Source organism: Paenibacillus sp. J22P218 (genome assembly GCF_056269195.1).
On sequence record NZ_JBWDNL010000006.1, the window covers coordinates 1 to 57,671 of the forward strand.

General features: G+C 50.0%; 45 protein-coding genes, 1 rRNA gene, 1 pseudogene and 1 riboswitch (1 of these 48 running past the window's edge). Of the genes and pseudogenes, 14 read left to right on the forward strand and 33 right to left on the reverse strand.

Going from position 1 to position 57,671, the window contains the following annotated elements; translation table 11 throughout:
* Nucleotides 1-73, reverse strand: a 16S ribosomal RNA gene (locus tag AC0YN0_RS23650); the annotation flags it as partial.
* 398 nt (nt 74-471) lie between these two features.
* Between AC0YN0_RS23650 and glsA the strand changes: the two genes are divergently transcribed.
* Nucleotides 472-1,413: a glutaminase A gene (gene glsA, locus AC0YN0_RS23655; RefSeq protein WP_475823488.1), complete on the forward strand. Its 942-nt coding sequence runs from the start codon at nt 472-474 to the stop codon at nt 1,411-1,413.
* 69 nt (nt 1,414-1,482) lie between these two features.
* On the opposite strand, the gene AC0YN0_RS23660 is transcribed toward glsA, so the two are convergent.
* From AC0YN0_RS23660 to arfA, 6 genes are all read right to left on the reverse strand, one after another.
* Nucleotides 1,483-2,055, reverse strand: coding sequence for a YkvA family protein (locus AC0YN0_RS23660; protein ID WP_475823489.1), 573 nt, complete (start codon nt 2,053-2,055; stop codon nt 1,483-1,485).
* Between the two features lie 207 nt (nt 2,056-2,262).
* Nucleotides 2,263-2,865, reverse strand: a complete 603-nt coding sequence (gene cysC, locus AC0YN0_RS23665) for an adenylyl-sulfate kinase (protein WP_475823490.1) — start codon at nt 2,863-2,865, stop codon at nt 2,263-2,265.
* A gap of 138 nt (nt 2,866-3,003) precedes the next feature.
* Nucleotides 3,004-4,866 carry an ABC transporter ATP-binding protein gene (locus AC0YN0_RS23670; RefSeq protein ID WP_475823491.1) on the reverse strand — a complete coding sequence of 621 codons (1,863 nt, stop codon included), beginning with the start codon at nt 4,864-4,866 and terminating at the stop codon, nt 3,004-3,006.
* Complete coding sequence (locus AC0YN0_RS23675) at nt 4,859-6,589, reverse strand: ABC transporter ATP-binding protein (protein ID WP_475823492.1); 1,731 nt, start codon at nt 6,587-6,589, stop codon at nt 4,859-4,861. Before AC0YN0_RS23675 ends, AC0YN0_RS23670 begins: the two co-directional genes overlap by 8 nt.
* Before the next feature lie 140 nt (nt 6,590-6,729).
* On the reverse strand, nt 6,730-7,650 hold the full coding sequence (locus AC0YN0_RS23680; RefSeq protein WP_475823493.1) for an ArsR/SmtB family transcription factor: 921 nt from the start codon (nt 7,648-7,650) through the stop codon (nt 6,730-6,732).
* A gap of 176 nt (nt 7,651-7,826) precedes the next feature.
* Nucleotides 7,827-9,338, reverse strand: coding sequence for an arabinosylfuranosidase ArfA (arfA, locus tag AC0YN0_RS23685; RefSeq protein WP_475823494.1), 1,512 nt, complete (start codon nt 9,336-9,338; stop codon nt 7,827-7,829).
* A 326-nt stretch (nt 9,339-9,664) separates the two neighbouring features.
* On the opposite strand from arfA, the gene AC0YN0_RS23690 reads away from it, so the two are divergent.
* Nucleotides 9,665-10,573, forward strand: coding sequence for a sensor domain-containing diguanylate cyclase (locus AC0YN0_RS23690; RefSeq protein ID WP_475823495.1), 909 nt, complete (start codon nt 9,665-9,667; stop codon nt 10,571-10,573).
* Nucleotides 10,574-10,673: 100 nt separating this feature from the next.
* On the opposite strand, the pseudogene AC0YN0_RS23695 reads toward AC0YN0_RS23690, so the two are convergent.
* Nucleotides 10,674-10,799 (reverse strand): annotated as a pseudogene (locus tag AC0YN0_RS23695) (metal-sensing transcriptional repressor); the annotation flags it as partial.
* 104 nt (nt 10,800-10,903) lie between these two features.
* Between AC0YN0_RS23695 and AC0YN0_RS23700 the strand changes: the two are divergent.
* Entirely contained in the window at nt 10,904-12,349 is a 1,446-nt protein-coding gene (locus AC0YN0_RS23700; RefSeq protein WP_475823496.1) for a SpoVR family protein, read from the forward strand.
* 45 nt (nt 12,350-12,394) lie between these two features.
* Here the strand turns inward: AC0YN0_RS23700 and AC0YN0_RS23705 are convergent, their stop codons facing one another.
* Together AC0YN0_RS23705 and AC0YN0_RS23710 are read right to left on the reverse strand one after the other, a co-directional pair.
* Entirely contained in the window at nt 12,395-13,036 is a 642-nt protein-coding gene (locus tag AC0YN0_RS23705) for a hypothetical protein (protein WP_475823497.1), read from the reverse strand.
* Between the two features lie 135 nt (nt 13,037-13,171).
* Nucleotides 13,172-15,445 (reverse strand): beta-glucosidase, encoded by a 2,274-nt coding sequence (locus tag AC0YN0_RS23710; RefSeq protein ID WP_475823498.1) that lies wholly within the window; start codon nt 15,443-15,445, stop codon nt 13,172-13,174.
* Nucleotides 15,446-15,567: 122 nt separating this feature from the next.
* On the opposite strand from AC0YN0_RS23710, the gene AC0YN0_RS23715 reads away from it, so the two are divergent.
* Complete coding sequence (locus AC0YN0_RS23715) at nt 15,568-16,824, forward strand: helix-turn-helix domain-containing protein (RefSeq protein WP_475823499.1); 1,257 nt, start codon at nt 15,568-15,570, stop codon at nt 16,822-16,824.
* Nucleotides 16,825-16,928: 104 nt separating this feature from the next.
* On the forward strand, nt 16,929-18,077 hold the full coding sequence (locus tag AC0YN0_RS23720) for a chromate transporter (RefSeq protein ID WP_475823842.1): 1,149 nt from the start codon (nt 16,929-16,931) through the stop codon (nt 18,075-18,077).
* Here AC0YN0_RS23720 and AC0YN0_RS23725 read toward each other — a convergent pair.
* Nucleotides 18,067-18,999 (reverse strand): glycoside hydrolase family 43 protein, encoded by a 933-nt coding sequence (locus tag AC0YN0_RS23725; protein WP_475823500.1) that lies wholly within the window; start codon nt 18,997-18,999, stop codon nt 18,067-18,069. The two genes, AC0YN0_RS23720 and AC0YN0_RS23725, sit on opposite strands and share 11 nt — an antisense overlap.
* Before the next feature lie 225 nt (nt 19,000-19,224).
* Between AC0YN0_RS23725 and AC0YN0_RS23730 the strand changes: the two genes are divergently transcribed.
* Nucleotides 19,225-20,580 carry an alpha-L-fucosidase gene (locus AC0YN0_RS23730; protein WP_475823501.1) on the forward strand — a complete coding sequence of 452 codons (1,356 nt, stop codon included), beginning with the start codon at nt 19,225-19,227 and terminating at the stop codon, nt 20,578-20,580.
* Nucleotides 20,581-20,685: 105 nt separating this feature from the next.
* Nucleotides 20,686-21,870, forward strand: coding sequence for an MFS transporter (locus AC0YN0_RS23735; protein ID WP_475823502.1), 1,185 nt, complete (start codon nt 20,686-20,688; stop codon nt 21,868-21,870).
* Between the two features lie 76 nt (nt 21,871-21,946).
* Here AC0YN0_RS23735 and AC0YN0_RS23740 read toward each other — a convergent pair whose 3' ends face one another.
* The gene (locus AC0YN0_RS23740) at nt 21,947-22,273 is read right to left on the reverse strand and encodes a WGxxGxxG family protein (RefSeq protein ID WP_475823503.1); all 327 of its coding nucleotides are present in this window, start codon (nt 22,271-22,273) and stop codon (nt 21,947-21,949) included.
* Nucleotides 22,274-22,491: 218 nt separating this feature from the next.
* Between AC0YN0_RS23740 and AC0YN0_RS23745 the strand changes: the two genes are divergently transcribed.
* A complete protein-coding gene (locus AC0YN0_RS23745; protein WP_475823843.1) occupies nt 22,492-23,718 on the forward strand; it encodes an MFS transporter in 1,227 nt (408 codons plus the stop codon).
* A gap of 105 nt (nt 23,719-23,823) precedes the next feature.
* On the opposite strand, the gene AC0YN0_RS23750 is transcribed toward AC0YN0_RS23745, so the two are convergent.
* Nucleotides 23,824-25,527: a ribonuclease J gene (locus AC0YN0_RS23750; protein ID WP_475823504.1), complete on the reverse strand. Its 1,704-nt coding sequence runs from the start codon at nt 25,525-25,527 to the stop codon at nt 23,824-23,826.
* Between the two features lie 140 nt (nt 25,528-25,667).
* On the opposite strand from AC0YN0_RS23750, the gene AC0YN0_RS23755 reads away from it, so the two are divergent.
* Both AC0YN0_RS23755 and AC0YN0_RS23760 read left to right on the forward strand, forming a co-directional pair.
* Entirely contained in the window at nt 25,668-26,522 is an 855-nt protein-coding gene (locus AC0YN0_RS23755) for a manganese catalase family protein (protein WP_475823505.1), read from the forward strand.
* Between the two features lie 166 nt (nt 26,523-26,688).
* On the forward strand, nt 26,689-27,108 hold the full coding sequence (locus tag AC0YN0_RS23760) for a CBO0543 family protein (RefSeq protein ID WP_475823506.1): 420 nt from the start codon (nt 26,689-26,691) through the stop codon (nt 27,106-27,108).
* 142 nt (nt 27,109-27,250) lie between these two features.
* Here AC0YN0_RS23760 and AC0YN0_RS23765 read toward each other — a convergent pair whose 3' ends face one another.
* The 7 genes from AC0YN0_RS23765 to AC0YN0_RS23795 all read right to left on the reverse strand — a co-directional run bounded on the left by AC0YN0_RS23765 (nt 27,251) and on the right by AC0YN0_RS23795 (nt 35,894).
* Complete coding sequence (locus AC0YN0_RS23765; RefSeq protein ID WP_475823507.1) at nt 27,251-27,790, reverse strand: P-loop nucleotide/nucleoside kinase family protein; 540 nt, start codon at nt 27,788-27,790, stop codon at nt 27,251-27,253.
* Between the two features lie 47 nt (nt 27,791-27,837).
* Entirely contained in the window at nt 27,838-28,512 is a 675-nt protein-coding gene (locus AC0YN0_RS23770) for an HAD family hydrolase (protein ID WP_475823508.1), read from the reverse strand.
* 26 nt (nt 28,513-28,538) lie between these two features.
* Entirely contained in the window at nt 28,539-28,970 is a 432-nt protein-coding gene (locus tag AC0YN0_RS23775; RefSeq protein WP_475823509.1) for a hypothetical protein, read from the reverse strand.
* A gap of 155 nt (nt 28,971-29,125) precedes the next feature.
* Nucleotides 29,126-30,883 carry an allophanate hydrolase gene (gene atzF, locus AC0YN0_RS23780; protein WP_475823510.1) on the reverse strand — a complete coding sequence of 586 codons (1,758 nt, stop codon included), beginning with the start codon at nt 30,881-30,883 and terminating at the stop codon, nt 29,126-29,128.
* Nucleotides 30,880-34,494: an urea carboxylase gene (gene uca / locus AC0YN0_RS23785; protein ID WP_475823511.1), complete on the reverse strand. Its 3,615-nt coding sequence runs from the start codon at nt 34,492-34,494 to the stop codon at nt 30,880-30,882. Before uca ends, atzF begins: the two co-directional genes overlap by 4 nt.
* A complete protein-coding gene (locus tag AC0YN0_RS23790) occupies nt 34,487-35,170 on the reverse strand; it encodes an urea amidolyase associated protein UAAP2 (protein ID WP_475823512.1) in 684 nt (227 codons plus the stop codon). The genes uca and AC0YN0_RS23790 overlap by 8 nt, the downstream gene beginning before the upstream one ends.
* 1 nt (nt 35,171) lies before the next feature.
* Nucleotides 35,172-35,894 (reverse strand): urea amidolyase associated protein UAAP1, encoded by a 723-nt coding sequence (locus AC0YN0_RS23795; protein WP_475823513.1) that lies wholly within the window; start codon nt 35,892-35,894, stop codon nt 35,172-35,174.
* Nucleotides 35,895-35,969: 75 nt separating this feature from the next.
* Nucleotides 35,970-36,076, reverse strand: a riboswitch (guanidine-I (ykkC/yxkD leader).
* A 267-nt stretch (nt 36,077-36,343) separates the two neighbouring features.
* Between AC0YN0_RS23795 and AC0YN0_RS23800 the strand changes: the two genes are divergently transcribed.
* The gene (locus AC0YN0_RS23800; protein WP_475823514.1) at nt 36,344-37,678 is read left to right on the forward strand and encodes an APC family permease; all 1,335 of its coding nucleotides are present in this window, start codon (nt 36,344-36,346) and stop codon (nt 37,676-37,678) included.
* A 55-nt stretch (nt 37,679-37,733) separates the two neighbouring features.
* Here the strand turns inward: AC0YN0_RS23800 and AC0YN0_RS23805 are convergent, their stop codons facing one another.
* Nucleotides 37,734-40,823 (reverse strand): response regulator, encoded by a 3,090-nt coding sequence (locus AC0YN0_RS23805; RefSeq protein ID WP_475823515.1) that lies wholly within the window; start codon nt 40,821-40,823, stop codon nt 37,734-37,736.
* Between the two features lie 177 nt (nt 40,824-41,000).
* On the opposite strand from AC0YN0_RS23805, the gene AC0YN0_RS23810 reads away from it, so the two are divergent.
* The gene (locus AC0YN0_RS23810; RefSeq protein WP_475823516.1) at nt 41,001-41,942 is read left to right on the forward strand and encodes an NAD-dependent epimerase/dehydratase family protein; all 942 of its coding nucleotides are present in this window, start codon (nt 41,001-41,003) and stop codon (nt 41,940-41,942) included.
* Between the two features lie 58 nt (nt 41,943-42,000).
* Here AC0YN0_RS23810 and AC0YN0_RS23815 read toward each other — a convergent pair whose 3' ends face one another.
* The 6 genes from AC0YN0_RS23815 to AC0YN0_RS23840 all read right to left on the reverse strand — a co-directional run bounded on the left by AC0YN0_RS23815 (nt 42,001) and on the right by AC0YN0_RS23840 (nt 49,357).
* Entirely contained in the window at nt 42,001-42,516 is a 516-nt protein-coding gene (locus tag AC0YN0_RS23815; protein ID WP_475823517.1) for a YhcN/YlaJ family sporulation lipoprotein, read from the reverse strand.
* A 140-nt stretch (nt 42,517-42,656) separates the two neighbouring features.
* Complete coding sequence (locus tag AC0YN0_RS23820) at nt 42,657-43,547, reverse strand: transglutaminase family protein (RefSeq protein WP_475823518.1); 891 nt, start codon at nt 43,545-43,547, stop codon at nt 42,657-42,659.
* Entirely contained in the window at nt 43,544-44,539 is a 996-nt protein-coding gene (locus tag AC0YN0_RS23825) for an alpha-E domain-containing protein (protein ID WP_442050343.1), read from the reverse strand. Before AC0YN0_RS23825 ends, AC0YN0_RS23820 begins: the two co-directional genes overlap by 4 nt.
* Before the next feature lie 18 nt (nt 44,540-44,557).
* Complete coding sequence (locus AC0YN0_RS23830; protein ID WP_475823519.1) at nt 44,558-46,015, reverse strand: circularly permuted type 2 ATP-grasp protein; 1,458 nt, start codon at nt 46,013-46,015, stop codon at nt 44,558-44,560.
* A 256-nt stretch (nt 46,016-46,271) separates the two neighbouring features.
* The gene (locus AC0YN0_RS23835) at nt 46,272-47,273 is read right to left on the reverse strand and encodes a protoglobin domain-containing protein (RefSeq protein WP_442050341.1); all 1,002 of its coding nucleotides are present in this window, start codon (nt 47,271-47,273) and stop codon (nt 46,272-46,274) included.
* 188 nt (nt 47,274-47,461) lie between these two features.
* A complete protein-coding gene (locus AC0YN0_RS23840; protein WP_442050340.1) occupies nt 47,462-49,357 on the reverse strand; it encodes a PrkA family serine protein kinase in 1,896 nt (631 codons plus the stop codon).
* A 246-nt stretch (nt 49,358-49,603) separates the two neighbouring features.
* Here AC0YN0_RS23840 and AC0YN0_RS23845 point away from each other — a divergent pair, with 246 nt between their 5' ends.
* Nucleotides 49,604-50,350: a DUF2161 family putative PD-(D/E)XK-type phosphodiesterase gene (locus AC0YN0_RS23845; RefSeq protein ID WP_475823520.1), complete on the forward strand. Its 747-nt coding sequence runs from the start codon at nt 49,604-49,606 to the stop codon at nt 50,348-50,350.
* Here the strand turns inward: AC0YN0_RS23845 and AC0YN0_RS23850 are convergent, their stop codons facing one another.
* From AC0YN0_RS23850 to trmL, 3 genes are all read right to left on the reverse strand, one after another.
* The gene (locus AC0YN0_RS23850) at nt 50,351-51,547 is read right to left on the reverse strand and encodes an aminotransferase-like domain-containing protein (RefSeq protein WP_475823521.1); all 1,197 of its coding nucleotides are present in this window, start codon (nt 51,545-51,547) and stop codon (nt 50,351-50,353) included.
* Between the two features lie 334 nt (nt 51,548-51,881).
* Nucleotides 51,882-52,130 (reverse strand): AbrB/MazE/SpoVT family DNA-binding domain-containing protein, encoded by a 249-nt coding sequence (locus tag AC0YN0_RS23855; RefSeq protein WP_475823844.1) that lies wholly within the window; start codon nt 52,128-52,130, stop codon nt 51,882-51,884.
* A gap of 170 nt (nt 52,131-52,300) precedes the next feature.
* Nucleotides 52,301-52,765 (reverse strand): tRNA (uridine(34)/cytosine(34)/5-carboxymethylaminomethyluridine(34)-2'-O)-methyltransferase TrmL, encoded by a 465-nt coding sequence (trmL, locus tag AC0YN0_RS23860; protein WP_442050337.1) that lies wholly within the window; start codon nt 52,763-52,765, stop codon nt 52,301-52,303.
* 144 nt (nt 52,766-52,909) lie between these two features.
* Between trmL and AC0YN0_RS23865 the strand changes: the two genes are divergently transcribed.
* Nucleotides 52,910-53,626 carry a response regulator transcription factor gene (locus AC0YN0_RS23865; RefSeq protein WP_337098013.1) on the forward strand — a complete coding sequence of 239 codons (717 nt, stop codon included), beginning with the start codon at nt 52,910-52,912 and terminating at the stop codon, nt 53,624-53,626.
* 88 nt (nt 53,627-53,714) lie between these two features.
* On the opposite strand, the gene serC is transcribed toward AC0YN0_RS23865, so the two are convergent.
* From serC to aroF, 3 genes are all read right to left on the reverse strand, one after another.
* Nucleotides 53,715-54,800, reverse strand: a complete 1,086-nt coding sequence (serC, locus tag AC0YN0_RS23870; RefSeq protein WP_475823522.1) for a 3-phosphoserine/phosphohydroxythreonine transaminase — start codon at nt 54,798-54,800, stop codon at nt 53,715-53,717.
* A 251-nt stretch (nt 54,801-55,051) separates the two neighbouring features.
* Nucleotides 55,052-56,476 (reverse strand): type I glutamate--ammonia ligase, encoded by a 1,425-nt coding sequence (gene glnA / locus AC0YN0_RS23875; protein ID WP_442050335.1) that lies wholly within the window; start codon nt 56,474-56,476, stop codon nt 55,052-55,054.
* Nucleotides 56,477-56,725: 249 nt separating this feature from the next.
* Nucleotides 56,726-57,671, reverse strand: the 3' portion of a protein-coding gene (gene aroF, locus AC0YN0_RS23880) for a 3-deoxy-7-phosphoheptulonate synthase (protein ID WP_475823523.1). Its footprint extends 116 nt past the window's final position; 946 of the gene's 1,062 nt are visible here — the last part of the coding sequence; its start codon lies beyond the right edge, outside the window; it ends in the stop codon at nt 56,726-56,728.

Below are 57,671 nucleotides of genomic sequence, written 5' to 3' on the forward strand. Positions count from 1 at the left end.
AACTCCGCTCGACTTGCATGTATTAGGCACGCCGCCAGCGTTCGTCCTGAGCCAGGATCAAACTCTCCATAAAGGTAGTTCGACTTGCTCATTACTTTGTATTGCTTTAGTCAGAAGCCGAAGCTTCAATAACTGGCAGTTTCGCTCGTTGTTCAGTTTTCAAAGAACAATCTTTTCTTTCGTGTCCGGCGTGTGTTTCTCTCGGCCGGAATTAGAATATACCATGGCCTATATAACTTGGTCAAGCTTTTTTATAAACTTTTTTAAAAAGATTATGATATTCGTTAAAACAGCCTTCTAAATGCAATGTTCACAGCCTATTTTAACTTTTTGCCACAAACGGAATTTTATACGATTTGATCCATGCCAGTCAATACTGGTTTTAACAACTATATAGTAGGAAAACATTAAACGGCTGTCGAATAGGTTCGCATATACTAATTCGTATCGTTAATAAGGAGGACACGGGCAATGACATCAGAGGAATTCGATCAGCTTAGCATCAAGCTGCCCCAATGGGTAGAGGAAAGTCGCCGGCATGGCACGGAAGGCATGGTGGCCTCCTATATCCCTGAGCTATCCAAGGCTCCTATAGAAGCACTTGGCATTCATATCCTTGATGGACAAGGCCGATCTATATCGGCTGGCGATTGCGGTCTATCATTTACCATGCAGAGCATCTCCAAAGTATTCACGCTCATCTTGGCGCTTCTCGATAACGGCGAAGAGGCGGTATTCAGCAAAGTAGGCATGGAGCCTACAGGAGACAACTTCAACTCAATGCTTAAGCTCGAGCTCGTACAGCCCGGAATCCCATTCAACCCGCTTATCAACGCAGGAGCAATCGCTATATCGTCATTAATTGCAGGAGAACATTCACTAGACAAGTCTGCCCGCGTGCTTCATTTCTTCCGAATGCTAGCCGGCAACGAAACGCTCGATTACGACTATGACGTATACCGCTCCGAATCGGAGACGGCTAACTTGAATCGATCCATGGCGTATCTGCTGAAGGATAACGGTGTGCTTAATGGCGAAGTAGAGGATGTGCTTGACGTTTACTTCCGGCATTGTTCAATCAGCGTAACCTGTGCCGACTTGGCGAGCATGGCACTCGTGTTAGCAAGCGACGGCGTAAATCCGCGAACAGGAAAACAGTTGATTCCGCGGCGTTACGTTCAAATCGCCAAAACGTTCATGACGACATGCGGCATGTACAATGCATCCGGCGAATTCGCGATTCAAGTCGGGCTGCCTGCGAAGAGCGGCGTGTCAGGCGGCATTCTGACCATCGTGCCCGGGAAATACGGCATCGGGCTCGTCGGCCCGTCGCTTAATCGCAAAGGAAACAGCATCGCTGGCGTGGACTTGCTTCAGAAGATGTCGCAGCATTTTGACTGGAGCTTGTTCTAACCCATCATGGAATAGAAGAAGGCTGCCGACAAGGACTAAATTACGTCCAGCTTGTCGGCAGCCTTCTATTTATTTAGCGGTACGGTCGATTAGCTTAACATTTTTGCTAAGGACAAAAAACTGCTCCGCCTTCTCCCGATGCTCGTCGGTTATCTGACCGCTGATCGCCTTATAGGCAATCAATACTGCGGTAGCATCGTCTACGAAACCCGCAACAGGAATGAAGTCGGGAATAAGATCGATAGGCATGATCCAATAGGCAAGCGCGCCTATCGCCGTCACCTTAGCCGATAACGGCGTCTTCGGATCGACCGAGCAATAATACAGTGTGACGACCTCCTTGGCAAAAGGCACTTTAGCCGCATGTCGCTTCACCTTCGCCCAGAAGCCTTCCTCTACGTATTTGACCTGCTTATCGTGATCGCCGATTTTGCCGACCCACTTATTCACGTCAACCTCACTAGGCGAAACCGTCCCCGTCGCCTCTCCTTGAAGCGTCTCTTCGAGCTCGGTCGTCGATACCTCATAAGGTACCGCTTCTTCAACCAGTTTGCTGCCGCAATACGCGCAGCCTTCAGTCAGCACCTTGTCCGTATCTACCTCATTGCTTCTTCCGCATTCCAAACATTCTATTGTTGTCATGACGTCGCCTCCTTATGAAACCCTCTCTCCAATCACTTCTTTCTTCTTACACTGTTATACTTGGAAATCATCGTGAAGTTTCATTCTTAATCGACAATACTTAAACGAAAAAAAGGCAAGAGCCGTCCTTTCATGCAAAAAACCGCCATATAGGCGGTTAAGTCAAGTATATCGGAATCGGGTATATGAACAAATGCTAGCTCTCGTTCAAACACTCGTATTTTCGAATAAGTAATACATAATAGTTCCCGCAGCCTGCTTGACCGACAATAAGTCAGAGCTGAGACGGATATCGGGATTGCTAGGGGGCTCATAGGGTGAGGAAATACCCGTAAAATGAGCAATCTCATTCGCTCTCGCTTTTCTATATAGTCCCTTCGGGTCGCGTTGCTCGCATACAGCAAGCGGGCAATCCGCGTACACCTCGACGAACTCGCCTTCCTCGAACATCGATTTTGCCATATCACGATCCGCTCTTATCGGGGATACGAGCGCAACAATGACGAGTGCGCCAGCCTGGACGAGCAGCTTCGCTACTTCGGCCGTACGGCGCACATTTTCGCTTCGATCCTTGGCGCTGAAGCCTAAATCGTTGTTGAGCCCTGTCCTCAAATTGTCGCCGTCCAGCACGATGCTATAAATATGGCGCTCATAAAGCATCGTATTCAGTTCGTTCGCGATTGAAGACTTGCCAGAGCCTGATAGCCCGGTTATCCATATGACGCCGCTCATATGTCCAAATCTGCGATTGTACAGCTCCTTCGTAACATTGTAACTATGCCACTTGATATGGTCGTCTCGTTCGGCCACTCTCTCCTATTCCTCCCTACTCTAGCTCACGTCCTGCAATATTCAGCTGCTACGCCATAGTATGGCAAGCGCATCTCTATCGATTGTACGTATGCTGATTTGGAGTTTAATAGGCGAGAACAGAAGGCCAAGTTAAAGCTAGGAATGAGCGCCGCTTAATACGGTGCTGTCCAGTTGTCCGCTTACGAGCTTGCTATAGAACCCTTTATTGGCTAGCAGTTCGTCATGGGATCCGATCTCAGTCAAAGCGCCATCCTGCAGCACGACGATTTTGTCGGCTTGCTGGATCGTATTCAGACGATGGGCAATCACGAAGCTGGTGCGTCCTTGCATAAGGCGCTGCAGCGCTTCTTGAATTTTGATTTCCGTAACGGTATCGATGCTGCTTGTCGCTTCATCAAGCACGAGTATAGACGGATCGGCCAGTATAGCTCTAGCAATGGCGAGTAACTGCTTTTGACCTTGGCTTATCCCGCTGCCATCGAGCTTAAGCAGTGCATCGTAGCCGCCGCGAAGTCTTGTAATGAAAGAATGCGCGTTAGCAAGCTTCGCTGCCTGTTCAATCTCCTCGTCGGTTGCGTCCAGCCTTCCGTAACGAATATTGTCGCGCACCGTTCCCTCGAATAAAAACGGATCCTGCAGCACGAACGCCATATGCGAGCGCAGGCTCTCGCGCGTACAGCTGCCTGCATCGCGGCCGTCGATCATAATTCGGCCACCGCTCGGTTCATAGAATCGGCACAGCAGCTGAATTAACGTTGTTTTGCCGGCTCCGGTCGGACCAACTAACGCAATCGTCTCTCCTGGCGAAGCTTTGAAGCTCACCTCTCTAAGTGTCTGAGCTCCCTCTCCATAGGAGAACGATACACGTTCGAAAGAGATGTCGCCCTTCACAATGTCGAGGACGGCTGCTTCGCCTTCGTCCTCGCACTCTTCTTCCTCGTCGAGTACGTCGAACACCCGCTCCGCGCCCGCAATGGCCGACAGCAGCGTGTTCCATTGGTTAGCCAAATCGTTAAGCGGTCTTGTGAACTGCCTCGCATATTCGGCGAAAATAATAATGACGCCCACCGAAATCGAGCCTTGCAGGGCGAGAATCGCTCCAACGCCGGCAACGATAGCAAAACTTAGATTGTTGAGCGCGTTCATCAGCTTCGGAATGAAGCCTGAAATCGTCTGAGCCCAGAAGCCAGACACCCGTATCCGTTCATTGCGGATGCGGAAGGAGGATATGACGTTCTGCTCCTGTGAGAACGCCTTGACGATACGCTGACCGGAGAGCGTTTCTTCTATATAACCATTGAGATCGCCAAGATTGCGCTGCTGCGACTTGAACAGCTTGCTCGTCTGATTCGTGATCCACTTCATTCCGTACACCATTAGCGGAACGATAAGGAAAGTCAGCAGCGTAAGCAGCGGGCTAAGTGACAGCATGACGGATACCGTTCCAATGAGCAGCAATACGCTGGACAGCAATTGAATAACCGAACTGTTGAGCGAAGAGCTGACATTCTCGATGTCATTCGTCACGCGGCTCATCAGTTCGCCTTGTTGACGCTTCGCGAAATAAGGAATCGGCAAACGATGCAGTTGATTGAACAACAGAACACGCATCTGGTAGACGGTCTTCTGCGAAATCGTAATCATCCATATGCTTTGCAGCCACATCGTTAAGGAATGCATGCCGTATACCACTGCCATAAGTGCGAGGAATGTGATAAACCCGCTGTCGCGATCGATAAGGAATCGGTCAACGGCCTTCCCCGCCAAATACGGGCCAAGCAGCGATAAAGCCGAGCTTAGCACGACCATTGCCACAACAGCCGATAATCGGCCTTTATATTGCATCAGATAGCCGCCCATTCGCTTCAGCGTGAGTGAGGCGTTACGGGCACGCGGCTTCTTCTTCGGCGCTTCCGCCTTGTCTACGGTTCCGGTCCTATCCTCAGCTACTCGTTCGGATCGTTCGTATTGGAATGGCCGCTTCAATTGGTTAAGCATTGGACACGCCCTCCTTCCCGAACTGCGACTCAAAGATTCGCCGGTACAGATTAGAACCATTCAATAACTGCTCATGCGTGCCTTGAGCGAGAAGCCTGCCGTCATCAAGCAGCAATACCGTGTCGGCGCCTATCGTTGTGCTTATTTTTTGCGTGATAAGGAACGTTGTGCAATGCATCTGCTTAAGAGCAGCGAGAAGCCTCGCTTCCGTCTGCACATCGAGCGCACTCGTACTATCGTCAAGAAGCAGAATGACCGGCTGCCGCACAAGCGCGCGGGCAATCGTAAGCCGCTGCTTCTGCCCACCGGACAAGTTAACGCCCTTCTGGCCCACGATAGTCTCATATTGCAAAGGCAGCTTCATGATGGTGTCGTGAATTTGTGCCAGCTTAGCCGCCTGTTCAATTTCTTCCTGGGTGGCATCTTCCTTGCCCCAGCGAATATTGTCGGCAACCGTACCGGTAAACAGCATAATATCTTGCGGCACATATCCGATCTGACCGCGAAGCTGGGCTAGCTTCAGCTGCCGATTATCGATGCCATCTAGACGAATAATGCCTTCATCCAAATCGTACAGCCTCGGAATGAGCTGCATGAGCGACGTTTTGCCGGAACCGGTCGCACCCATAATCGCTACTGTATCGCCTGCCTTCGCTTCGAACGTAATCGCTTCCAATACATGCTCGCCCGTATCCGGGTAGCGGAAGGAAACCCCTTCGAACGACACGTCTCCCGCTCTAAGCCTTGCCTCCCTATCGCTTTCTTCCGTATCGAGCAGATCGATGTCGGTCATCAGCACCTCTTCCACGCGCTGAGCCGATGCCCTGGCGCGAGAGAAGTTCACAATAATCATCGAGAGAATCGACAACGCGCCCGTCGTCCGCATCGCATAGTTGACGATTGCGACAACCTCGCCGACGCTCGCTCCGCTTCGGTCCAGCTCGAAACGTCCGAACCACAGTACAGTCAACACGCATGTATTCATAACGAGCAATATAATCGGCATCGTCGTCTCGGTTAGCCTCATCGCAGCGACTGTCTTCTCCATTAGCCGCTCGCTCGAGGAGGCGAATCTGGTCGCTTCATGCTTCATGCGAACGAACACGCGTATGAGCCGCATGCCGCTTAAATTTTGCTGCATCACGCCGTTTACCCCGTCAAGCTGCTGCTGCACGGAGCGAAACAGCTTCTCACCCCTTTGCAACACCCATACGAGAAATACACCAAGAAACGGTATGCCTGCCGCGAGGAACAACGCCAGTTTCGGATGAACGATGAATGCCATCACTACACTGCCGATAACGAGCAGAGGTGCGCGAAGCATGATCCGCAGTCCCATGAACACCGTATTTTGAAGCTGCATCACATCATTCGTTAACCGCGTAATAAGCGAGGACTCCGGAAAACGATTGAAATTCGCAAAAGAAAACGATTGCACTTTCTCGTATAACCGCTCTCTCACGTCAAAGCCGAAGCTTTGGCTGACATGGGACGCATAAAACGAGCTAACAATACCGACGCCGAAAGCAATGACCGAGCATCCAACCAGTACCCCGCCCCACTGAAGAACGACTGTCATATTATCGTTGCCAATGCCTTTATCTATAATTTTGGATATAATGAACGGCTGGATTAACTCGACCATAAGCTCCGTCAACATAAGCAAGAGCGCCACAGCTGTCGCTGCCTTATACTTTTGCAAAAAAGAGAACATTGTACGCATTCCTGCACCTCCCGCTTTCATGCTGCTCTTCCTATTATATCGATTTATGCGCGAATTGGCATTTATAAAAATCACGCAACGAGGAAAACTCCTACCCGTCAACGCGAATAGGAGCTTCTATTATCCGTCACAATGCCGCCTTAGTTGCTGCGGGCGTCCTCATAGAATACACGGAACAAAATATCTTGATTGTAATTGCCGAAGCCTTTGCCGTACAAGGTTAGACCGCCGACATGAGCAGCTTCATCCTTCACTCCTATGCTGAACGTCCAAAAGTTACGGTCAAGGCCAATTTCTCCAATCGACATATCGGACATATGCTGGCCGTCTATTAACGTGCCGTCCTCCTGAATGCGAATCACCTTGAGCAGCCCGTATTGATTCACGCTGTCCAGCCACCACGATGGCGTATATCGCCCTCTAACGTCACCGTAATCGCCGGGGCTTGTCCAAGTGCCCATGTCTTTGCCGTTCAATTCAAAGTAGATGTCGGAAGGATAGTTCTCATTAATGCCAGGAGCTTCCGACCCGATCTCAAGCACAATCTCAAGCGCCAACGGCTTCTGACCCGGCAGCAAATAATTCGGCACCTTATACTCGACAAAGCCTTTGCCGAACCAAAGAATGCCTGCGTTCATGCGCTCCGGCTCGAGGAAGAAGCGCGGATCGTCATATTGACCGATCGTCTTGTCAACTGTAGCGATACCGCAGGTCGGATGTACCTCGAACTGCGTATAATGTCCGACGGGCACGCTAATCTCATGCATTTTCTTCACATCGGGGATCGGATGAGGCAGCTCGATCGCAATCGTTCTTTCGGCAAGCGAACAAATTTTGTGCGTGCCGCCATCCTTTCGGACCATTTTCGTATGGACTAGCCCCGCCTTCTCCAGCTTCTTCACGTGCATCGTTACGATGGCGCTGCTTAGTCCGAGCGATTCGGCAAGCTCTTTCACGTTCATCGGCTTGCCGGACAACAGATTAATGATAGATAAGCGCACTTGGCTCGCTAACGCTTCATATAATGGAAGCCATTCCGAATCGGTATTTGCATGAATCATTTGTTTGGATCGCCTCCTTCTTCCATTATACAAGCGTAAACGGCTGTCGCTACGCACGAACCTTTAGCTGCGTCTTTGCGCAGCTCCCGGTTCTGACAACAGAGGGGCATCCCATAAGCCGCAATTGCAGCTTGGGACACCCCATATGCAACTTTTGAAGCCAATCGTGCTTGCGATTACAACTTAATGCGGATCACGTTCCACGAAGCTTTGGCAAGCTGCGCTTCGATCTTGCCGTTGTCCGTAATCGTAGCGTTACCCGCCGTATGCGGCTTCACGTTGTCCGGATTCGCAGCCGTATTGGATGCTTTCAGGTCATCATTTTCGAGCACGATATGCTCGATGAGCTGGAAAGCGCCGAAGCTGCGCAGATCGATCTCGAAGGAGAGCGACTCGGACAGATGACGGTTAACCGCGAATATGGTTACTTCGTTCTTCTCTTCATTATGCACGGCAACGGATTCCAAGTAAGGAACATCCGTATACTGCTTCGTATCATGCTTCGGCGACTTCACGAGCGGCACAAGTACCGTTCCGCGGCCGAAGATGCTGGCATGCATATATGGATAATAGATCGTTTGCTTCCATGCCGCGCCGCCGTTCTCCGTCATGATCGGAGCGATAACGTTAACTAATTGGGCAAGGCACGCCATCTTCACGCGGTCAGCACGCTTCAGCATGCTGATCAGCATACAGCCGACAAGCAGCGCATCCTCGTGGTTGTATATGTCTTCAAGCTGCGGAGGGGCAATCGACCATGGATCGATCTTGCTGTCCTGCTCGTTGGAATGATACCATACATTCCACTCGTCGAACGAAAGATTAATTTTTTTCTTGCTGCGTTTCTTCGATTTGATGTAATCACAAGTAGCAATTACCGTATCGATATATTCATCCATGCCCAGTGAGAGCGCAAGGAAGTTTTGCGAATCTTTATCCCTGTTGCCATAATATTGGTGAATCGAAATATAGTCAACCGTATCATACGAAAGATCCAGTACAGTTGCTTCCCATTCAGGGTAAGTCGGCATTCCGTTATAGGAGCTGCCGCAAGCAACGAGCTCAATCGTCGGGTCAACCCAGCGCATGGCTTTGCCGGTCTCATTCGCCAGCCGTCCATATTCATAAGCCGTCTTATGGCCGATCTGCCAAGGGCCGTCCATTTCATTGCCGAGGCACCAAGTCTTCACGTTATGCGGATCCTTGTAGCCGTGCGAGATGCGAAGATCGCTCCAATACGAGCCGGATTTGTGGTTCGAATATTCGATTAGGTTGCGCGCTTCGTCAATGCCGCGCGTACCGAGGTTGACGGCCATCATTGCATCCGTACCGACCTTTTTGCACCAATCCATAAATTCGTTAAAGCCGATCCAGTTCGGTTCAATCGTTCTCCATGCCAGCTCAAGTCTTCTTGGACGTTGATCGAGCGGGCCAACGCCATCTTCCCAGTTGTATCCGGATACAAAGTTGCCGCCAGGATAACGAACGATCGGTACATCAAGGCCTCTCACGAGTTCAATAACGTCCGAACGGAAGCCTTGCTCATCCGCCGTCGGATGATCCGCTTCATAAATGCCGCCATATACAGCGCGTCCCAAATGTTCAATGAATGAACCATAAATACGCTTATCTACTTCCCCGACAATAAAATCCTTGTCTACGATCATCGTTGCCTTGTTGCTTGCCATCCGTTTACACCTCATTTTAGTTAATGTTAATAAAAGAATTAATTAGATTACGCGATGATAACCCTTTCATAAATTCATTTAACAATAAGATGAGAATTAATTCAAGTATTAATTTTAATGGTATTTGAATTAATGTTTTCATTTATCCAACAAGTATTGTGCATTGTTTTTCCAACCTCATCAATACGCTTACTATTTATACCAAAAAACATAGTGCAAAATCCCCAATGAAATGTGAATTCAGCCTTGAGTATATATGTCTTTTCGACTACTATGGAATAAGAAGGGAATTCCCTTGTTTCAACACTACGGCAGGAGTTGAGAACATGAGCAGTTACGACCGCTCACTAGAAGATGCAGCCGAACATATCTTAGACACATTAAAGCATTTCCTTCAAGTGAACATGATCCTAATCGCAACATCCGATATAGCTACCAATCGCATCCTGAAAGCGTTCAATCGCAGCGATGATTCGGATCCGATACCGCAATCTTTACTGACACCGCTCTGCAAGCTCATCATTGATCATAGCCATAACGCCCCCCATCTTACGATTAACGATATGTCTGATGATTCCAGACTGGCTGGACTCCCCGCAGCGGCGCAGCTTGCCCAGCGCTCTATGGTTGGCGTTGCCGTCAAGACAAGCAGCAATGACGCGGTTGGTGCGATCTGCTTGCTAGGGAGCGAGCCGATCGAGCTGAATGAGCAGCAGCTCTCCCTCGTGAAGTCTTTGGCCGCTATCCTTGGCTATGTCATTGAGTTAGAGAATGCTAGCGTTACCGACAGTCTGACAGGACTGTATAACCGGCGCTACCTAAGCCATCTCTATCAGAACGGAGCGGACAAGCAGTTCAGCGTAATGTTCATCGACATTGATGACTTCAAGGACGTGAACGATACCTACGGTCATGACGTCGGCGACCTGCTGCTGCTCGAGATTGCTGCCCGACTAAAGCAGGGTGTGCGCAAGAGCGATGTTCTCGTCCGTTACGGAGGCGACGAATTCCTCATCTGCTTCCAGCATCTTGTGGACAACAATGACATCGAATTCGTAGCCGGCAAGATCAGAGACTCGATCAAGGAGCCGTTCCTTATTCGGGACCATACCATTCAAGTATCCGCGAGCATTGGCATCAGCGCGAACTACGGTCTTGGTTCCAGCTTAAAGGAGCTTATCAGCGACGCTGACCAAGCGATGTACGGCATCAAACAAAACGAAAAGAACCTGTAAGATGGAAGCGACGGCTGCGATGATCGCAGCGGAAGGACATTCCTCTTGCAGGTTCTTTATTTTGATTCTAACTTTTTTTAACGGCTCTTCACTAGCATCTCGCTTTGTCTGCCGCGTTGCGTACTGCCGACAGCTGAGTGACGACATCCTTGCGGTTCTTTTCTTCTTCCATCAATCTTAGCACGCCTCAAACTTGTCCTTCTAGACGGCGAAGCCGCTTCTTCATCTCGCAGACATTGCAGAAGTGCCTAGTTAAGAGATCCGCATATTAAAAATCCAAATGACATACATATGGTATGAATCGTATTTTCGAATGCGGAGGGATGACGGATGAACCAGGATGAGATACGCGCATTGGAGCGTTCCATCGATGAGATAACCGAGATCGCGCAAGGCTTTGGACTCGATTTTTACCCGATGCGTTACGAAATATGTCCGGCGGACATTATTTATACGTTCGGCGCTTACGGCATGCCGACAAGGTTCTCGCATTGGAGCTTCGGCAAAACGTTCAATAAGATGAAAATGCAATACGACTTCGGCCTCAGCAAAATATACGAACTCGTCATTAACTCCAATCCTTGTTATGCCTTCCTTCTCGAGGGCAACTCGCTCATTCAGAATAAGCTGATCGTCGCCCACGTTCTTGCTCATTGCGATTTTTTCAAAAACAACGCCCGCTTCGGCGTGTCCAACCGCAACATGGTCGAGAGCATGTCCGCTACGGCCGAGCGCATTAGCCAATACGAGATGGATTACGGCACGGAAGCGGTCGAAAAATTCATCGATGCGATTCTCGCTATTCAGGAGCATGTCGATCCGACGCTTATTAAGCCCTATCAGCTTGATAAGAAGCGGTATATCGAGATGAATCAGAAAGAAAAAGAGCGTACGAGCGGTAACGAATACGTATCGTCCTATGACGATCTATGGAATCTAGATCCCGAACTTATCGCCGAACGCGAAGCGGCGGCGAAAGCCTCCGATGTCAAGCGTTTCCCTCCGGAGCCGGAGAAGGATATCGTCTGGTTCATTGAAGAATACTCGCCGATTCTGGAGGACTGGCAGCGCGATATCATGACAATGCTGCGTGACGAGATGCTGTACTTCTGGCCGCAGATCGAGACTAAGATTATGAACGAAGGCTGGGCTTCGTATTGGCATCAGCGCATTATCCGCGAGCTCGATCTGACGAGCGACGAGACGATCGAATTTGCCAAGCTTAATTCGTCCGTCGTCGTTCCTTCTCGTCATAGCCTCAATCCTTATTACTTAGGATTGAAAATTTTCGAGGATATCGAGCGCCGCTGGGATAAGCCGACGAAGGAAGAAATGGCGCGCTTCGGCCGCGTGCCGGGCAAAGGACGGGACAAAATTTTCGAGGTGCGAGAGTTCGATTCCGACATCTCCTTCTTGCGCAATTACTTGACCAAGGAGCTAGTCGACGACCTCGACCTGTACATTTTCGAGAAAAAAGGACCGGAGTGGAAAATTACCGATAAATCGTGGGAGAACATTCGCGAGCAGCTCGTATATTCGAAAGTAAACGGCGGCTTTCCGAGCCTCTACGTCAAGGACGGCGACTTCAATCGCGTCGGCGAGCTGTATCTGAGCCACAACTATGAAGGCACGGAGCTGGACCTTAAGTATGTGGAGCGTACGCTTCCCTATGTTGTGCAGCTGTGGGGCAAAAACGTGCATTTGGAAACGTTCGTGGAGGATAAGAAGATCGTGTTCAGCTGCGATGGGAAGAAGACGAGCCGAAAGTTTCTATAAATCATAAAAGGTGCCTAATCGCTATTAAAGCGATTAGGCACCTTCCTATTCAATGGTCACGCCTAATTTAATCAGTTGTCCGAGAACATCCTCGATGTTCCGCTCCGGGTTAAGTCTCGCTATGTTTGCCGCAGAGGTCCTTCCATCCTCGATAAGTTGCCTCACCGCCGGCAAGTCCACCTCAACCTCAAAATAACTATTCGCCCACTCGGCATAGCTATCCGCTGTATCGTTCAAGTAGCCAAGCAAAAAATCCGAGCCGTCGTCCAATCCCTCGGGTCGCTCATATTCGCCGCTATACCAGTGCTCGTCGCCTTGAATGCGCCAATAGCAAAACGTTACGTCCTCCGTGCTTAGCGCTTCATCCTGTACGTATGGAAGCAAAGCTTCAGGAACCTGCTCATACATGCCTGGCCATACTCCATACTCATCCTGCGCATGTGGACTATAGGGAGATTCATGATCAAAGCCCTTCACAATGACACCTCCTTGCGCAAAAACAACAAACAAATCGTCGCCGGCCCCATTGTCGATTTTTCCAACCTCTACGCCATCTGCCCAATCAGGCATGTATTGATGAACGCACAACCAATCTTCCTCGCATAATATCAGATCAAGCGCTGCTAGCCTGCGCATACGTTCCTTCAATATATTCGGCTCCGGCAAATCCATATCGCATTTCCTCATATTTTTATCCTCCTGATTTGAGTAATTCTAGTCTATGTATCTCTGACGATAGAATAATAGGTTCAGGAAGCAATTACAAGTTCACTCGAAATAAAACCGACTCCCACAGGAATCGGTTTTATGAACATAGGCGAACTATGATTGATTCAATTGATCAAGCAGGTCGGAAAGCATCGCATCCGTAAACGCGCCTTGACTGAACGACACCAAATTACGAAGGGGCAAATCGTTCATCATCGCCTTCATCATCTCGGCACCATGCTCTTCGGCATCTTCGCCTAGCGGCATCATGCTCTGCATCTGCTGAAGCATCGGTCCGACCATCGGCGCTGTTCTCGGGTTGTTCAGCAAGTCGCCAAGCAGCGAGTTCCGGTGGTACGTCGCTTGTAATTCGACGGTCGATGTGACAATCAGCGTATCGCTGAGCACGATATCTTCCGACGAACGGCCAATCAATACCGCGAACTGTCCGCTTTCCACATGCCAATTCTTCAACTCCACGTTGTAATACGCGAATGAGCGTTTATCGAGCTCGAACGCAACCGTCTTCTGTTCCCCTGGCTGAAGCTCTAGCTTGGCGAAGCCCTTCAGCTCCTTATCAGGGCGATCTATCGTGCTCGCTACATCCCTGACATAGAGCTGTACGATTTCTTTTCCTGCGCGAAGTCCCGTATTCGTAACCGTAACTTGAACGTTTACCGTTTCCGTATCGCTGATTTCCTTGCGGTCAATCGTCAGATTCGAATAATCGAATGTCGTGTAGCTCAGTCCATGTCCGAACGGGAACAAAGGCTTCATCTGCTTCGCATCATAGTACCGATAACCAACATACAGACCCTCCCGATACTCCACACGATCACCCGATCCCGGGAAAAATAAATACGACGGATTGTCGCTTACCTTCATCGGGAATGTTTCTGCCAGCTTGCCGCTTGGATTGGCGATGCCATACAGAATATCTGCAATAGCTCCTCCCACCGCTTGCCCGCCCAAATACGCTTCAAGAATACTAGTAACATCGTTTTCCCATGGCATCTCGACGGGGGATCCGTTCATCAGAACAACGACGACGCGGCTTTGCACGCTCGCAACCGCTTCGATGATACGATTCTGATTGTCGGGCAGCCGCATATGGCTTCTGTCATAACCTTCGGACTCGTACCGATCCGGAAGCCCGGCGAAGATAATGGCGACATCCGCTTCGCTTGCAGCCCACTTCGCTTCTTCCGTCAGCACATCATCCTCTAGATCGCCTTCAATACTGAACCCTTTCGCGTACAGGATCGATGAGGAGTCGCCGGCGAGCTGCTTGATCTCCTCCAGCGGCACATCCATCCTTGTAGGTACGATGTGCGAGCTTCCTCCGCCTTGATATCTCGCTTTCTCGGCAAACGGGCCAATGACAGCGACCTTCATCCCTTTTCTTAACGGAAGCAGCAATCTCTCATTCTTAAGCAGCACCATACTTTCACGCGCCACTTGACGAGCCAGCTGGTGATGCTCGTCTTGGTCATAGGAGGCATTCTCTTTCTTATGGTCAACGCTCATGAAAATAATCCGAAGCAGCCTTTCGACCGCATGATCAAGCGTCTCCACCGAAAGCTTCCCGCTGTTTACCGCTTCGACGACTTCCTTATCGCTATAGCCATTGTTTGCCGGCATCTCCAGCTCAAGGCCTGCAGCAAGCGCATTCACGCGTTTGTCGACGGCGCCCCAATCGGATACGACGAACCCTTCATGACCCCATTCGTCCTTTAATATATGAGTAAGCAAACGTTCATTCTCCGATGCATACGTTCCGTTCACTTTGTTGTAAGAGCTCATTACGGTCCATGGCTGACCTTTCTTGACGGCACCCTCGAAGCTTGCCAAATAAATTTCTCGCAGCGTACGCTCATCGACGACCGCATCTACCGACATCCGGCGATGCTCCTGGTTGTTGACGGCAAAATGCTTCAGAGAGGTGCCGACGCCTTGGCTTTGCACGCCACCGATATGAGCGGTCGCCATTTCAGAGGAGAGATACGGGTCCTCCGAAAAATATTCGAAGTTGCGTCCGTTAAGCGGAGAACGTTTTATATTCGCACCAGGTCCGAGCAGAACGGCAACATCCTCCGCCTGGCATTCTTCGCCTAGAGCAACGCCAACTTGCTTGATCAGCTCCCGATCCCACGAGCCGGCAAGTCCTGCCGCGGAAGGAAAACAAGTGGCGGGAACGCTATTAAATACACCCAAGTGATCGGAGTCGCCTTTTTGCTTACGCAACCCATGCGGACCGTCTGTCACCATAATAGAAGGAATACCGAGCCGTTCAACACCCTTCAGATGCCAAAAATCGAGTCCGGAGCACATCCCCGCCTTTTCCTCCAACGTCATTTGAGCTATTAGTTTTTGAATATCGCGTTTCATTTTGTATTTCCTCCTTCTTCCTATGATTTCGCTTATCTTGCAAGAAGATTATAAATGAAGACGCTTTCCTTTTATGGTATATTTATTAGAAAAATAGGATGATTGTAAGGTGGTGATTTCGAATGCTTGCTACAGACACCCTTAAGGATCTTTCTTACTTGTGCAAGCTTATCCATGAAAGCATCCAACTGCCGGTTTATTGCAAAAGCGGCGATTTCGAATACGTCGACGCCTCCAGCTGCAATGACCAGACCCGTCCGCTTTACCGTGAGCAGCTTGCGCTTATTTACTCACTCCAACCGAACGCTCAAGATTTCACTCTCCCCATTGTGCATACGACTCCGTATTGGGATCAGTACATATTGCTCCCCATTCATCGGAGCCAGGAGTGCATCGGTACGATCATAATCGGTCCCGTCACCACTCAGGCATTGTCTGAAATGGTTATCAGCAATATCCTTAACGACAATGATGTTCCCTATAAGCAGCAAGCGATGTGGCTTCAATATTTGCGTAGTCTGCCTGTCGTGAACCGTTCGCGATTGTTCCATATTAGCATGTTGTCTTATTTACTTGTGAACGGCGAGGCATTAGACATCACCGATGTGCTGGAGTACAACTTCAGTCAGGAGCAGCGATTTCTATATGAAGACAGCGCCGAGCTAACGCTCTCCAATCGCCGGGAGCTGTCCTTATTCCATTCGGATCGGGATCATGAGACAAGGATGCTAAGAACGATCAGCAACGGAGACAAAGCTGCTCTTCTTAACATGATGATTACCCTTCCCTTTGAAGGAGCAGGCGTGCTCTCCAAGCGAAGCCAGTTGCGGAATATCAAAAACTTGGCCATAAGCGGCATTACCCTTGCGACTCGCGCGGCGATGGATGGAGGATTGCAAGCCGAACTCGCTTATACGTTAAGCGATCTGCATATCCAGCATATCGAGGAGCTAAGGGATGCGCGAGCGGTTGACATAGCTTTAATGGATGCATTTCTCGACTTTACCGAGCGAGTAAGCATCAGTAAGATGAACAGCTCTTCTCGGCCAATTGCGGCCTGCAAGGCATATATTTTCAACCACATGTACGAGGATATCCCGCTTCAAAAGCTTTCGGAGCTAACTCAATTGAACAGAAATTATTTGTCGCATTTGTTCCGCAAAGAAACAAATATGACCATTAGCCAATACATTCAGAGGGAAAGAGTGGAGGAGGCGAAGCGGCTGCTGGAGCTGACCGACGAGCCATTATCGACGATTGCTTCGAAGCTCAATTATTACGATCAAACCCATTTCAGTAAACTGTTTAGAAAACACGCTAATATGACCCCCAAGCAATATCGCGATCGAAGATCGGCAGATAAGCGAGAGAACAAATAACATCATATCTTAAAACAAAGCCATGCGCTTGAATGGTAATATAGTTAGAATGCGATAAATGGAAGGAGTCGTAACGGTTGTTAAGGGCGCTGCTAGAAATTCTGATGGTCTCTACTAAGCTTGGATTAACGGCTTTCGGTGGTCCGATTGCTCATTTGGGCTATTTCCATGAAGAGTACGTAAAACGCAGAAACTGGCTGGACGAGCGGAGCTTTGCGGACTTAGTTGCTTTAAGCCAATTTCTGCCGGGACCGGCAAGCAGCCAGGTCGGAATCGGTATTGGCATCCTAAGAGCAGGCATCATTGGCGGGATTGTCGCTTTCATTGGATTCACTTTGCCCTCTGCGATTGCATTAACTTTGTTTGCCATGCTGATTCACCATGCCGATATTGGAGCTGCTGGTTGGGTTCACGGATTGAAGATCGTGGCGGTCGCAATCGTTGCCCAAGCGATTCTAGGAATGGGCCAGAAGCTTACACAAGGCAAGACTAGAATTACGATTGCTGTGCTGGCTTCGACAGTCAGCCTGGTGTGGCAAACCGCTTTCAGTCAAATAAGCCTGATCATCATAGCGGGCATAATCGGCGTATTCCTGTTCAAGACTGACCGATTGCCTGAGCTGCCTAAAACGATCGTGCCTGTCAGCCGAAAACGCGGAGCTTTTCTATTAATCGCATTTGCAGCGCTATTAGTAGGGTTGCCTATCCTAAGAATACTAGTACCGATGAATGAGATAGCCCTCTTTGACAGCTTCTATCGCGCGGGCTCTCTTGTGTTTGGCGGCGGTCATGTCGTATTGCCGCTGCTGGAGACAGAACTTGTAGGCGACCTCGGGATAGGAAAAGAACAGTTCCTTACCGGATACGGCGCAGCGCAAGCTGTTCCGGGACCTTTGTTCACGTTCGCTTCCTATCTAGGCGCTATGCTGAACGGCTGGCTCGGCGCAATAATCGCGACGATTGCCATTTTTCTTCCTGCTTTCCTGCTTATAGCAGGCACTCTTCCCTTCTGGGACTCGCTTAGGAGAATAGCGAAGGTGCAGAGCGCCCTAATGGGAATAAATGCATGTGTTGTCGGCCTGATACTGGGAGCGTTCTATCATCCGATATGGACAAGCTCGATCATGGAGCCTGTCGACTTTGCTTTGGCGGCAGTTTTATTCGTGTTATTGGTTTATTGGAAACTGCCGCCTTGGCTCGTAGTCCTTCTGGGCGCTATCGCCGGTATCTGCATGAATGCGATTAAGCTTTGATTTTACGAATGCGATCGTATTCTTCCGACGTGATGGATAGAACAGTACCGTGTTTGAAGCGGTACGGGAAATTGAAACTTGCATCGGAACGAATGAATACTCCGCCATCGATGTTATCGGCAATGAATGGAATATATCCTTGACCTTCACCCTGTACGCCGTAGAAGTCAAGCAATAAACACCATCTGCCATCGGCAAGCTTGAAAGCCGTCGGCGCTTCATACGCTGTGCTCTCAAGCTTCGCCATCTCCGCGTCGAACGCTTCAATTCGCGTATATTCGCCAGTGAGCGTTTTTCCTTTTTGCAAAATAATGCTGGCAGGATCCGCTTCGCTCTTAAGAAAACGATAGAATAAGCCGTTCTCCTCGTAAATGGCGGAATCAATAATGCCGCTGCCGTCCTTACGGCATAGCAACTTCGGCTCCGTGAAACTCTCAAAATCTTTCGTTCGGGTATAATAGATCGCTTTATGCCCGTAGTTGTTGGAGGCGTGGGCAGAGGACCAATGAATGACATAATCCTCATTCCGATGATCATAGATAACATCCGGCGCCCACAAACAACCGAAGTCTTCATCGCCTAAAGGAATCATCCGCTGCTCAGACCAGTTCACGAGATCGTCCGATTCCCACATCGCAAGACATTTGCTCCCCTCTCTCCCTATGTTCCCCCAGCTGCCTCTGTATTTGGTATCGAAGCCATTAGCAAGACCAAGATCCGTTGCTAAAATATAAAACTTGCCTGACCTAGTCCGTACAATCGTATGGTCCCTGACTCCTTCGTCTCCCAGCTTGCTCCATAGGACCGGCAACCCGTCATTCACCTGCTCCCAGTTGAATCCGTCCTTGCTCAGCGCAAAATAAACCTGCTCGCCGTCCGGCGTCTTCTTCTCCTTAAAATGTACGAATAAATAGGCATCCATCGTTTCGCTCTCCTGACGTGTATCGTATTGTTCGGGAATAGTTAAAGCTATCCTCTAAAATATACAAAATCGAAGAGCGAACTAAAATGATATATGATAGGATCGTACTGATCTATTATCCAATCGGAAGTTAGTTTTGTACAAGAGAATGTTAATGTTCTACCTAGGGCGCAGCTCGCCTTAATACTACAATGAAAAGGAATGAAATTGTTGTTAAGGAGGAGCATGACAAATGGGTGTAAACAACACTTCATTCATTGGGGGCTATATTCCATTCAAGCGCATTACAGCGAATGGTATTCAAGAAATATGTATATTCAAGGCTCCGACGAGTATAAGCATCATCTCGCCGCTTACGGCGAGCATAAGGATTTCGGCTACAAAGACTTCATTCCTATGTTCACTGCAGCTAATTTCAATGCCGAAGAGTGGGCGCAGCTGTTCAAGCAATCGGGAGCAAGGTACGTCATGCCGGTTGCGGAGCATCATGACGGCTTCCAGATGTACCGCAGCGCCGTCTCTACATATAACGCATACGACATGGGTCCGAAGCGGGATCTGCTAGGTGAGATGAAAACGTCCTTCGAGCGTAACGAACTCGTATTCTGCGCCTCTTCCCATCGTGCGGAGCATTGGTTCTTCATGTCGCACGGCAAGACATTCGATTCCGATATTAAGGAGCCGCTTGCTATCGGTGACTTCTACTGGCCGGCCATGCCCGAGCCCGACCATCATGATCTATTAGGTTCGCCGCCGAGCGAGCAGTACTTGGAGGATTGGCTCATTCGCTGCTGCGAGCTTGTCGACAATTACAAGCCCCGCGTCTTTTATTACGACTGGTGGATCCAAACCGCAGCCTTCAAGCCTTATTTAAAGAAGTTCGCCGCGTATTACTACAACAGAGCGGCAGAGCTCGGCTATCCGGCAGCTATTAATTACAAGCACGACGCCTTCATGCTTGGCACGGCAGTTCCTGACGTTGAGCGCGGACAGTTCGCTGAGCTGAAGCCGTACTTTTGGCAGACGGATACAGCCATCGCAAGAAACTCTTGGTCACATTCCGTTAATAATGAATATAAGCCGGCTGTCGAAATCATTCGCGACTTGGTCGATATCGTAAGCAAAAACGGCAATCTGCTGCTTAACGTCGGACCGAAAGCCGACGGATCAATCTCGGAAGAAGACCGCCAAGTGCTGCTTGATATCGGCGGTTGGCTTCATGTGAATGGTGAGGCAATCTACGACTCCACCTATTGGCGGGTCTTCGGCGAAGGCCCGACCGAAGTAGAGGAAGGCCAATTCACCGACGGTAAAGGGAAAGCATTCACTAGCGAGGATATCCGCTTCACCGTCAAGGGGAGCAGTCTCTATGCGACCATTCTGGTCTATCCGGAGAACGGAGTCGTGAACATTCGGTCGCTCAAGAACCATTCGCATCATTTCCAGGCGCTGATTAAAGATATTACGGTACTCGGCTTCGAGGAAAAGCCAGTCTGGGAACGGACAGATGAAGCGCTCACGATCAAGACAACAACAGTCCGGAGCACTCATCCGGTCGTATTCCGCATCGTAGTCGATTAATTCGCAGCGGAGTAGTCCAAAGAAAGCTATAAGAAAGCTATAATGGGTATAGATCCAAGGTAATTAAAGCAAATTATAGTATCAATACTCGGAGGTTCTTACATCATGTCATTACTGCTTAGAAATAGAGCCACCATCCTTTTGCTCATGCTTAACATCTTCTTGGTATTCACCGGTATTGGACTTATCATTCCAATCATGCCGACGTACATGAACGAACTGCATATTAGCGGCAGCATCGTTGGTTTGCTTGTTGCCGCCTTTTCTTTAACGCAACTGTTGTTCTCGCCGCTGGCAGGAAGACTGTCGGATTCACTCGGTCGCAAAAAACTAATTATTGCCGGCATGATCGTATTTGCTATTTCCGAGTGGCTGTTCGGCATCTCGAACGGGCCGCTGTTTCTGTTCGTATCCAGAATGCTCGGAGGCGTTGGTGCAGCGCTTATTATGCCTGCCGTTATGGCTTATACGGCGGATGTTACATCCAATGAGGAAAGAGCAGCCGGCATGGGCTATATTAATGCAGCCATTACAACCGGGTTCATTATCGGTCCGGGTATTGGCGGCTATCTGGCCGAATTCGGGCTGCGAGTCCCGTTCTATGCCGCTGCCGTTGCCGGGCTTGTCGCCGCCCTCATTACAGCGCTTGTCTTGCCGGAGTCTGCTCATTCGAAGCAGAACCGTACAGAAGCTGCTCAGCAGGCCAATCCCGCCAAACAACGGCTGCTGAGTCAGCTTTTCCGCTCGTACAAAGAGCCCTACTTTATGAGCTTGATCCTCGTATTCGTCACCTCGTTCGGACTCGCTAATTATGAAACGGTATTCAGCTTGTTCGTCGACCATAAGTTCCAGTTCACTGCCAAGGACATTGCCTTTATTATTACATTTGGCTCAATTGCCGGCGCAGTCGTGCAATTAACGATTTTTGGATGGATATTGGACCATTTTGGCGAGAAAAAAGTGATCTCGATTTGTTTGATCATCGCGGCTGTATTCGTATTGCTGACCCTCTTCGTACATAAATATTGGCTCGTTGTCGTTGTGACCTTCATCGTATTTTTGGCCACGGATATCCTTCGCCCGGCAATTAGCACGCAGATGTCCAAGATGGCACTCGGTCAGCAAGGTTATGTAGCAGGCTTAAACTCCGCTTTTACGAGCTTAGGCAACATTTCCGGTCCGATCGTCGCAGGCGTGTTATTCGATCTAAACATCAATTTCCCCTATTTCGCAGCCTCCGTCATTTTAGCGTTATGTTTCGTGTTATCGCTTCGAACCAAATCTTATTGATTGGTGAACGTGCAAAAAACCAAAGAACTCCCTCATCAGAGTGGAGTTCTTTGGCTATGACGACTATAAATTTACTTTAAGCGTGATCGCGTTCGCGACCGCGGTTTCTCATTCCGGCAAGACCTATCAAACCGAGAAGACCAAGCCAGCCCCAATCAAATCCATCGTCGGTATCAACGGCATTCGTTCTGTAGTTATTCGTGCGCACCGTATTACCGTTATCGATACGATTGATGTCCGTGCCAAGCGCGCGGTTTGTTGCGTTAATTCCTTGGTTGACGCCATGACGAACATCGTCAGCCGGCGTATCATACATCCGCGTCGCGTTGTTGGCAAAGGCTGGAACCGCGGAGAAAATCATCAAGCATGCTGCTAGGCTAAAGACTGTTAACCACTTCTTCATCTTCTTACCCCTCTTCAAGTTAGAGTACAAGCTCGATTATTTTCCGTCAGGAACGCGCCGAATATTCATAAACTACGCAGATGTTAAATATTCGTTTTATTAATACTTCTCGCACATAAATAGTCGGATTAAAGCCAATGATTAAGATCGTAATCCTTTAGAAATGATAAGTCGGTATTTGCTGGCCATCCCTACTCAGAAAGCGATTGGTGACTCATATGCCGGACGGCAAAAAAAGGGACTTAGCTGCACTAGCATCGATTCCATTAATAATGACGCTTGCCAATTCCATGTTGATTCCTGTTCTCCCCTTGATGCAGAAGAAACTTCAAATCTCATCCGTTCAATCCAGTTTAATCATTACGCTCTATGCCGTCGTGTCGATACCATGTATTCCCATAGCCGGCTATCTCTCCGATCGTTTCGGCCGTAAACGGATCATTCTTATTGGATTATCCGTCGCTTGTATCGGGGGGTTAGTTTCAGGCTTAGCCGCTTGGTTAATGGGGGAGCATGCATATGGAATGATTCTGATTGGGCGAACTATACAAGGAATCGGAGCCGCCGGAGCCTTCCCCATTGTGCTTCCGCTAGTAGGTGACATGTTTAAGAACGAAGAGGAAGTCAGCAAGGGATTAGGCATGATTGAAACCTCTAATACCTTCGGTAAAGTGCTCAGCCCTATTCTAGGGTCAGCGCTAGCTTTGCTCGTCTGGTATTTGCCACTTGCCATTATCCCGATTATTTCGTTGATATCCGTCATATTAATCCTAATCTTTGTTAAGACTCCGAAGTCCAGTAAGTCCAATTCATTAACACTTAAGAAACTATTTCAAACCATTAAGCCGATTATCGCCCGAGAAGGGCGCTGGCTGTATGCCGTATTTACGATCGGCGGCATGGCTATGTTCGTGATGTTCGGTTTCCTTTATTTCCTGTCAACCCACCTTGAAGAACGCTATCATCTGAATGGAATATGGAAAGGCTTGCTGCTATCCATTCCATTAATAGCTATTTGCTTAGCTTCATATTTGACAGGGAAGTGGGTAAGCGATAATAAATCAACAATGAGATGGTGTACCGTAGCAGGAACAACGATACTATCAGCAGCAATGACCGTCTGCGGCTTCGCTCCTTTAGCAGGGAAGATACTCCTTCTAACCCTCTTGTTTATCGGAGGAATTGGAATCGGGATCACGCTGCCAAGCTTGGATGCCTTGATAACGGAAGGGATCGAAAAGGAACAAAGAGGGACATTAAGCTCCTTATATAGCAGCGCAAGATTTATCGGCGTAGCTTCCGGTCCTCTTGTCGCCTCGTTGTTGTTAAAGCATCAGTCCTCCATGTTCTATATGTATGGCGGTGTGGGGTTAGCTTGCGCATTACTGGCATTATGGGCGATTAAGCCTGATTACAGCGACAAACAGGGAAAGATCAACAACTAGTGGACAGTAGGCAATTCAAAAAAACGACTTTGTATAGGATTTATTTCGGGATGTGCACCATTCCAATCTTATATACAAGTCGTTTTTTTCTGCGTTATTAAGTGATTATATTTCAATGACGATAGGCAATATCATCGGTCTTCTCTTCGTTTGGGAATAAACGAATTTGCCGACGGCTTCCTTGACCTTCTGCTTCATCATTGTCCATTTGACCGGTTTGCCATCCTCTTGCAAATTCTCGACAGCTGATAGAGCCAGCTTGCTCGCTGCTTCAATTAAGCCTTCAGACTCCCGCATATAAACGAAGCCTCGTGAAATAATGTCCGGCCCTGATAAAATCGAACCGTCTGACTTGCTGAGTGTAAGGACGATGACGATAATCCCGTCCTCGGCCAGATGCTTACGGTCGCGCAGCACGATATGGCCAACATCGCCAATGCCGAACCCGTCAACCAACATGTTACCTACCGGCACTTTGCGGGTTTGTACAGCAACCTGCTGCTCGATATCAACGACGTCACCGTTACCGACAATGAAGATGTTATCGGATAATACGCCAACGGCTTCTGCTAGCTTCTTGTGTTGAAGAAGCATTCTATATTCGCCATGAATCGGGATGAAATAGGTCGGCTTCATTAACGTTAACATCAGCTTGAGCTCCTCTTGACTAGCATGACCCGACACATGAAGACCCGTTGAAGCGCCTGATCCGTAAATGACATGTGCTCCTAACTGAAACAAATTGTCTACAACCGATGCCACTGCCCGTTCATTGCCTGGTATCGGTGATGACGCTAGGATAACCGTGTCGCCAGGCAATATTTCAGCCCCACGGTAGCTCGCGCTCGCCAGCCTAGCCAATGCTGCCATGGACTCTCCTTGGCTCCCCGTACAAAGCACAACAATCCTTCCCCTATCCACTTGAGAGATAGCAGCAGCATCAATGAGCATGCCTTCTGGAATGGTCAAATGACCAAGCTCCGTTGCAACCGCTACGACATTGACCATGCTGCGACCAAGCAGTGCGATCTTGCGATTCGTTAATTGAGCGGCATCAATAATCTGCTGAAGACGATGGACGTTCGATGCGAAGGTCGAGATGAACACACGATTTGTCGCCGAGATGATCGCTTCCTCAATATGCTTGCCGACGACTCGCTCCGATGGCGTGAAGCCGGGCCGTTCGGCATTCGTGCTTTCTGATAGCAGCGCAAGCACGCCCTTCTGGCCCAAAGCGGCCATTTTATGAATATCCGGATATTGACCTCCAACTGGAGTCAGATCGAACTTGAAGTCTCCGGTATGAACAACTGTTCCTTCAGGTGTATCGAAAGCGATGCCGAGACAATCGGGGATGCTGTGGTTCGTCCGAAAAAAAGTAGCGCTCATCGAACCTAACTCGATTCTCGAATTGCCGTCTATTGAAATGAGCTCGCTTTGATCCAGTAAACCGTTTTCTTTGAGCTTCCCTTTAATTAAACCAAGCGTAAGTGCTGTGCCGTAGATACGCATATTCAATTGCTTCAACAAATAAGGAATGCCGCCGATATGATCCTCGTGTCCGTGCGTGACGATCATCCCAACCACTTTTTCTTTGTTTTGCAACAAATACGTAATATCCGGAATAATGAGATCGATGCCCAGCAAGCTCTCGTCGGGAAACTTGGAACCGCCGTCTATGACGACGATATCGTCCCCATATTGAACTACATACATATTTTTACCAATTTCATTAACGCCACCGAGGGCGAATATCGACAATTTCGCTTCATTGATGATTTCATTGCGATCGTCCATCGTTGTACGCATATGCACATTTTCTCCTTAATTTGGTTGAAGACCGCATTATTATTTCCTCAGGGCGGTTAGATAATTCTCCATCCTATCGGATAAATCCATCCTTTGATGCAGACATTAAAATATCTTGGACTAGAAGGAGATTAACCAATATGTACTACTACAAAGAAGAACTAATCAACATCATCGAACCTGATCAGCCTGATCCGGCTGCGGCTAAAGTGCTGCAAGAAACGCTAGGCGGGCAATTTGGCGAGATGCGCACAATGATGCAATATTTCTTCCAATCGTCGAATTTTCGAGGCAAGGAAAAGCAGTTCAGGGATTTGCTTAGAGGGGTGTTTCTTGAGGAAATCGCACATGTGGAATTGGTACAAAATACGATCAATCAACTGCTAAACGGCGCCGGTCTTTCGACACCAGGAAACGCAGGAACCGATGATGCCCCGATCGACGAAGCGGTCAAGCATGCCAATCCGCATCATTTTATAATGGGCGCCAAAAGCTCACTGCCAGTCGATGCGGGCGGCAATCCTTGGAACGGCTCTTGGGTGTACAGCCATGGCAATTTAATTAGCGATATGTTGAACAATGTTGTCCTCGAATCAACAGGCGTATTGCAAAAAACAAGAATATATGAAATGAGCTCAAACAAAACGTTCCGTGAGACGCTCGGCTTCCTTATTGTCAGAGACAATGCGCATCAGAACGCTTTTGCCAAAGCGCTTGAAACGCTCGGTGTTAACTGGGGCTCTCTGTTCCCTGTCCCGAATTACGATATTAACAAATACCCGGAGTGTCGCAAATATGTTGATATGGGCTATCACAACATGCAATTTAATTTCCGGTTGGATCCGACGCGCATTGGCGAAATCTTCCAAGGCGAGAGTCCAAGTCGTAATAACGGACTATTATCTGTCGTTGATCCGCCACCAGGGTTTCCGGTTCCACAGATGCCCGATATGCCAAGTGAGCATAGCCCTGGACTAAGCGATATGACGAGATAACGGTCGTACACCGATAGCAAAAATCGCCTCTGTACCGGTAAGGCACAGGGGCGATTTGAATCGAATCTTAGATCCAAGGAAATACTTCCTTAAAACGAACAAATAAGGGGTAGCCATGTGGATTAATATTGTTGTCGGATTTGTAATTCCCTGGATATTCGGAATAATGTTACATAGAAAAGCGCCCATCGTCATTTATTTGATAGTTCCAGTTGCCGCAACCGTATCCGCTTTAATCAACGACGTCGGTTATCATCTCGGCTTTTGGGATTTCACCCCGAAGATTGATAACGATGAGACACTTTCCGCGCTTCCATTGGACCTTGGACTTTATCCGGTCATGGCATCCTTCATGATCAATTGGATCGTCAGAAGTAAACGCCGGCCTTGGCTCAAGATTGCTTGCATCAGTCTGTTCAATACGGTGCTCGAATTCATCGCTTTAACGCTTGGCAAAGCGGAGTACGGCAACGGCTGGAATATAGGCTGGACATTCGTCTCCTATGCGGTGGCTCTAATACTCGTGTACCTCTATTACAAGCTGCTCGAAAAATACGGGTTCTTCGATAAGGTGAAGCCGCGTTGACTTACCATGTCCTAAGTCAGCTGGTCGTTACAACCTTGCTCCTTGCTTCGCCGCAATCTCGATCTGAGCCGTATGATGGCGGTTATGCCATACGAATCTTTGCAGCGCAATATCGAGAGCAATGCTCCCTAACACTTGTGTCCTAAGCTTCCTTCGGCTCGATTACGATTTCCCCTTCGCCGGAAGGGGTCTCGAAGCCGTTCAAGAACGAAGTTAAGATTTGCTCGGTAATGGTGAAAGCCGCGTTGGCATCGAACCGCTCGCTTCTGATACGCAGCCGATTACGCAATTCATCAGGTGAAACCTTCAAATAGACAAGCTCCCACTCGCCGCCGGCAGCCTCAATCGATCGCTTATACTCGTTCCTCCGCTGTCTCTGCCAGAAGCTGAAGTCCACGACGACACATTGCTTTCCTTCTATTAAAGAGACCATAAGATTGCGTAGCTTTTGTTCCGATTCCGCCTTAAGCTGCTCATAGCTGTCAATCGGATAATCGATTCCGTACCGTCCCTTCGTAGCCCAAATATCTTCGTCGATCGATAGACGAACGAACCCTTCGGACTCAAGCTTCTGAGCAAAGGTCGTTTTGCCCGAACCCGCTACCCCGCACATCATGACGACAATAGGCGTTCCCGATCTTTTGCGCGTCATCAACTCATGCAGCACCGCGCTTTCTTCCATTCCTGTTTCCTCCTCTCCGAAATGGAATACCAGTACGCTCGTAAAAATCACAGCATCGTTAACAATTCTTTCGGCGTATGCAGCTTCTCATACTCGCTCTTAATATAAGTGTTGAACCAATAAGCATGAAGCGGCTTCATGCCCGCCTTGCTCGCGCCTTCCAGTTCGCTCGACCCGCCATCGCCGACGAAAATCGTATGTTCCGGCTTTACTTCAAGCCGCTCGCAGCTTAACTGATAGATTCTTTCATCCGGCTTCGCTAATCCAACCTCGTAGGAGAAAATAACGTCGTCGAAGTAAGCGGCCAATTCGCTCGAACGCCAGTAGCGGATCTCCTCTTCCGTACAGTTGCTGATCAGTCCAAGCTTGATGCCGTTAGCCCCCAGCTGCTCCAATACCTCCACAATATCAGGACGAATATATTCAAATGGGATCTTCTTCTCCTTGACCCGTTCCTCATACAAATCATCAACGACTTTTTTGTCGTATTCCAGCTCGTATGGCTTCATCATATCTTCTATTACCGAATGGTAATGAGGGAGCTCGCCCGTCATTCTTTTAAGCTGCCTGCCGCCCCACTCTTTCTTAAACTGCTCGTTAGAGATCCCTAGAAGCTCCGTATAATTATAACTGCGTTTCGATGTCCGCTTGCCGTTATCAAACTCGGTAATCAACGTTTCGAATAAATCAAACACAACCGCTTGAGTGCGCAAGCGCTTCATCTCCTGTTCGGCTTAAGACTTCAGCTTTAAAGCTTAATGACCTCATAATCAGATACTTGTTGATCCAAAAAGGTTACTTCGATGTCATCCGGCAATTGCTCAAGCGCAAGCTTCACGAATAAGCCTTCTTTACTCGTATGTTCGTCGGGATTGCTGTGAGAAGTAATAGAAACGATGAGCTTCTCGCCCGATAGCTTAATATCGGCGAGCGGATACGTATACATGCCGGACTTGCTTAAGTTGGAGAACAATATAATAGAAGAATCTTTTTCAATGAAATAGACATTTGGTTCTGCTAGCTGCTTGATCGCGCTTTGAAATTGCGGGTCCAGTTGCTCGATGGCTACTTGCTCATGCGCTAACGATTCCTGTTCTGGTGTCGTTATGAATTGAATACCGAATAAAAAGGCAACGACCAAGAAGATTACTGCTGTAACTATAGCGACTCTTGTTTTCACAAGTTCCGTTACGCCCCCTTCTTCAAATAAAAGTGGATAACCTTAATCTGCTTCCTATTATATCATTTTCCTTTTTATTGAAACAGAAAGAAGAGCCTTCGGAGTCGTTGTCGACTCTGTCGGCTCTTCTTTCATGAAGCTGCGTTCTTATGCAGTTACATTTGATACACCTTATCCGACATTGCCGCCCGCCAGCCGCCTGCCGCCGTGACGTTCACTGCCCCTGCCGCTTGTGCTGCATATGCTTCGCATAGGAAACCCGATACGACTGAGCCGTCGCTCAGTTCAACTTTGCCGATGCCAAGCGGGGATGGGATCGCGGCAGTGAATAGGCCGAACGAAGCCGGTGACATCGACCATAGCTCAACCGCTATCGACGCGCCGCCGCTGCCTTCCTCCACGCGTACGAGTCCCGGTTTAACCGGTATAGTCGGCAGCTTGTAGAGCTCATACTTCGCGGCTGTTGCCGCCTCCTTCATGAATATGGCGCCGAGCCCGGTCATTTGCGGTTCAAGCGCGAAACCGCGCATATGAAGTCCGCATACGGCTACCGTGATCCGTTCTTGCTGATGCATGAATCGCGCTGCCGCCGCCGTCAGGTTAGCTTCTTCCTCCGGCAAGCTGAACAAGGTGATGCCAAAAGGCAGCTGCTGCGCAGCATCGCCTGCCGGTATGGCAATAGCGCTTAGATCAAGCAGATTGCAATGATTGGTGTACAAGCCCATTTGGCTATTCGTGGCGATTGGATCGGCGTTCACCTGTTCACGCGTCCATGTGCCTCCGCAAGTCGGCAGAACAAGCACGGCCTCCCGAAGCTGCTGACGCGTAAGCGCCTTGATTTCTTGCAAGCGGTGCTGAGCGCGGAATAAGGAAGCTGCATCGAAGCCTTGCTTCGCGCCGGAACGAAGGATCTTCTCGGTCACCGGCAACGTCTCGCCCGGATGACCTTCTACGAATTCGCTCAGATCGGACCATCGCTCTGCAACGAGAGGCCCTTCATAGAGCAGCGCGGCCGCCTCTTGCAGCAGCGATACGTCGACTTGCTGCACGGCGACGCCCGATTGCATGATCGCTTGCTTGGCACGCTGCCACGCCTGCTCGTACTCAGCAGCGTATGGCCCGTAGAAAGCAAGCGGCTCTTGCGGCAGCAGCCATGTCTTCGGCTGCGCCGAGCGCGTAAGCGGGCGATCCGCGGAATACGGATCGCTCGCAAGCTTGCCGCGGACGGCGGCGTCTACCGCCTCCGCGTCAGCGAGATTGCGTGTGAACACGGTCACGCAATCGATGCTTCGGCATGCCGGCACGACACCGTGTGTCGGCCATGCCCCTACTGCAGGCTTGTAGCCGACAAGCCTGTTAAGCGCTGCCGGCACGCGTCCCGAGCCGGCCGTGTCCGTGCCGAGCGCGAAGGCGGCCTGCCCGCGCGCTACCGATACGGCCGAGCCGGAGCTCGAGCCGCCGCTGATCAGCTCCGGCCGCAGCGCATTATGCGTGTCGCCGTATGGACTTCGCGTCCCGACGAGCCCGGTCGCGAACTGGTCGAGGTTCGCTTTCCCTACCGGGATCGCTCCCGCGGCGATCAGCCGCTCCACCACAGCTGCATGCTCAACCGGCGTATTGGCATACGCCTTGCAAGCTGCCGTAGTCGGCCAGCCTGCTGCGTCGATGTTGTCCTTCACCGCGAACGGCACTCCCCATAGCGGACTTGTCGACGGATCGAGCTGCCCCAGCTTCTCGATATATGGCGCAATAAGCTCCATCGATGGCGGCGTAATCCAAATATTCATCGCTTTGTCTCTTTCGCAGCGCCGGATAATCGCTCCGATAACTTCCTCCGGCGTAAAGTAGTTCCGTATATAGCCTTGCTGCAGCGCGTCTATCGTTAGTTCAAATGGAACCGCTTCTATCGTCATACGAGAACAGCCTCCTCTTGCGGATAGATTGCGGCAATGCAATCGCCTGCGCGTACTTGGTCACCCGATTTCACGAAAATCGATGCGATGACGCCGTCCGAAGGCGCACATTGCGGGAACTCCATTTTCATACTTTCTTCTATTAATATAACGTCGCCTTTGCGTACCGTCTGACCCGGCTCCACAATCACTTTCCATACGCTGCCGGACATTAAGCAATTAATGCCCTTGCTGCCCTCAGGCAAAGCTTCTCGCTCGCTCGAAGCGGCAGTATCCGGCTCGGATACATGCTCGGCGATTCCGAGTTCCTTCCAATAAGCACGCTCCTGTTGGAAAGCGGATTGTTGCTTATGACGGAACTCCGTCGAGCCTTCTTGAATCGTATCCAGCCAAGCGAGATAATCGCCAAGCTTGAACGTCGATTCCTCCACTTGGACGACGAACTCCCCGCGCGGGAAATCTTCCCTCATCTGCAGCAGCTCCTCCTTCGATACCGGATAGAACTGAATTTGATCGAAGAAACGGAGCAGCCACGGCTTACCTTGCTCGAAGTTGGCCGTCGAGCGATGTTTATTCCACATTTGCACTGTACGTCCGACGAACTGATAGCCGCCAGGACCTTCCATCCCGTAGACGCATAAGTATGCGCCTCCGATGCCGACCGCATTTTCAGGCGTCCATGTGCGGGCAGGATTATACTTCGTTGTTACGAGACGATGACGCGGATCAAGCGGAACGGCAACCGGCGCGCCTAAGTAAACATCGCCGAGACCCATGACAAGATACGAGGCGTTGAATACAACCTCAGCCACTTCCTCAAGCGAGCCAAGACCGTTCATCCGGCGGATGAATTCGAGGTTGCTCGGACACCAAGGCGCGTCGGGACGGACATTTTGCTGATATCGCTCAATCGCAAGCTGCGTCGCCGGATCGTCCCAAGATAACGGCAGCTTCACGATGCGTGAAGGGACTTCGATCGAATCCAGTGCCGGCAGGCTAAGATCAAGCTGCAATACGATGGCTGCCGCTTCCTTCACCGTCATGCGGGATGGATCGAGGTGAATTTGCAACGAACGAATACCTGGCGTCAGCTCAACGAACGGAATTGCTCCGCTGTCCTTTATGGCTTGCATCAGAACATACACTTGGAAGCGATACAACAGATCCAATTCACGGTCGCCATATTCGATAAGCAAATTCTCGTCGCCGGAGCAGCGAACAGCTACCGGGAAACGGCGTCCTTCCTCTTCATAGGCGATAAGCGGCATATAGTCGCCGCTTGACTGCGCCGGTACAGCCGGCAATGCGGGGCTGCTGGCAAGCTCATTCAAATATTGTTCTTGCTCGAAGCGAAGCTGCTCGGCTTCCTCGACCGTAATAAGCACGAATCGAACCGTATCGCCTGGGTGCAGCTGGCCGATCTTCCACAGCTCTGCGGATGCAGTCGTTACCGGACAGACGAAGCCGCCAAGACTTGGACCGTCTGGTCCTAGCAATATCGGCATATCGCCAGTTAAGTCGAGTGCTCCTACCGCGTAGGCATTATCATGAATGTTCGACGGATGAAGTCCGGCGTCGCCGCCGTCTTCGCGAGCCCACAGCGGCGCGGGTCCGATTAAGCGGACGCCCGTTCTTGAGCTGTTGAAGTGGACCTCCCATGCCGTCTCCGTTAATTGCTCCAAGTAAGCAGGAAGCAAATATTCTTCGGTGCAATGCGGACCCGGTATAACGCCGATCGTCCATTCCTTGCCAAGCGTTGGGCGCGAGCTTGCAGCGAGTGCCGGAAGCGGCTTAGCTGCTGCCCCTTGGCGCACTCTAAGTACGGCACCCGGACGAACCGCATTGCCGGAATGGCCGCCAAAGCCGCCAAGCGTGAACGTTGCCGCGCTGCCAAGCGTCATCGCCATATCGAAGCCGCCTGCAACGAGCAAGTACGATCGCATGCCCGCCGCCGCTTCGCCTAACGTAAGGATCGATCCCGCTTCCGCCTTCACCGGCGTATACAACGGAACAGCAGCATCGTTCAGAGTTGCTCCCATATCCGCGCCTGTCAGACAGAATGTCATCGCGTTGCGGAACTGATAGGAGCCGCCGCGAAGAGTCATTTCAAGACCTGCCGCCTGCTCTTCGTTGCCTAGCAGACGATTGCCGATGCGGAATGAGAGCCGATCCATCGGACCGGACGGCGGAACGCCGATGTCCCAGTAGCCGACGCGGCCTGGATAATCCTGCACCGTCGTCTGCACGCCGCCGTCGAGCACCTCGATCGCATGCTCGCTTGGGCTGAATGCTCGCAGCATATTCGTATATACATGCCCATCCCGGAATGGAGCTGTATCCAGGAAAGCTTCGATATACGACTGGTTCGTCGTTAGTCCGTATACGCGCAATTCCTTTAGCGCTGCCAGCATGCTGTTGATTGCGCCCTCACGCGTTTCGGCGTGAACGATAATTTTCGCAAGCATCGGATCGTACAGCGTCGTTACGTTAACACCTTTCTGAACCCACGTCTCTATACGCGCACCTTGCGGCCAAATCACTTGATCGATCATCCCGTCGCTCGGACGGAAGTCACGCATACAATCCTCTGCGTAGAGCCGAACCTGCAAGCTATGTCCTTTGGGCTGATCGATAAACCCCGATAGATTCGTAAGATTGCCTGCCGCTTCCTTCACCATCCACTCCACAAGATCGACGCCGAACACTTCCTCGGTTACGCCATGCTCAACCTGCAAGCGGGTATTCACTTCGAGGAAGTAATACCGCTCCTCCTCCGGATCATACAAATATTCGACGGTGCCGGCACTGCGATACCCGGCAGCCAGCGCAAGCTGCTGCGCGCTTGCTTGCATATCGCTGCGAATCGCAGCCGGAAGCAGCGGCGCAGGCGTCTCTTCTATTATCTTCTGGTTGCGGCGTTGTACCGAGCAATCCCGTTCGCCAAGCGCAACCGCCTCGCCAAACCCATTCCCGAAGATTTGCACCTCGACGTGACGAGCGCGGGCTATATATTTCTCTAGAAACACGCCGCCGTCATTAAAGTTAGCAAGCGCTAGGCGCGTAACCGAGTCGAATGCTTCACGCAGCGACGTCTCATCGCCGCATATCCGCATGCCGATACCGCCGCCGCCCGCCGTACTTTTCAGCATGACTGGGTAGCCGATAACCGCCGCACTCTCTACTGCCTCCTCAAGGGTAGAAATGAGCTCCGTGCCTGGCAGCATCGGTACGCCGGCTTTCTGAGCAATGGAACGGGCCGTATGCTTAAGTCCGAACAGCTCAATATGCTCAGGCGCAGGGCCGATGAATGTAATGCCTCGTTCCGCGCAAGCTCTGGCGAACGACGCGTTTTCGCTCAAAAAACCATAACCGGGATGAATCGCGTCCGCTCCGGTCGCCAGCGCCGTCTTCAAGATAAGCTCGGCATTCACGTAGCTTTCCTTCGCAGGTCCTTCACCGATCAATACCGCCTCATCCGCTTGCTCGACATGCAAGCTGTCGCGATCAGCTGTCGTGTACACGGCTACGGATTCGATACCAAGACTCCGCAGCGTGCGGATAATCCGAACGGCGATAGCTCCGCGATTGGCAATGAGTACTTTCTTAAACATGGCCTTCGCCTCCTTCTGCATCCCATATGATGACTTGTGCCGGTGTTGGATTGTAGGCGTTGCATGGGTTATTGAGCTGCGGGCAGTTGCTGATCAATACAGTTACCGGTGCGAGCGCTGTAAGCTCGACATATCTTCCTGGACCGGACACGCCGTCAGCGAAAGTCAGCTTGCCTTCCGGCGTTACGGGCACGTTCATGAAGAAGTTCACGTTCGGCGCAAGATCCTGTTTCGTATATTCACTTCGTCCCGACAGCATGAGCATGAACGTATCGCGGCAGTTGTGCATGGGAAGTGTCTCGTGCGAGTAACGAACGGTGTTGCTTTGCGCCGAGCAAGCCCCCCCGATCGTGTCATGCCGCCCGCATGTATCAGCCGTTATCTTAAGCAGCTCGCGACCCGATTCAGCAACGAGCACCGAGCCTGTGGTCAGGTACAGATTTTGCTGCTTCGTCACGGTACGGATCGCGCTATAGCGGTCAGCCGGATCTTCCGTCGAATAAAACAGCGTATCGACTGCTTGGTTGCCTTCCACATCGACGATACGGAGCACTTGACCTTCAAGGAGATCGTACATCCAGCCTTCGCCTGCAGGAATTGTCGTCTCATATATGGCATGAACCGGGTTCAGCCCGCTGCCAATTAAGTGATTGCTCGCGCTTATGCTTGTGCTCATATTAGTTAACCCCTCTCATCAACGCGTAAGCGTTCCAAGTATTTTCGAAAGCGCGTCTGTTCTCTCCGCAGTGATTCAAGCAAAGATCATTTTCGCCAATCGGCTCCGCATCCGTGATGACTAGCTCCACCGCTGTATCCGGATACTGGCTGCCAGGGTCCATCGGATTCGGCGTATTGGACAACACGACGAGCAGATCCATCTCTGTTCTTAGCGTCACTGATCGCCCGGCTGTCGCTTGCTCTTCGTATCTCATCGTGCCGTCCAGCTCGCAAACGATCTTCGAGAAGAAATTAATCGGCGTTGTGAAATCTCTAGCCGTCAGGTTATGCCGGAACAGCTCCACCTTCAAGTTTTGCTCGGCGTTCCGCAGCCAATCGTTTCTCTCGCTTTGGTAACTCGTCACACCGTACTTTGCATCTATGCTCTCTCGTGTCGTATAGCCGGACAAAGTATCATGCCAGCCGACCGTGTCTTCCGTTATCGAAGCAAGCACCTTCCCTTGGTCGCTCATGAGCACATGGCCTGCAGTCAATAGCGCCGTGTGTTGCGCCTTTAGTGTATCTGGCATGTTATATCGTTCGGATGGATGCTGCGCATGGAACAGTAGACAAGCTAGATTCGCCCTATCACCCGCTGCCGTTATTGAAATGGACTTGCCCTTGCTTACATAAGCGGACCATTTGCCGCCCGCCTCAATATTTGCCGTAAAGATTGCTGTCATGTTATTTCCCCCTATCGTTGGATGAAAAAAAGGAAAAAAGCCCAGGAGAATATCAAAAGAAACTCTTTTGATTCATTCTCCCGGGCTTTTTTCCCGCCGTGTACATCGATACTGAAGATCGATGCGTCTTCTCTCGGACCAGGCAATCGCAGAAGCGATTCGGAACCCTAGAAAACTTTCCATATGCAATTTCAAATCTTATGTTATGTATTCTAACATGTGTTTTTCGGCGTGGCAATCGCTTTTTGAAAAAAAATATTTTTACTCCTCTCAAAATGGTGCTCAAACCGTTGATACATATGGATTTTAACGTACTTTTCGGAATATCTGCATCGGAATGTTCGGAAATTAGCCTCTTGTTTTTTTGAAAATTACCTGCAACAATGTGAGGAAACATGACGCAAACAAAAAAGCATGGATTGGCTTGTAGTTAAAGGAGGATGAAACCGATGCAACAACCCGCAGAGTTAAAACGGAACTTATCTTTATCCCACGTGGTCACAATGGGACTAGCCTGGATGTCGCCGATGATTTTCTTCACCAGCTTCGGTGTCCTGCATGAAGGCTCGGGAGGCATGCTGCTAGGCGCATACGTGCTTGCGTTCATCGCTATCCTGTTCACCGCTGCCAGTTACGGCCAAATGGCGAAGGCATTCCCCGTATCCGGTTCGGCGTACACGTACGTAGCGAAGTCGATGAGTCCTTTCTTGGGATTTGTCGTCGGGTGGGCCATCTTGCTCGATTATTTATTCTCCTGTATTATCGCGGCACTCATGTTCGGCATTAATCTAAACGCACAATTCCCTTCCGTACCCACCTTCATTTGGATCATTCTACTGACCTTCGTCGTGATGGTTATCAACATCATCGGCATTAAGACGTCGGCCAATGTCAATAAAGTGTTCGTAGCTCTTCAAGCGGTGTTCATCGCCGGCTTCTGCGCGTTGCTCGTCTATCAAGCGATGAAGAACGGCATTTCCGCTGGCTTCAATCCGCTTCCGGCAAACAATGGCGTTTCCCTCTCCACCTTGCTTGCCGGCGCCTCTCTCGTATGCTTCTCCTTCCTCGGATTCGATTCCATTACGACGATGGCCGAGGAGACGAAGGACCCTAAGAAAACGATACCGCGCGCTATAATGATCATCGTCATAGCCGCCGGCATCATGTATTTCGCAACCGCCTACCTGATTCAACAAATGTACCCGAACTTCTCGTTCAGCAATGTAGACGCGGCTGGCTTCGAGCTTATGGGGGCAATAGGCGGCAGCGCGCTCGCAGCTATCTTTACTTTCGTCATCATCTTCTCCATTCTCTCTCAAGGCATGTCTTCGATGACGACCGTATCCCGCTTACTCTTCGTTATGGGCAGAACGTCTTTGCTTCCGAAAGGCAGCTTCGGCTCCGTTCATCCGAAATACCGCACACCTGTATTCAACATCATACTTGTCAGCATCATTACGCTCGGCTCTTTAGTCATTAGCCTGGAAATTGCGATCAAATTCGTCAGCTTCGGCGCTTTAACCGCATTCCTGTTCGTTAACTTGTCCGTCATCTTCCATTACATCGTCAGAGGCAAGCAAAGGGGAGCAAGAGACATCGTTCTTCGGCTGCTGTTTCCGCTAATCGGCGCGGCATTTGTCTTCTATCTCATCACACTGCTAGATTCCGCTTCACTGCTGCTTGGGTCAAGCTGGCTCGCTCTTGGACTCGTCTATTACGCAGCTAAACGGTTTAAGAAACCGGATAATACTGTCGCCATTGCCGACCTAGAGAACGTTATATAAGCAGAAACAACCGACGAGCTCCATCACTCGTCGGTTGTTTCTGTTTTATCGCTATTTATATCGGATTGTTTCGAATGAATCGTTCGATCTCCTGCTTCACCGTCTCAACTTGCTCTTCCATAAGCAGGAGAAGCTCGTCCCACTGCATATCCGACTTATTCTGCAAAACATATTGCAGCTCTGCGCTCGTTTCACTCAAAGCAACCGCACCGATGTTAGAGGCTACCCCCTTCAAGGTGTGGACGCAGAAGATTGCTTTTTGGACGTCGCCAACCCGCAGAGCCTCACGGATCTCGACCATCGCATTAGCATGATCTGTGACGAACATGTTCAATATTTGCTTATAAAGCTGCTTATTGTTGGCAAGACGCTTCACGGCAGCTTCCACGTTCAAGCCGTTCTCAGCTCCCGACTCGTTCACGCTGGAAGCGGCAGCAGCCTGTAAGTGCCCTTCGCGTACTTCTCCGTTATGACTCTGAAGCGTTCTCTGCAGAACGCTGAACAATTGTACGGGCTCGAACGGCTTGGAAATATAGGCATTCATTCCAGCTGCAAGCACCTGCTCCTTGACACCCTGCATCGCATCAGCCGTAATCGCAATAATCGGCGTATGCTGATCGCGCGCTCTGAACTTGCTCGCCGTTTCGAAGCCATCCATTATCGGCATCTGCAAGTCCATTAATATTGCATCATATCGCTTTACGCTCGTTCGTTGCAACGCTTCGTAGCCATTCTCTGCAACATCGACTAGAACGCCAAGCTCCTGCAGCATCGCCTGCGCCACCTGTTGATTAATCTCATTGTCCTCGACAAGCAGCACTCGCGCATTTCGCAGATTCGTAAACTTTTCTGTCTCGTTGAATCTGGAATCGACGGCATGTTTCCCAATCATCTGCCTTTGGAACAGCTCGACGATTTCGTTATACAGCTGGGACTGGCTGATCGGGTAATACAGCACCTTCTTCACCGATGACGAATTCGAATCTACCTGCAGCTGAGATTCATGGTACGCGCTAATAAGGACAATAACCTGGATTGGCGTTCCATATTCAAGCTTAATTTTCTCTGCAAAATGCGCCGCAGCTTCATCCTTCAGCTTCCAGTCGACGATAACCAAGTCATATCGGCCGCTGCTGCGAATGATCGCTTCGGCGTCCGCGGCAGATTCTGCTGCGCTGACGATGAATTGGAATTGCTCAAGCTGGCTCGTCAAAATAAGTCTCATCTCGAGATCATCGCATACGAGCAGCACGCGCAGAAACTTCAGGTGCGGCGCCACAGGCTCGTTACCACTCAGCGAATCGAAGGAGCCTTTGCCGAATTGTGCCGTGAACGAGAAGCAGCTTCCTTTGCCGAACTCACTTTCAACCCCAATTTCACCATTCATCAATTCTACCAAGCTTTTGCTAATAACAAGACCAAGCCCCGTGCCACCGTATTTGCGAGTCGTAGACATATCAGCCTGCGTGAATTCGCGGAACAGCAGTTGCTGCTGTTCTTCCGTCATGCCGATTCCCGTATCGCTGACCGTGAATCGAAGCACAACTCCGTTCTCGTCGGTCGATACGACCTCTATCCCGAACACGATCTCCCCTTGCTCGGTGAACTTAAGCGCGTTGTTCACTAGATTGAGCAGCACCTGATTGAGTCGGAACGGATCTCCGGTGAGCATTTGCGGCACTTCATGATGGATCGTGAAATGAAGCTTTAACCCCTTTTCATATACCGATAAGCCGATCGTATTGGAAATATTGCTCATAATTTCGTACAGGTCGAAGTCGATTCGCTCTAGCACGATTTTTTTCGCTTCGATTTTCGAGAAATCCAATATATCGCTAATGATGGTAAGCAAATTTTTCGCGGATAGCACCGTCTTATCCACATAATCTTTCTGTTGCTCTGTTAGGCTTGTCTTCTGCATCAAATAGTTGAATCCGATAATCGCGTTCATTGGCGTTCGAATCTCATGACTCATATTCGCCAGAAACTCGCTCTTCGCCCGATTTGCCGATTCAGCTATTCGCGTCGCTTCCTCCAGCATCGTATTCTTGTTCTCTAGCTCCCGCGTGCGATCCTCAACGAGATGCTCCAAGCTTTGCTTATAGTCGAGCAGCGCCTGCTCCGCATTTTTCCGCTCGGTAATATCGTTGCCCGCCAATATAACGCTGCTTACGAGGCCATCTTCGTTACGAACAACATTAAACGTCCAACCGATAAGCCGCTCAGAGCCGCTCTTTGTCACTATAAGCGCCTCGTAGTATTCCTTGCGCGGTCTATCCTCCACGATTTCTCGTAAAATTTCCGTGCGCTCTTCGAAGAATCTTTCGGGAACGCAGGTATCAATCCACTTCCGACCGATAACCTCAAGATCCTCATAGCCGGTCAGTTGACTGCCCTTCCGGTTTAACAACTCGATTCGCCCTTCACGATCGAGTACAACGATCATAATATCGACCAAATCCAGATAAGTTCGCGCCTTCGCCTTCTCCAGACTAAGCTTCTGCTCACCCTTACGGCGTACCGCGCTCGTTTGCTTCGCCAAAGCAATGCCGATTAGGATAGCCATCGCACCGAATATCAAACCCATCCTCTGAGCCCATTTTTGCTGAACGGCCGAACGGTCTACATCTCTCTGCGTTCCTTCAAGATTGAATTTGATCCACTTTTCCCACACCACTTCGCCGCGTTGGCCGATAGGCGTCATTGTTTCCAACATATCAATACCCGTTGAATGATCTCCCATCAGCACGGTATCTATCAGAAACTGACCGTTCAGGAAATATTCAATCGAAATCTTTTTCATTTCCAAATACATGTTTCGTTCCTCGTCAGATATGAGGAAGGCCTCATAATCGTCGAAGCTGTTCTCAAAACTCGTTTTCGTATCGTTATAGACATCAATATATTTTTGAATTTCCGCCTCATTGTCCGCAAGGAGAATTTTCACAAGAACCACCCTGACATGCATGAACGAACTATTCAAATGCGATATTTGTTCAATACTCGGCATCCAGTTCGACTTTACCACATGAATCGTTCGTTTCATCTCCATCATTTGGTAATAGGTTACCCCTATCGTGCAAGTAAGCAATAGGATGATTACTAATAAAATCTTCGTTGATTGGCTTTTTAATGATACTTTCACACTATTCCCCCTTCTTACGTAAACCGATTATAGCATCCAATAAAAGTCACGACTAGATGAGGCAATCAACGATTTAATCCAACCAGAAATACCCATTAATATAAATGAAATGATATAATAACAGCGTATTCATAAAAATGATTTCCCATATCCCACTCGTCCGAAAGAGGTATTGTGATGTCCAAAATATTCATCACCGGCGGTACCGGCTATGTCGGTACCGCACTGGTCCAAGAAATTATCGACACAAAGCTTCAAGCTGTCGTATTGACCCGCTCCTCGCAGAAGGCAGATGCGCTAAGAGCTCGAGGCCTCGAAGCCGTCGTAGGCGATTTGATGGAAGACGGTCCATGGCAGCAGAAGCTCGCCGAATGCGAGTATGTCATTCATCTAGCCTCGCCTCCAACCTGGGGGAAGAAGGTAACCACCAAAATCGCAGAACAATTCGCCAAAGGCCACTACGACATGACGCTTCGCCTCCTTGACCACATCGATGTACATACAATCAAAAATATCGTATACATAGCAGGAACAAGCTATTACGGAGATACCGGCGCCGAGCGTCCAAGAGATGCCGACTTTACTAGCGAGCCGAAAGGCTGGGGCCCTTACATCGCGAATTCCGTTAACGTATTGGATCGCTATATTCAGAAAGGGATGCCTATAACGACCGCTTTTCCCGCCCAAATCTACGGACCCGATTCCTGGATGCCCCAGCTGTTCATCGAACCGATTTACAATAAGAAACCCGTATATTCCTTGAAGGGCTACGAACCGTATTTCTCGCCTATCCATGTCGAAGATACCGCCCGCGCTTGCTTGTTCTTGTGCGAGCACGGCAAGATAGGCGATCGATACATCCTCTGCGACAACGAGCCCATGACCTCGAATGCGTTCATGAAGCTGATCGAGAAGGAACTGCAGCTCTCAGGCAAAGTTCGCTCCATTCCACGATGGTTATGCAAGATCATATTAGGGCCGGTTCTGACTGAATATGCAACAGCTCACACCTACTTTACGAATCGCAAGCTGAAGGAGCTTGGCTTCACCTACCGTTACCCAACGGCGCTAGACGGTGTGCCAAACGTCGTTCAAAACTGGGTTTCCAAGCAAGGCTAGACAAATGAAAAAAACCATGAATGCAGCTTCGAGAGCCGTTCTCATGGTTTTTTTCATTTTATTTTCGACTGTGAAAGCTCTTGTCAATCTCTTTAATCAATGCCGACATATCGCTCGACATCGACTTCATCCCGCTATCGTTAGACGCCGCTCCAGTCTTTTGCACCTTTATTCGGTCACTCAAGCTTTGATCGGATGTGACGTGCAGACGATAAGCAGGATATTGAATTCTTAGCGCCGAATACACCTGCTTCTCAATAATGCCGCGCTTGCCCGCGTTCTCGACCTCGATGCCTACCAATGCATCATCGCCGTACAGCTGAACATTCGCCGACTTCACGCCATTCACAAGCTGTGCGCGTTCCGCCAGCTGGGAAGCTTTTGCAGACGCATCGTTCATATTCATCTTCTTGCCGGGCAAGTTGCGATGATCATCGTTCGTCATCTGCACCTCCAAGCGATGCGCGCCTTCCTGCGCCTGCTGCTTAACCTTGTTAGCAGTGGCGCAGCTAACAAGCGAAAGACCAAGCGACAGCACGAACACAGACATCAAGATCACTTTCCAACGTTTCATCCTATTGTTCACCTCCTATTTTCCTGTTTATAACATTTGCCGCAGGCGGCTATTTATTCATAGGAAAAACAAAAAAACAGCTACTCAGCCTCCATTCGGCCTCGCAACTGTTCTTCCAATCCGCTATTTAGATAAGTTCGTCAATCTTCCATCTTGCGCACGTCAACCGTCACCTGCAGCAGCTGCTCCCCGGTCCCCCGGTAGACGCCTTTCACAGGCACAATATCCTTGTAGTCGCGGCCATGGCCAAGCTTCACATACCGCTCGCCGACAGGGTCCGTATTCGTCGGATCGAAGCTGCACCAGCCAAGGCCCGGCACGAACGCCTCGACCCATGCATGCGACGCTTGCTCGAAGTCCGCGCTTCCGCCCTGCAGATCACCTACGAAGTGATAGCCGCTGACATAACGCGCCGGAACGCCTAGCGCTCTGCTGCAAGCTATCATCAGATGCGCGAAGTCTTGGCATACGCCGCGCTTGTGCTCGAACATATCGCTTGTTTTCGTCTTAACGTTTGTCGCTTCGGGATCATAGATGAACTCTGTCCGAATCTGCGAAGATAACGCCGTAAGCCAGTCCAGTACGCTAATGACTTGGCCGTCTTCGGATGGGATAAGCGCAGATGCGAACCGCTCCACTTCTTCCGTGTTCGACGTGTATTCCGTATGCAGCAGAAACTCGGTGAAGCGATTAGCCGCTTCCTCGGTTCGCAGCCATTCCCATGCTTGCCCAGGCGGTCGCTTGCTGAGGTATAAAGCCCGCTCCTCTGCAGTCGGCGCTTGCTTCGTCACGACCGTCATCAAGGTCCTTATCGTCAGTCGTCTATGCGGTCCGTTAACGGAGAAGGCGTGAACGCGATTGCCGAAATAATCCTCGAATGTGAACAACGAGGCGTTCGGCTCGATCGAAATTTGCTGCTGATAGCAGGATTGTCGTTCATTCGTACTCGGCGTCAGCCTAATTTCATTGACACTGTCCGTAACCGGATCGGCATATTCGTATTGCGTAACATGAGAGATATTCAGCTTCATGCGCTTGCTTCCCCCATTCGAAAAAAGGTTTTGGCAAACAAGCCGCCCAATTGCTGGCAGGAGTCAAGCAAATGCGTCACGATCATTCCTCCGCGGTCAATCGCCATATCGTCATGCTCAAGGCAAGCGAGATCGGCTTTCACCTTGCCAACCTGACGGATGACCCGCTCATGAGCGCTGCGCAGCTGCTTATCCTGCAGCTCGATTCGGCGCATATGATCGTCGAGCGTATGGAAAGCAAAATGAACAGAGCGCGGGAATACTTGGTTCAATATGACGAATTCAACAATCGATTCTACTGTGATTCCGTCCGCATAATAGCGGCGGAAAGCCTGGTAGCCGCTCACCGAACGGAGCACCGCCTGCAAATAAGGGTAAGCAGTTGACACATTCCACCCATCTCCGCTTGCCGCATTGCCGACTGCCTTAATAATGCGAAGCGTATTCTCCGCACGCTCAAGATAACGGCCGCATTCAATGAAATGCCATTCGTTCTCGCGCGGCATGACCGACTGTCCTACGCCTTGGAATAGAGCCGTCCATTCCTTTATCTTGCCGAAGAACAGATGCGGGGATTCGCGCAGCAAATCATCTGGCTGCTTCTCTCTCAGCCATAGATAGAATCCGTTCGTTGCATCCCACATCTCACTAGGCACTTTCTCGCGAAGCGTCCGCAGATTGCCGCGGGCATGACTGACACAGGACACGAGCGAGTTCGCATTATCGCGATCGAGAGTCGTATAGTAGAGGACATCTCGTTCACTATAGGAGCCATACTGCTGCTCGTAAGCTTCGCGGCTTCCTAACGCATCAACGATTCTTGCCCACTTCGACACAGGCTCGGCAGCTCCGCCGCCCGACTCCTCTGCGTCAACAGCATACTCATCCTCAACTTGCAAATGATAATGCACATCGATTAATCTTGCATGGTTTTCCGCCCGCTCCATATATCTCCCGATCCAAAACAAAGCCTCCGCATTCCGATTCAGCATGGCTTTCCCTCCGTTCTATTATCGATTAAGCACCCATGTATCTTTCACGCCGCCACCCTGCGAGGAGTTGACGACGAGAGAGCCTTCCTTCATTGCTACGCGGGTAAGCCCTCCTGGAATGACATGCGTCTCATCGCCCATCAGCGCGAAGGCGCGCAGGTCAATATGACGCGGGGTCATCTGTCCATCAAGCATGACGGGAGCACGCGACAGCTTCATCGTCGTCTGCGCGATATAGCGATCCGGCTCTCGCTTGATCGCCTCGGCGAACTGCTGGATTTCCTTCTGCGTCGCGGTTGGACCGATCAGCATGCCGTATCCGCCCGAAAGCGAAGTTTCCTTGACAACGAGCTGATCCAAATGATCCAGCACATACTCTCTCTCTTCTTTGCGGGACAAAATATAAGTCGGCACGTTATGAAGGAGCGGCTCCTCGCCCAAGTAATAACGAATCATATCAGGCACATAGGCGTATACCGCCTTATCGTCCGCTACGCCTGTTCCCGGAGCATTGGCAATGGCAACATTTCCTGCCCGATACGCATTCATAAGTCCAGGCACGCCTAGCAAGGAGTCAGGCTGGAAGGCAAGCGGATCCAGGAAGTCGTCATCGATGCGGCGGTAGATCACGTCAACCTGGCGAAGTCCTCGCAGATCGCGCAAATAAATTTTGTGATCTTTATAGACGAGGTCTCTTCCTTCGACGAGGTGAATACCCATTTGCTGCGCAAGGAAAGTGTGTTCATAATAAGCGGAGTTATAAGCGCCAGGCGTGAGCAATACGATTAGAGGATCGCGTTTGCCATTTGGGGAAAGCGCGCGAAGCGAGCTTAAGAAACAATTCAAGCTTCGGTCGATGCTTTGCACCGAACAGGACAAATACAGATCATGGAATAATTCACTCATTAACGTCCTGCCCTTGAATAAGTAAGAGAAACCCGAAGGCGAGCGCAAATTGTCCTCGAGGACAAAGTAGCGGCCCTTCTCATCTCGAATCAAATCAATGCCCGATGCTGTAATATATACACCTCCGGGAACATGTAGACCAGCCATTTCCGGACGGAAATACGTGTTGGATACGATCATGCGCCGAGGAATGATGCCGTCTGCAACGATCCGTTGCCCATGATATACGTCGTGGCAAAATGCGTTGAGCGCACGTATACGCTGCTTAACTCCGCGGTCGACTGCCTCCCATTCATGCTTCGGTATAACGCGAGGGATATAATCGAACGGAATCGTACGTTCAAGCGGCTCGCTCTGCCCACCGCTATAGAGCGTGAAAGTAATACCTTCCTCCAGCATCCGCTGGTTGATTGCATTCTGACGGACCGTAAGCTCCGCCTGCTTCATTCTGCCGAATAAGCGATGAACATTGTCATAGTGAGGCCGTACCGAAAAGTCCTTGTCGAACATTTCATCATAAAATGCTTGCGAATCGTAATAATGCGAATGCGACTGTTTGGCCGTCGACATGACAACCGCCTCCTCCATGATGAGCGCAGCACCTAATTGGTGCTTGCAGCATGAACATTTCGTCCATACGAGCTAGATATATGTCAAAAAACTTAACATTTATCTCACTGCCATGTATAAATGTTAGGATAATCATACTAAATTCCGAAAATTGTGTCAACTTACTTAACATAAAAGCAGGAACCCTCCATGTGAGAGAATTCCTGCTTTTTCTAGGCTGCGGATATAAGTAATAGTTCGAGTTATTTATTCGTGACTATGAATTCAATTGCTGCAAGTCTTTCGTAACTTTATCAACCATATGAACGAAGGATGCAAGCTCCTGCGAACGGGCTGCTTGATTGCGCGCCTCCACCGACGTTAGCTCCGACTCGGAACGAACGGCGGAGAGTTTCTTATCGATTTCTTCCAGCTTCGCTTGAATGCCTTCTAACGCATTGCGGGACGATGCAGCCAGCTTCCTGACCTCGTTCGCGACAACTTCGAACCCTCTTCCTTGTTCGCCGGCTCTAGCAGCTTCGATAGCGGCATTCAGCCCGAGCAGATGCGTCTGATCCGACAAGCCGCGGATGAGCGTGCCCATCTCGCCGATGCCATCGAGCTCTTCGCGCAGCTCTCCTAACAGTGTATGCGTCTTATCCTGAGATTGCGAAGTCGAAACGGCCGTTGCCGCAATTGATTGCGCACCCTCGTCCAATTCGACCATAAGCGAAGCCAGCTCCTGCACAGCTCCCGTAACGGTGCTCAGCATCGTAGCACGCGAATCGGCAAGCTCCTGTACTTTCTGCTGCTCGAAGCCATGATACGCTTCAAGTACGAATTGCGAATCCAGATTGAACATCTTCGTAAGCGAATAGACGACATGCTGCCATTGCTCGGGAAGAACGCGCTTAAATACGAGCGTCGCAATGTCCAGATACGTCATATACGTCCCCAAATACCAATCCGTCGTAAGTCCGATCCGGGAATGAACCGCTCCTATCCGTATTCTATTATCAATAAACGGCTGGTCTATGACGCCATCGGCGAGAGACATCCAATAAACCCGCTGCGTTTCCTTCAACCGTTCAATATTGCTAACTCTGGAAATAAGCTCGACAAGGTCCGGCTGGCTGCCGACGCTGTCGTAGAAACGATCGACCACCTCGTCCACAACTTGGGCAAAGACGGGCCGATATCCCGCTAATAGCTGCAAATCTTGTTCCGATATACCGGTATAGTCCAGTTGCTGCTTACGCTCTGCTGATACTTTAATCACTTGGCAAGACCCCTTCGGCGTATAGTCTTTCACTATCTCCTATTATATCGGAAAAGATACGCTATATTATAAAATTTTAGCTTTTTTATTGAAGGATACGCCTACCCCGACAAAGAAGCTGACGGGCCGTGCATCCGTCAGCTTCTCCACGCAAAGTACCCAAGCTCCATTCCTCTTAATTGCCGGCACTAGCGGTTAAGCAGGCTCCCTACGTACCGCAGCAGCTCATTCGAGCATACCGGGCAATAGCCGTGTTCATCCATAAGCCGCTTAGTCACTTCATTAATACGCTTCAATTGCAGTTCGTCCGGCGTCTTCGTTGACGTCGTAATCTTAACGATGTCCTTCAGATCGGTGAATAGCTTCTTCTCGACCGCTTCGCGCAGCCGTTCATGGCTAGTGAAGTCGAATTTTTTCCCTTTGCGCGAATAAGACGAGATACGAATCAGAATTTCTTCGCGGAACGCTTTTTTCGCATTTTCCGATACGCCGATCTGTTCCTCGATCGAACGCATGAGCCTTTCATCCGGATCCATCTCCTCGCCGGTAAGCGGATCCTTGATTTTCGCCCAATTGCAATACGATTCGATATTATCCAAGTAGTTCTCGAATAAAGTGCGCGCCGACTCCTCGAACGAGTAGACGAACGCCTTCTGGATCTCCTTCTTAGCCAGCAGATCATATTCCTTGCGCGCCACGGATATGAAATTGAGGTAGCGCTCGCGCTCATCCTTCGTAATCGAAGGATGCTGGTCGAGTCCGTCCTTGAGCGCCCGCAGCACATCAAGCGCATTAATGCACTGCATATCCTGCTTAATGAGCGCGCTGGAGATACGGTTGATGACATAACGAGGATCAATGCCCGTCATGCCCTCTTCGACATACTCGCTTTGCATTTCCTTCAAATCCGCTTCCTTGAAGCCTTCGACCTCCTCGCCGTCGTACATGCGCATTTTCTTGACGAGGTCCATACCCTGCTTCTTCGTTTCCTTCAATCTTGTAAGTATGGAGAAAATCGCCGCCGCACGCAGCGCATGTGGAGCAATATGAATATGCCTCATATCGCTTTGCGCGATCAGCTTCGTATATATTTTCTCTTCATCCGACACCTTGAGGTTATAAGGGATTGGCATGACGATCATCCGTGACTGCAGCGCCTCGTTCTTCTTATTGCTGATAAACGACTTATACTCGGATTCATTCGTATGGGCAATAATGAGCTCGTCGGCGCTTATTAGCGCGAACCTGCCAGCCTTGAAATTACCCTCCTGCGTCAGTGAGAGAAGGTTCCATAGAAACTTCTCGTCGCATTTGAGCATTTCCTGGAACTCCATCAGCCCGCGGTTCGCCTTATTGAGCTCACCGTCGAACCGATAGGCGCGCGGATCCGATTCGGAGCCGAATTCGGTTATCGTCGAGAAGTCGATACTGCCGGTCAGGTCGGCAATATCCTGAGACTTGGGATCGGAGGGACTGAAAGTGCCGATACCGACGCGATTATCCTCGGAGATGAATACACGCTCGACAAGCACGCTTTCGATATTGCCCCCATACTCAGTCTGCAGTCTCATCTGGCAAGAAGGGCATAGATTCCCTTCAATGCGAACGCCAAGCTCTTTCTCGATCTCCGGCCTTAGCTCATGCGGAATGAGATGCAGCGGATCCTCGTGCATCGGGCAGCCCTTGATCGCGTAGACCGCTCCCTTGTCGGTGCGGGAGAACTTCTCGAGCCCCTTCTTCAGCATGGTCACGATCGTCGACTTGCCGCCGCTGACCGGTCCCATGAGCAGTAATATCCGTTTACGAACGTCCAGCCTGCGGGCGGACGAGTGAAAATATTCTTCAACCAGCTTCTCCACGGAGCGGTCTAATCCAAATATCTCCTGTTCGAAAAACTTATACTTCTTGCGCCCATTCACCTCTTCGACCCCGTAAGATTCGATCATTTCATAAACGCGTGAATGTGCGGTCATGGCCGGGGACTTATCGTTCTTAAGCAGCTCAATGTAGTCCTTGAATTGTCCCATCCATGCCAGCTTCTCACTCTCAGCCTGATATTCCGCAATTCGTTTGAAAATGTCCATTCCGTGCCTCCTCCCATCGCTTCCGCATTCCACTATTCCTTCTCCGCCAGGGATTAGTTGCTAGACGCTCTTTCCTCGTGGATAACTTGTAAATTGAAGTATTACATTTCTATGCTTATCTGTGTAGGAAATTGACCACTATTTTCGTCCTCCATCCAGCAAAAAACGACAAGCTCGCGTAATCCTTTGTTATAATGGGGCTAGAGTGGAAGATTAGTGCGGAATTATGGAAGGGGAACAAGCATCGTGGCCGTTAAGCGGGAGGAAGAACTGTACAAGCCTATTAAACAATACTACGAACGGCTCGGGTATGAGGTGAAGAGCGAGGTGCTTCATTGCGATCTCGTAGCTATCCACCCCGAGCATGAGGAGCCTATTATTGTAGAAATGAAAAAAACGTTCAATCTTGCATTGCTGCTGCAAGGCGTTGAACGTCTGCGTTTAAACGGACAGGTTGTCCTGGCCATTGAACGCAACCGAAAGAAGAGCGGCGCGCATAACCAGCGTTACGGCGACTTAACGGAGCTATGCCGAATGCTTGGCCTCGGGCTTATGACGGTCACCTTCTATAAGACGAAGCCTGCCGTCATCGAGCTGTTATGCGAGCCGGGCGAGCCTCCGCAGCGAGGCATGCGCCGCCGGAAGCAGGCGAAGCTGCTGCAAGAATTCCGCGAGCGCAGCGGCGACTACAACGTTGGCGGCAGCACCGGCCGCAAGCTCGTCACGGCCTACCGCGAGAAGGCGCTTCGCTGCGCATGGGCGCTGCGCGAGGCGGGAGAGCTGGCGCCGCGCGAGGTTGCGGCGATCACGGGCAATAGCCGCAGCGGCGACACGCTGCGGCATAACTATTATGGCTGGTTCGAGCGAATCGGACGCGGCAAATATAAGCTTCGCCCAGTGGGCGTGGCCGCATTGGAGCAATACCGCGAAGTGATCGCTGAATGGTCCAAGGCAGCCGCTGGAGCTGCTTCGCCAGATGGCCGCAAGTTCTAGCTAGCTGCGCGCCGTGAACTCTCCGATCGCTTCCACTAAACGCGCCACGCCTTGCTCGGTACGCGCCCCTTTGTTATGCGTGAAATTAAGCCGGGCTGTATTGCGCTGCGGATTGTCCGCATAGAACGAGCTGCCCGGCACGAACGCTACCCCTTTGCGGACAGCTGCTTTGAGCAACGTTTCCGCATCGAGTCCTTCGGGCAGCTTCATCCACAAGAACATGCCGCCTTTTGGCTTGACCCATGTCACATCAGGAATCGCCGCGCGCTCCAGCAGCCGATTCATCTCCAGCATCCGCTCTCCGTAGGAATCGGAAATAAGCTTAATATGCTCATCAAGGTCGAAGAAGCCGAGAAGTTGGCTCAAGATTTGCTGATCCAAAGAGCTTGACTGAATGTCCGCCGCTTGCTTCGCAACCGCCATCATCCGAATAACCTTGCTGTCCCCTATCGCCCATCCCGTACGTAATGCCGGAGCGACCGTCTTCGAGAACGTACTCGTATAAATGACATTTCCATTCTGGGCTTTGCCATCTAAGGCGAACAGCGTCGGAATCGGCTCTTTGCTGTCGAATGCGATATCGCCATAAGGATCGTCTTCAATGATTGGAATGTTGTTCGATTGACAGAGAGCGAGCAGCTTCTTCCTGCGCTCCACACTCCATACATTGCCTGTCGGATTGCCGAAAGTCGGCACGGCATACAGCAGCTTCGGACGATGCAACTTGATAAGCCGCTCTGCCGATTCCGGAATCATGCCCTGCTCATCGCTATCCACGGACACAACCTTTAGCCCATGCAACGAAAATACTTGCAGACATGCAAGATAGGTAGGTTTCTCTACCAATACGGTATCGCCAGGTTCCGTCAACACTTCGACCAGCAGGTCAATCGCTTGCTGCGAGCCCGTCGTGACTAACATTTGATCAGGATTCACGAACATCTTTTTATCGGCCATTCTGCGGCATAACTGCTCGCGAAGCGGCAGATATCCTTCCGTCAAGCCGTACTGGAGCGCGCCTGCGCCTGAACGAAATACACGCTGAGCCGCTTCACTGACAGCTTCTACCGGAAACAGTTCTTCAGCCGGAAGCCCCCCGGCAAATGAAATCATGTCCGTCCCTTGCGTAAGCTTCAAAATATCCCGCACCGCTGAAGATTTAAGCTGTGATACCTGTGACGAGAAACGATATTCCATTTCAATTGCCCCTCTCCCTGTCGATATAGCTTTTTTCGCACGATCTATTCTTATGTTAACAATGTGTTCACAACTTTTAAAGTTTTCTTTTTGCCGTTCGTTGGTTATAATATAAGAAGCCAATTGGAGGTGCAATGCACATGAACTTTCTTATTGTTATGACCGTGTTTGCGTTGTTCATTACGGCGATGCTGACAAGCTCCTACAATGACGACAAAACCAAAGGCCTGTAAGCTAATGCCGTCCTATGGCGGCCAAAGCAAAAAAGCTTCTCGATGAGCAATGCTCACGCGAGAAGCTTTTTTTGTTATTGTCTTCATCGGACAGCTGTTAATTAACGACGAAGCTGTGCCATTTCCTCTACGCATACTCCGCATAAATAACGATCCTTGAAATCTCTAACCTCATTCATGGAGCCGCAAAATACGCATTTTGGCCTATAACGTTCCAATATGATATGGTCTCCTTGTACGAAAATCTCTACAGGATCGCCCTCGTTCATCAGATAACGTTTACGTAACGATTTTGGAAGCACAATACGGCCAAGCTGATCCACTTTCCTTACCACTCCTGCTGGTTTCATCATTTCACCTCTTCTGTGTCTTTATTCGCAAGTCCTAACCTGAGAAACCTATGCATTATAGTGTTTCGATGGTGATTCAGCATTTCCTTCCTATATTCATTATTTCTTAATATTCTGCAACAAATATAGCAGGAAGCCGCTTCAATGTGCGTTTTTCTTTCATTAGCAGCTTAATTTAGTCCCTCGAAGCCTGTCTGCCTAAGCGCTTCGTATACGACAATAGCGGCAGAATTGGACAAATTAAGCGAACGAACCTTATCCGTCATCGGCATTCGTATGCAGGTGTCGAGATTCGCATCGATAAGCTGCTGCGGCAGCCCTTTCGTTTCTTTGCCGAACACGAAGAAATCTCCATCGCGATATTCGAAATCCGAATAAGGCTTCGATGCTCGCGTGCTGGCATAGAAGAACCGTCCCTCTGGATAAAGGGCCAGCACTTCATCGAACGAATCGTGATATTCGATATGGACGGAATGCCAATAGTCGAGCCCTGCCCGCTTTAGCGTGCGGTCATCCGTATCGAAGCCAAGCGGCCTTACAAGATGCAAATGCGTACCTGTGGCCGCGCAAGTGCGCGAAATATTGCCTGTGTTTGCCGGAATCTCCGGCTCTACCAATACGATATGAAACGGCATTTCTGTAAATCCCACCTCTCTAAACGCTAATTATACACCAAATTTCTTTCCATTTTTACATCCATTTTACGTTCAGGTAATCTTCCGCGAAATTTCCGCCTTTATAATAAACTTATTATTAGGAGGCAAAGGAGAAATGTAACGATGCGAAAAAAAATATTGGTCGTCGATGACGAACCTTCTATCGCCATGTTAATCGAATTTAATCTAAAGCTCTCGGGCTACGATGTCCGTTGCGTAAGCGATGGCGAAGCCGTATTCGACATGCTCCGGCCATTCCGTCCCGACCTGATTGTCCTTGATTTGATGCTGCCTAAGATGGACGGCATTCAAGTGTGCAGAGAGCTTCGCAAGCAGAACAACGCTGTGCCTGTCATTATGTTGACCGCGCTGCAAGATGTTACGGATAAAATAGCGGGTCTCGATAACGGTGCAGATGATTATATGACGAAGCCGTTCAGTCCGCAAGAGCTCGTCTCCCGAATCCAAGCCGTATTTCGCCGGATCCAATCGAATCCTGGCACCTCTGATAATACGAGCTATGATATAGGCAGGTTGAACGTTCGCGCCGAGCAGCGCGAGGTTTACTTTGAAGGCAAACTAATTGAACTGACGCCGAAGGAATTCGAGCTTTTGCTCTTCCTTTGCAAGCACAAAGGAAAAGTGCTTAGCCGTCAGCAGCTGCTGCATGGAGTCTGGGATTATCACTTCCTCGGCGATACGCGTATCGTTGATGTTCACATTAGCCATCTGCGCGATAAGATCGAGAAGAATGCCCGGACGCCGGAATATATTATGACTGTTCGCAACGTCGGCTACAAGCTGCTGGAGCCCGCTGTGCCCGAATCGTCGTTCGCTTAAGCCTTCAACATAGCAAAGAAGAAGCGCCATCTCCTCCTGTTCGGGAAGGGATGGCGCTTTCGTTATTTACTGCTTGGCTAACTAGTGCTTAACCGTTGCGCTTTTGGAAATCAGCCATGAACTGAGCAAGCGCTTGGCAGCTCTCAAGCGGAACGGCGTTGTACGTCGATGCGCGTAGACCGCCAACGTCGCGATGTCCCTTAAGACCAACAAAGCCTTCCTTCTCCGATTCCTTGATGAATTGCTTCTCCAGCTCTTCGCTATGAATACGGAACGTAATATTCATAAGCGAACGGCTTTGCGGCTGCGCACAGCCGATGTAGAAGCCGCCGCTTTGATCGATCTTGTCGTAGATCAGCTTTGTTTTGTCGCGGTTGAACTGATCCATCTGCGCGATGCCGCCTTTGCCTTTGATCCAGTTAAGCACAAGGCTTACCATGTATACGGCGAAGGATGGCGGCGTATTGTATAGCGAGTTGTTCGATGCATGCGTGCTGTATCGGAACATCGTCGGGATTGTTGCAGGACTTTCCGCAATCAAATCATCGCGCGCGATAACGACTGTTACGCCTGAAGGACCAAGGTTTTTTTGTGCACCGGCATAAATAAGTCCGAACTTGCTGACGTCCACCGGACGGCTTAGAATATCACTGGACATATCGGCGATAAGAGGCACATTGCCTGTCGACGGGAAATCGAAGAACTGCGTTCCGCCGATTGTTTCATTCGACGTTACATGAAGATACGCCGCATTGTCCGGAACAATAATTTCATCTGCCGTCGGCATACGCATATATTTATCAGCTTCTGTCGATGCGGCGATAACCGTCTCACCGACAAGCTTCGCTTCCTTGATCGCTTTGTCAGCCCATGCGCCAGTCTTCACGTATGCGCCAGGACGTCCAGGACGAACGAGATTAAGCGGGATCATAGCGAACTGCGTGCTTGCTCCGCCTTGCACGAATAAAATACGGTAGTTGTCAGGAACGCCGTACAGCTCGCGAAGAAGGGATTGCGCCTCGTTGTTCACTTGCTCATAAAGCGCGCTTCGGTGCGACATCTCCATAATGGACATACCCGCTCCTTGATAATCGACGAACTGCTCTTGTGCTTGTTGAAGCACTTCAAGAGGTATAGCGGCTGGTCCTGCGTTAAAATTAAATGCTCTTGTCATTTCCGATAGCCCACCTTTGATTCTTTATCATGATAAGGACATGATAGCAATTTTGAACGTTCGCATCAAGTGCTTTCCGCGTATTTGCACTACAAAAGTCGAACGTATTGACATTAAATTGTCGAAAACATTCGGATTTTGCGATTTATGCTCAATACGAATTATTGACGAGCCCTTGTTTATATTGCCACAGTTGGACAATATAAAAACGAGTCCCTTGCGGGACTCGTTCGTATGGTGATGCTAAGGAATTAGCAATCGTAGTAAAGGCTGAATTCGTGCGGGTGAATACGGATTGCAACAGCTTTCGCTTCAGCGCGCTTGATTGCAACGTAGTTATCGATGAATTCTTGCGTGAATACGCCGCCTTCAGTCAAGAATGCGGAATCTGCTTCAAGTGCGTTAAGCGCTTCGTCAAGTGTTCCAGGAACACTGCGGATTTCTTTCTTCTCTTCTTCTGGCAATTCATAGATGTTTTTGTCGAATGGACCGTAGCCAAGAGCAACAGGATCAAGCTTACGCTTGATGCCGTCCAGACCAGCAAGCAGCATAGCAGCGAATGCAAGGTAAGGGTTAGCTGTGTTGTCCGGTGTACGGAACTCGATGCGACAACCTTTAGGCGTTACAGCTGCGATAGGAATACGGATCGCTGCGGAACGGTTGCCTTTCGAGAATACAAGGTTAACCGGCGCTTCGTAACCAGGCACAAGACGTTTGAACGAGTTCGTGCTTGGGTTCGTGATTGCGATAAGAGCCGGAGCGTGGTAAAGTACGCCGCCGATGTAGTGCATAGCAAGTTCACTCAGGTTAGCGTAAGCGCCTTTGTCGTAGAACAACGGGGAATCACCGTTGAAGATCGACGTATGAACGTGCATACCGCTACCGTTGTCGCCGAACAATGGCTTCGGCATGAAAGTAACCGTTTTGCCGTATTGGCGAGCTGTGTTGTGAATGATGTATTTGAATTTCATCAGGTTGTCAGCTGTTTTTGTAAGGGTGTCGAAACGGAAGTTGATTTCCGCTTGACCAGCTGTAGCAACTTCATGGTGATGACGCTCTACGCGAAGGCCGGATTCTTGCAACAAGCGAACCATTTCGCTACGGATGTCTTGTTGGGAGTCAACTGGAGCTACTGGAACATAGCCGCCTTTTACTGGAATTTTCGAGCCAAGGTTGCCGCCGTCTTCTTTGCGGTTCGTATTCCAGCCAGCTTCCTCGGATTCAACCATATACGAAGACGAATTCATTGTGCTTTCATAGCGAACTTCGTCAAAAATGAAAAATTCAGGTTCTGGTGCGAAGAATGCAGTCGTACCAATGCCAGTCGTTTGAAGATATTCTTCAGCCTTTTGAGCGATGCTGCGCGGATCGCGGTCATAGCGCTCGCCCTCTGGCGTATAGATGTTACACATAACGTTTAATGTAGGGTGATCTGTGAAAGGATCGATAAATACGGATTCCGTATCTGGCATCATTACCATATCGGAATTTTCAATACCGCGGAAACCGTGGATCGAAGAACCGTCAAATGCTACACCGTTAACGAAAGTATCAGCGTCTACCTCAGTTGCAGGAAGAGTGATGTGGTGAGCGCGACCCAGAAGATCTGCGAAGCGGAAATCGACAAACTGAATGCTGTTTTCTTTAATATTGTCCAAAACATTTTGAACTGACATGAATAATTTCCTCCATTTCCGAACATTAGCGTTGTGTTGAACAAGTATTGTTCAATAATTGCTCCAAACCATGACGTTATTATAAAACTACGGTTTCACCTCCGTCAATAGCTATGTAAGGTATTTTTTATCGCGATGTTAGGTATACTTACAAGTTTGAACGGATGTTCACAATTCCTCCTTAACCCACCACAGCAAAAACCGCGCCACCCTTACTGCAGCAAGGGTGGCGCGGTGATTTAGACTATGTTAAATTTTCCATTCCTTGAATTCTTCAGCAGGCGCTTTCGGCGTATCGAACTGTTTGCCTACTAGAGGAGCGAGCTGTTCCAATTGCTTCAGCAAGTTGGCGAATTGATCCGGGAATAAGGATTGTACGCCGTCGCCAGTCATAGAATTATCAGGATCGGTATGCATCTCTACGATAAGTCCATTGGCCCCAGCTGCTACCGAAGCCTTCGACATCGGCTCTACCAATTCGCGACGGCCCGTTCCGTGACTTGGATCTGATATAACAGGCAAGTGGCTGAGAGATTGCAGCACCGGAATGGCAGATAGGTCAAGCGTGTTCCGCGTGTAAGTTTCGAACGTTCGGATTCCTCGTTCGCACAGCATAACATTCGGATTGCCGCCGGCTAGAATGTATTCCGCTGCATTCAGGAACTCGTCATAAGTAGAACTGAAGCCTCTCTTCAGCAGCACCGGAGTCTGGATCGTACCAAGCTTGCGAAGCAGATCGAAGTTCTGCATATTCCTTGTGCCGACTTGGAGAATGTCAGCGTACTCCGCGCATACATCGACGTACTCAGGCGTCATTACCTCTGTAATCGTCAGCAAGCCGTGTTTCTTGCCTGCCTCGGCCATCATAACTAAACCTTCCACTCCTACGCCCTGGAAGCTGTAAGGACCGGTACGGGGCTTGAATGCGCCTCCGCGAAGCACCTGACCGCCTGCCGCTTTAACAAGGCGAGCAATCTCGTCGATCTGTTCTGGAGATTCCACAGCACACGGTCCGCCCATAATAACGAGGTTGCTGCCGCCGATCTTTACGCCTTTAATGTCGATGACTGTATCGTCCGGATGGAAGTCGCGGCTAGCCAGCTTATACGACTTTGAAATTTTGATAACATTCTCTACACCTTTCATTTGGCGCAGGTGCTCAGCAAGCGTTGGCTCTGCCTTGCCGATAATGCCA

Coding starts and splice junctions, on each gene's coding strand:
- glsA (WP_475823488.1), top strand. CDS start 472: ATGACATCAGAGGAATTCGATCAGCTTAGCATCAAGCTGCCCCAATGG.
- AC0YN0_RS23660 (WP_475823489.1), bottom strand. CDS start 2,055: ATGACAACAATAGAATGTTTGGAATGCGGAAGAAGCAATGAGGTAGAT.
- AC0YN0_RS23670 (WP_475823491.1), bottom strand. CDS start 4,866: ATGCTTAACCAATTGAAGCGGCCATTCCAATACGAACGATCCGAACGA.
- AC0YN0_RS23675 (WP_475823492.1), bottom strand. CDS start 6,589: ATGCGTACAATGTTCTCTTTTTTGCAAAAGTATAAGGCAGCGACAGCT.
- AC0YN0_RS23680 (WP_475823493.1), bottom strand. CDS start 7,650: ATGATTCATGCAAATACCGATTCGGAATGGCTTCCATTATATGAAGCG.
- arfA (WP_475823494.1), bottom strand. CDS start 9,338: ATGGCAAGCAACAAGGCAACGATGATCGTAGACAAGGATTTTATTGTC.
- AC0YN0_RS23690 (WP_475823495.1), top strand. CDS start 9,665: ATGAGCAGTTACGACCGCTCACTAGAAGATGCAGCCGAACATATCTTA.
- AC0YN0_RS23700 (WP_475823496.1), top strand. CDS start 10,904: ATGAACCAGGATGAGATACGCGCATTGGAGCGTTCCATCGATGAGATA.
- AC0YN0_RS23705 (WP_475823497.1), bottom strand. CDS start 13,036: ATGAGGAAATGCGATATGGATTTGCCGGAGCCGAATATATTGAAGGAA.
- AC0YN0_RS23710 (WP_475823498.1), bottom strand. CDS start 15,445: ATGAAACGCGATATTCAAAAACTAATAGCTCAAATGACGTTGGAGGAA.
- AC0YN0_RS23715 (WP_475823499.1), top strand. CDS start 15,568: ATGCTTGCTACAGACACCCTTAAGGATCTTTCTTACTTGTGCAAGCTT.
- AC0YN0_RS23720 (WP_475823842.1), top strand. CDS start 16,929: ATGGTCTCTACTAAGCTTGGATTAACGGCTTTCGGTGGTCCGATTGCT.
- AC0YN0_RS23725 (WP_475823500.1), bottom strand. CDS start 18,999: ATGGATGCCTATTTATTCGTACATTTTAAGGAGAAGAAGACGCCGGAC.
- AC0YN0_RS23730 (WP_475823501.1), top strand. CDS start 19,225: ATGACAAATGGGTGTAAACAACACTTCATTCATTGGGGGCTATATTCC.
- AC0YN0_RS23735 (WP_475823502.1), top strand. CDS start 20,686: ATGTCATTACTGCTTAGAAATAGAGCCACCATCCTTTTGCTCATGCTT.
- AC0YN0_RS23740 (WP_475823503.1), bottom strand. CDS start 22,273: ATGAAGAAGTGGTTAACAGTCTTTAGCCTAGCAGCATGCTTGATGATT.
- AC0YN0_RS23745 (WP_475823843.1), top strand. CDS start 22,492: ATGCCGGACGGCAAAAAAAGGGACTTAGCTGCACTAGCATCGATTCCA.
- AC0YN0_RS23750 (WP_475823504.1), bottom strand. CDS start 25,527: ATGCGTACAACGATGGACGATCGCAATGAAATCATCAATGAAGCGAAA.
- AC0YN0_RS23755 (WP_475823505.1), top strand. CDS start 25,668: ATGTACTACTACAAAGAAGAACTAATCAACATCATCGAACCTGATCAG.
- AC0YN0_RS23760 (WP_475823506.1), top strand. CDS start 26,689: ATGTTACATAGAAAAGCGCCCATCGTCATTTATTTGATAGTTCCAGTT.
- AC0YN0_RS23765 (WP_475823507.1), bottom strand. CDS start 27,790: ATGGAAGAAAGCGCGGTGCTGCATGAGTTGATGACGCGCAAAAGATCG.
- AC0YN0_RS23770 (WP_475823508.1), bottom strand. CDS start 28,512: ATGAAGCGCTTGCGCACTCAAGCGGTTGTGTTTGATTTATTCGAAACG.
- atzF (WP_475823510.1), bottom strand. CDS start 30,883: ATGACGATAGAAGCGGTTCCATTTGAACTAACGATAGACGCGCTGCAG.
- uca (WP_475823511.1), bottom strand. CDS start 34,494: ATGTTTAAGAAAGTACTCATTGCCAATCGCGGAGCTATCGCCGTTCGG.
- AC0YN0_RS23790 (WP_475823512.1), bottom strand. CDS start 35,170: ATGAGCACAAGCATAAGCGCGAGCAATCACTTAATTGGCAGCGGGCTG.
- AC0YN0_RS23795 (WP_475823513.1), bottom strand. CDS start 35,894: ATGACAGCAATCTTTACGGCAAATATTGAGGCGGGCGGCAAATGGTCC.
- AC0YN0_RS23800 (WP_475823514.1), top strand. CDS start 36,344: ATGCAACAACCCGCAGAGTTAAAACGGAACTTATCTTTATCCCACGTG.
- AC0YN0_RS23810 (WP_475823516.1), top strand. CDS start 41,001: ATGTCCAAAATATTCATCACCGGCGGTACCGGCTATGTCGGTACCGCA.
- AC0YN0_RS23815 (WP_475823517.1), bottom strand. CDS start 42,516: ATGAAACGTTGGAAAGTGATCTTGATGTCTGTGTTCGTGCTGTCGCTT.
- AC0YN0_RS23820 (WP_475823518.1), bottom strand. CDS start 43,547: ATGAAGCTGAATATCTCTCATGTTACGCAATACGAATATGCCGATCCG.
- AC0YN0_RS23825 (WP_442050343.1), bottom strand. CDS start 44,539: ATGCTGAATCGGAATGCGGAGGCTTTGTTTTGGATCGGGAGATATATG.
- AC0YN0_RS23830 (WP_475823519.1), bottom strand. CDS start 46,015: ATGTCGACGGCCAAACAGTCGCATTCGCATTATTACGATTCGCAAGCA.
- AC0YN0_RS23840 (WP_442050340.1), bottom strand. CDS start 49,357: ATGGACATTTTCAAACGAATTGCGGAATATCAGGCTGAGAGTGAGAAG.
- AC0YN0_RS23850 (WP_475823521.1), bottom strand. CDS start 51,547: ATGGAATATCGTTTCTCGTCACAGGTATCACAGCTTAAATCTTCAGCG.
- AC0YN0_RS23855 (WP_475823844.1), bottom strand. CDS start 52,130: ATGAAACCAGCAGGAGTGGTAAGGAAAGTGGATCAGCTTGGCCGTATT.
- trmL (WP_442050337.1), bottom strand. CDS start 52,765: ATGCCGTTTCATATCGTATTGGTAGAGCCGGAGATTCCGGCAAACACA.
- AC0YN0_RS23865 (WP_337098013.1), top strand. CDS start 52,910: ATGCGAAAAAAAATATTGGTCGTCGATGACGAACCTTCTATCGCCATG.
- serC (WP_475823522.1), bottom strand. CDS start 54,800: ATGACAAGAGCATTTAATTTTAACGCAGGACCAGCCGCTATACCTCTT.
- glnA (WP_442050335.1), bottom strand. CDS start 56,476: ATGTCAGTTCAAAATGTTTTGGACAATATTAAAGAAAACAGCATTCAG.